Source organism: Lysinibacillus sphaericus (assembly GCF_015844675.1).
Lineage (GTDB): Bacteria > Bacillota > Bacilli > Bacillales_A > Planococcaceae > Lysinibacillus > Lysinibacillus sphaericus_E.
The window spans coordinates 1-57,671 of the sequence record NZ_LDGC01000062.1; the positions used below are offsets into that span (position 1 = coordinate 1).

57 protein-coding genes and 1 other annotated feature (1 of these 58 running past the window's edge) are annotated in these 57,671 nt (G+C 36.8%); of the genes, 25 read left to right on the plus strand and 32 right to left on the minus strand.

The genetic code is table 11. The features are described from left to right. Positions 1–54: 54 nt before the first annotated feature. Positions 55–1,412, plus strand: a protein-coding gene (locus tag ABE34_RS15130) for an IS3 family transposase (protein WP_197143236.1) whose coding sequence is annotated in 2 segments (ribosomal slippage) — positions 55–526 and positions 526–1,412 — 1,359 coding nt in all. Because the reading frame shifts where the segments join, the coding sequence is not laid out codon by codon here. Between the two features lie 69 nt (positions 1,413–1,481). Here the strand turns inward: ABE34_RS15130 and ABE34_RS15135 are convergent. Next, positions 1,482–1,853 (minus strand): GntR family transcriptional regulator, encoded by a 372-nt coding sequence (locus ABE34_RS15135; protein ID WP_197143343.1) that lies wholly within the window; start codon positions 1,851–1,853, stop codon positions 1,482–1,484. Between the two features lie 1,142 nt (positions 1,854–2,995). Between ABE34_RS15135 and ABE34_RS15140 the strand changes: the two genes are divergently transcribed. Further along, positions 2,996–3,706, plus strand: coding sequence for a helix-turn-helix transcriptional regulator (locus ABE34_RS15140; RefSeq protein WP_197143344.1), 711 nt, complete (start codon positions 2,996–2,998; stop codon positions 3,704–3,706). Between the two features lie 119 nt (positions 3,707–3,825). Continuing rightward, on the plus strand, positions 3,826–4,068 hold the full coding sequence (locus tag ABE34_RS15145) for a DUF2626 family protein (protein WP_024361272.1): 243 nt from the start codon (positions 3,826–3,828) through the stop codon (positions 4,066–4,068). Between the two features lie 608 nt (positions 4,069–4,676). Here the strand turns inward: ABE34_RS15145 and ABE34_RS15150 are convergent. Then, complete coding sequence (locus ABE34_RS15150; RefSeq protein WP_197143345.1) at positions 4,677–5,321, minus strand: MBL fold metallo-hydrolase; 645 nt, start codon at positions 5,319–5,321, stop codon at positions 4,677–4,679. A gap of 168 nt (positions 5,322–5,489) precedes the next feature. Between ABE34_RS15150 and ABE34_RS15155 the strand changes: the two genes are divergently transcribed. Next, complete coding sequence (locus tag ABE34_RS15155) at positions 5,490–5,669, plus strand: DUF2759 domain-containing protein (RefSeq protein WP_079563420.1); 180 nt, start codon at positions 5,490–5,492, stop codon at positions 5,667–5,669. 330 nt (positions 5,670–5,999) lie between these two features. Here ABE34_RS15155 and ABE34_RS15160 read toward each other — a convergent pair whose 3' ends face one another. From ABE34_RS15160 to rpmG, 4 genes are all read right to left on the minus strand, one after another. Next, the gene (locus tag ABE34_RS15160; protein ID WP_197143346.1) at positions 6,000–7,895 is read right to left on the minus strand and encodes an LTA synthase family protein; all 1,896 of its coding nucleotides are present in this window, start codon (positions 7,893–7,895) and stop codon (positions 6,000–6,002) included. 271 nt (positions 7,896–8,166) lie between these two features. Beyond that, positions 8,167–8,376: a YqgQ family protein gene (locus tag ABE34_RS15165; protein WP_079563422.1), complete on the minus strand. Its 210-nt coding sequence runs from the start codon at positions 8,374–8,376 to the stop codon at positions 8,167–8,169. A gap of 2 nt (positions 8,377–8,378) precedes the next feature. Then, a complete protein-coding gene (locus ABE34_RS15170) occupies positions 8,379–8,963 on the minus strand; it encodes a 5-formyltetrahydrofolate cyclo-ligase (RefSeq protein WP_197143347.1) in 585 nt (194 codons plus the stop codon). A 67-nt stretch (positions 8,964–9,030) separates the two neighbouring features. Continuing rightward, on the minus strand, positions 9,031–9,180 hold the full coding sequence (rpmG, locus tag ABE34_RS15175; RefSeq protein ID WP_008408521.1) for a 50S ribosomal protein L33: 150 nt from the start codon (positions 9,178–9,180) through the stop codon (positions 9,031–9,033). A gap of 159 nt (positions 9,181–9,339) precedes the next feature. On the opposite strand from rpmG, the gene ABE34_RS15180 reads away from it, so the two are divergent. Both ABE34_RS15180 and ABE34_RS15185 read left to right on the plus strand, forming a co-directional pair. Further along, positions 9,340–9,783 carry a hypothetical protein gene (locus tag ABE34_RS15180; RefSeq protein WP_197143348.1) on the plus strand — a complete coding sequence of 148 codons (444 nt, stop codon included), beginning with the start codon at positions 9,340–9,342 and terminating at the stop codon, positions 9,781–9,783. 3 nt (positions 9,784–9,786) lie between these two features. Next, complete coding sequence (locus ABE34_RS15185) at positions 9,787–10,278, plus strand: hypothetical protein (protein WP_197143349.1); 492 nt, start codon at positions 9,787–9,789, stop codon at positions 10,276–10,278. 80 nt (positions 10,279–10,358) lie between these two features. Here the strand turns inward: ABE34_RS15185 and ABE34_RS15190 are convergent, their stop codons facing one another. The 9 genes from ABE34_RS15190 to ABE34_RS15230 form a co-directional block, all read right to left on the minus strand. Further along, the gene (locus tag ABE34_RS15190; protein ID WP_197143350.1) at positions 10,359–10,931 is read right to left on the minus strand and encodes an anthranilate synthase component II; all 573 of its coding nucleotides are present in this window, start codon (positions 10,929–10,931) and stop codon (positions 10,359–10,361) included. After that, complete coding sequence (gene trpE, locus ABE34_RS15195; RefSeq protein WP_197143351.1) at positions 10,928–12,313, minus strand: anthranilate synthase component I; 1,386 nt, start codon at positions 12,311–12,313, stop codon at positions 10,928–10,930. Before trpE ends, ABE34_RS15190 begins: the two co-directional genes overlap by 4 nt. 182 nt (positions 12,314–12,495) lie before the next feature. Next, positions 12,496–12,760: a binding site (T-box leader), on the minus strand. A 39-nt stretch (positions 12,761–12,799) separates the two neighbouring features. After that, on the minus strand, positions 12,800–13,870 hold the full coding sequence (locus tag ABE34_RS15200; RefSeq protein WP_197143352.1) for a mechanosensitive ion channel family protein: 1,071 nt from the start codon (positions 13,868–13,870) through the stop codon (positions 12,800–12,802). A 179-nt stretch (positions 13,871–14,049) separates the two neighbouring features. Next, the gene (locus tag ABE34_RS15205) at positions 14,050–14,922 is read right to left on the minus strand and encodes a hypothetical protein (RefSeq protein ID WP_197143353.1); all 873 of its coding nucleotides are present in this window, start codon (positions 14,920–14,922) and stop codon (positions 14,050–14,052) included. An 876-nt stretch (positions 14,923–15,798) separates the two neighbouring features. After that, positions 15,799–16,458 (minus strand): phosphate signaling complex protein PhoU, encoded by a 660-nt coding sequence (gene phoU / locus ABE34_RS15210; RefSeq protein ID WP_197143354.1) that lies wholly within the window; start codon positions 16,456–16,458, stop codon positions 15,799–15,801. A 13-nt stretch (positions 16,459–16,471) separates the two neighbouring features. Beyond that, entirely contained in the window at positions 16,472–17,305 is an 834-nt protein-coding gene (gene pstB / locus ABE34_RS15215; RefSeq protein WP_197143355.1) for a phosphate ABC transporter ATP-binding protein PstB, read from the minus strand. Positions 17,306–17,317: 12 nt separating this feature from the next. Continuing rightward, entirely contained in the window at positions 17,318–18,196 is an 879-nt protein-coding gene (gene pstA / locus ABE34_RS15220) for a phosphate ABC transporter permease PstA (RefSeq protein WP_197143356.1), read from the minus strand. Position 18,197: 1 nt separating this feature from the next. Further along, the gene (gene pstC / locus ABE34_RS15225; protein WP_197143357.1) at positions 18,198–19,145 is read right to left on the minus strand and encodes a phosphate ABC transporter permease subunit PstC; all 948 of its coding nucleotides are present in this window, start codon (positions 19,143–19,145) and stop codon (positions 18,198–18,200) included. A gap of 64 nt (positions 19,146–19,209) precedes the next feature. Continuing rightward, a complete protein-coding gene (locus tag ABE34_RS15230; RefSeq protein ID WP_197143358.1) occupies positions 19,210–20,184 on the minus strand; it encodes a PstS family phosphate ABC transporter substrate-binding protein in 975 nt (324 codons plus the stop codon). A gap of 383 nt (positions 20,185–20,567) precedes the next feature. On the opposite strand from ABE34_RS15230, the gene ABE34_RS15235 reads away from it, so the two are divergent. Then, positions 20,568–20,765, plus strand: coding sequence for a hypothetical protein (locus ABE34_RS15235; RefSeq protein ID WP_206700655.1), 198 nt, complete (start codon positions 20,568–20,570; stop codon positions 20,763–20,765). A gap of 137 nt (positions 20,766–20,902) precedes the next feature. Here ABE34_RS15235 and ABE34_RS15240 read toward each other — a convergent pair whose 3' ends face one another. The 4 genes from ABE34_RS15240 to ABE34_RS15255 form a co-directional block, all read right to left on the minus strand. Beyond that, positions 20,903–23,107, minus strand: a complete 2,205-nt coding sequence (locus ABE34_RS15240) for a peptidoglycan D,D-transpeptidase FtsI family protein (RefSeq protein WP_197143359.1) — start codon at positions 23,105–23,107, stop codon at positions 20,903–20,905. A 397-nt stretch (positions 23,108–23,504) separates the two neighbouring features. Further along, the gene (locus ABE34_RS15245; protein ID WP_197143360.1) at positions 23,505–24,110 is read right to left on the minus strand and encodes a superoxide dismutase; all 606 of its coding nucleotides are present in this window, start codon (positions 24,108–24,110) and stop codon (positions 23,505–23,507) included. A 176-nt stretch (positions 24,111–24,286) separates the two neighbouring features. Continuing rightward, the gene (locus tag ABE34_RS15250) at positions 24,287–24,766 is read right to left on the minus strand and encodes a DUF456 domain-containing protein (protein WP_197143361.1); all 480 of its coding nucleotides are present in this window, start codon (positions 24,764–24,766) and stop codon (positions 24,287–24,289) included. A gap of 203 nt (positions 24,767–24,969) precedes the next feature. Beyond that, positions 24,970–26,601, minus strand: coding sequence for a Na/Pi cotransporter family protein (locus ABE34_RS15255; protein WP_197143362.1), 1,632 nt, complete (start codon positions 26,599–26,601; stop codon positions 24,970–24,972). Positions 26,602–26,996: 395 nt separating this feature from the next. On the opposite strand from ABE34_RS15255, the gene ABE34_RS15260 reads away from it, so the two are divergent. From ABE34_RS15260 to ABE34_RS15275, 4 genes are all read left to right on the plus strand, one after another. Beyond that, on the plus strand, positions 26,997–27,515 hold the full coding sequence (locus ABE34_RS15260) for a DUF1189 family protein (RefSeq protein WP_197143363.1): 519 nt from the start codon (positions 26,997–26,999) through the stop codon (positions 27,513–27,515). Positions 27,516–27,567: 52 nt separating this feature from the next. Further along, positions 27,568–27,912 (plus strand): hypothetical protein, encoded by a 345-nt coding sequence (locus ABE34_RS15265; protein ID WP_197143364.1) that lies wholly within the window; start codon positions 27,568–27,570, stop codon positions 27,910–27,912. A gap of 95 nt (positions 27,913–28,007) precedes the next feature. Beyond that, positions 28,008–29,114, plus strand: coding sequence for a flavodoxin-dependent (E)-4-hydroxy-3-methylbut-2-enyl-diphosphate synthase (gene ispG / locus ABE34_RS15270; protein WP_197143365.1), 1,107 nt, complete (start codon positions 28,008–28,010; stop codon positions 29,112–29,114). Positions 29,115–29,126: 12 nt separating this feature from the next. Then, complete coding sequence (locus ABE34_RS15275; RefSeq protein ID WP_197143366.1) at positions 29,127–29,699, plus strand: 5' nucleotidase, NT5C type; 573 nt, start codon at positions 29,127–29,129, stop codon at positions 29,697–29,699. A gap of 407 nt (positions 29,700–30,106) precedes the next feature. Here ABE34_RS15275 and ABE34_RS25465 read toward each other — a convergent pair whose 3' ends face one another. Then, complete coding sequence (locus ABE34_RS25465; protein ID WP_276207774.1) at positions 30,107–30,235, minus strand: hypothetical protein; 129 nt, start codon at positions 30,233–30,235, stop codon at positions 30,107–30,109. A 198-nt stretch (positions 30,236–30,433) separates the two neighbouring features. Here ABE34_RS25465 and ABE34_RS15280 point away from each other — a divergent pair, with 198 nt between their 5' ends. From ABE34_RS15280 to ABE34_RS15305, 6 genes are all read left to right on the plus strand, one after another. Then, the gene (locus ABE34_RS15280) at positions 30,434–30,919 is read left to right on the plus strand and encodes a hypothetical protein (protein ID WP_206700650.1); all 486 of its coding nucleotides are present in this window, start codon (positions 30,434–30,436) and stop codon (positions 30,917–30,919) included. Positions 30,920–31,769: 850 nt separating this feature from the next. Further along, positions 31,770–32,153: a MerR family transcriptional regulator gene (locus tag ABE34_RS15285; RefSeq protein WP_197143427.1), complete on the plus strand. Its 384-nt coding sequence runs from the start codon at positions 31,770–31,772 to the stop codon at positions 32,151–32,153. Between the two features lie 32 nt (positions 32,154–32,185). Beyond that, positions 32,186–33,514, plus strand: coding sequence for a hemolysin family protein (locus ABE34_RS15290; RefSeq protein ID WP_197143368.1), 1,329 nt, complete (start codon positions 32,186–32,188; stop codon positions 33,512–33,514). Between the two features lie 167 nt (positions 33,515–33,681). Then, positions 33,682–34,086: a hypothetical protein gene (locus tag ABE34_RS15295; protein WP_197143369.1), complete on the plus strand. Its 405-nt coding sequence runs from the start codon at positions 33,682–33,684 to the stop codon at positions 34,084–34,086. 170 nt (positions 34,087–34,256) lie between these two features. Further along, positions 34,257–34,706 (plus strand): helix-turn-helix transcriptional regulator, encoded by a 450-nt coding sequence (locus ABE34_RS15300; protein ID WP_197143370.1) that lies wholly within the window; start codon positions 34,257–34,259, stop codon positions 34,704–34,706. Positions 34,707–35,174: 468 nt separating this feature from the next. Then, positions 35,175–35,903 carry a metallophosphoesterase gene (locus tag ABE34_RS15305; protein WP_197143371.1) on the plus strand — a complete coding sequence of 243 codons (729 nt, stop codon included), beginning with the start codon at positions 35,175–35,177 and terminating at the stop codon, positions 35,901–35,903. 34 nt (positions 35,904–35,937) lie between these two features. Here the strand turns inward: ABE34_RS15305 and cyoE are convergent, their stop codons facing one another. Continuing rightward, complete coding sequence (gene cyoE, locus ABE34_RS15310) at positions 35,938–36,888, minus strand: heme o synthase (RefSeq protein ID WP_197143372.1); 951 nt, start codon at positions 36,886–36,888, stop codon at positions 35,938–35,940. Positions 36,889–37,647: 759 nt separating this feature from the next. On the opposite strand from cyoE, the gene proC reads away from it, so the two are divergent. Next, the gene (gene proC / locus ABE34_RS15315; RefSeq protein WP_197143373.1) at positions 37,648–38,448 is read left to right on the plus strand and encodes a pyrroline-5-carboxylate reductase; all 801 of its coding nucleotides are present in this window, start codon (positions 37,648–37,650) and stop codon (positions 38,446–38,448) included. A 519-nt stretch (positions 38,449–38,967) separates the two neighbouring features. Here the strand turns inward: proC and ABE34_RS15320 are convergent. The 5 genes from ABE34_RS15320 to ABE34_RS15340 all read right to left on the minus strand — a co-directional run bounded on the left by ABE34_RS15320 (position 38,968) and on the right by ABE34_RS15340 (position 44,385). After that, positions 38,968–39,621 (minus strand): alpha/beta hydrolase, encoded by a 654-nt coding sequence (locus ABE34_RS15320; RefSeq protein WP_197143428.1) that lies wholly within the window; start codon positions 39,619–39,621, stop codon positions 38,968–38,970. 236 nt (positions 39,622–39,857) lie between these two features. Beyond that, on the minus strand, positions 39,858–40,412 hold the full coding sequence (locus ABE34_RS15325; protein ID WP_197143374.1) for a hypothetical protein: 555 nt from the start codon (positions 40,410–40,412) through the stop codon (positions 39,858–39,860). 80 nt (positions 40,413–40,492) lie between these two features. Continuing rightward, complete coding sequence (locus tag ABE34_RS15330; RefSeq protein WP_197143375.1) at positions 40,493–42,694, minus strand: bifunctional diguanylate cyclase/phosphodiesterase; 2,202 nt, start codon at positions 42,692–42,694, stop codon at positions 40,493–40,495. Positions 42,695–42,983: 289 nt separating this feature from the next. Continuing rightward, positions 42,984–43,685 (minus strand): O-linked GlcNAc transferase, encoded by a 702-nt coding sequence (locus tag ABE34_RS15335; protein ID WP_197143376.1) that lies wholly within the window; start codon positions 43,683–43,685, stop codon positions 42,984–42,986. 220 nt (positions 43,686–43,905) lie between these two features. Beyond that, a complete protein-coding gene (locus ABE34_RS15340; protein WP_197143377.1) occupies positions 43,906–44,385 on the minus strand; it encodes a thioredoxin domain-containing protein in 480 nt (159 codons plus the stop codon). 203 nt (positions 44,386–44,588) lie between these two features. Between ABE34_RS15340 and ABE34_RS15345 the strand changes: the two genes are divergently transcribed. Then, positions 44,589–46,901 (plus strand): YhgE/Pip domain-containing protein, encoded by a 2,313-nt coding sequence (locus tag ABE34_RS15345; protein WP_197143378.1) that lies wholly within the window; start codon positions 44,589–44,591, stop codon positions 46,899–46,901. 79 nt (positions 46,902–46,980) lie between these two features. Then, positions 46,981–47,490, plus strand: coding sequence for a PCYCGC motif-containing (lipo)protein (locus ABE34_RS15350; RefSeq protein WP_197143379.1), 510 nt, complete (start codon positions 46,981–46,983; stop codon positions 47,488–47,490). A 34-nt stretch (positions 47,491–47,524) separates the two neighbouring features. Here ABE34_RS15350 and ABE34_RS15355 read toward each other — a convergent pair whose 3' ends face one another. Continuing rightward, positions 47,525–48,064 (minus strand): hydrolase, encoded by a 540-nt coding sequence (locus tag ABE34_RS15355; RefSeq protein ID WP_197143380.1) that lies wholly within the window; start codon positions 48,062–48,064, stop codon positions 47,525–47,527. Positions 48,065–48,654: 590 nt separating this feature from the next. Here ABE34_RS15355 and serC point away from each other — a divergent pair. Next, positions 48,655–49,743: a 3-phosphoserine/phosphohydroxythreonine transaminase gene (serC, locus tag ABE34_RS15360; RefSeq protein ID WP_197143381.1), complete on the plus strand. Its 1,089-nt coding sequence runs from the start codon at positions 48,655–48,657 to the stop codon at positions 49,741–49,743. A 221-nt stretch (positions 49,744–49,964) separates the two neighbouring features. Here serC and ABE34_RS15365 read toward each other — a convergent pair whose 3' ends face one another. The 3 genes from ABE34_RS15365 to ABE34_RS15375 are packed head-to-tail and all read right to left on the minus strand — an operon-like array spanning position 49,965 to position 52,007. Beyond that, positions 49,965–50,387 (minus strand): transcriptional repressor, encoded by a 423-nt coding sequence (locus ABE34_RS15365; RefSeq protein WP_197143382.1) that lies wholly within the window; start codon positions 50,385–50,387, stop codon positions 49,965–49,967. Then, positions 50,384–51,247 carry a metal ABC transporter permease gene (locus ABE34_RS15370; protein ID WP_197143383.1) on the minus strand — a complete coding sequence of 288 codons (864 nt, stop codon included), beginning with the start codon at positions 51,245–51,247 and terminating at the stop codon, positions 50,384–50,386. Before ABE34_RS15370 ends, ABE34_RS15365 begins: the two co-directional genes overlap by 4 nt. 13 nt (positions 51,248–51,260) lie before the next feature. Continuing rightward, on the minus strand, positions 51,261–52,007 hold the full coding sequence (locus ABE34_RS15375) for a metal ABC transporter ATP-binding protein (RefSeq protein WP_197143384.1): 747 nt from the start codon (positions 52,005–52,007) through the stop codon (positions 51,261–51,263). 359 nt (positions 52,008–52,366) lie between these two features. On the opposite strand from ABE34_RS15375, the gene ABE34_RS15380 reads away from it, so the two are divergent. Beyond that, positions 52,367–52,684 (plus strand): Nif11 family protein, encoded by a 318-nt coding sequence (locus ABE34_RS15380; protein ID WP_346655573.1) that lies wholly within the window; start codon positions 52,367–52,369, stop codon positions 52,682–52,684. A 336-nt stretch (positions 52,685–53,020) separates the two neighbouring features. Here the strand turns inward: ABE34_RS15380 and ABE34_RS15385 are convergent, their stop codons facing one another. Beyond that, positions 53,021–53,914, minus strand: a complete 894-nt coding sequence (locus ABE34_RS15385; RefSeq protein ID WP_197143385.1) for a deoxyribonuclease IV — start codon at positions 53,912–53,914, stop codon at positions 53,021–53,023. Between the two features lie 12 nt (positions 53,915–53,926). After that, the gene (locus ABE34_RS15390) at positions 53,927–55,228 is read right to left on the minus strand and encodes a DEAD/DEAH box helicase (RefSeq protein ID WP_197143386.1); all 1,302 of its coding nucleotides are present in this window, start codon (positions 55,226–55,228) and stop codon (positions 53,927–53,929) included. A gap of 487 nt (positions 55,229–55,715) precedes the next feature. Here ABE34_RS15390 and ABE34_RS15395 point away from each other — a divergent pair, with 487 nt between their 5' ends. The 3 genes from ABE34_RS15395 to feoB form a co-directional block, all read left to right on the plus strand. Continuing rightward, positions 55,716–56,771, plus strand: coding sequence for a 2,3-butanediol dehydrogenase (locus ABE34_RS15395; protein ID WP_197143387.1), 1,056 nt, complete (start codon positions 55,716–55,718; stop codon positions 56,769–56,771). Positions 56,772–57,100: 329 nt separating this feature from the next. Continuing rightward, positions 57,101–57,328, plus strand: a complete 228-nt coding sequence (locus ABE34_RS15400) for a FeoA family protein (protein WP_079563825.1) — start codon at positions 57,101–57,103, stop codon at positions 57,326–57,328. Next, positions 57,325–57,671 carry the start of a ferrous iron transport protein B gene (gene feoB / locus ABE34_RS15405; RefSeq protein ID WP_197143388.1) on the plus strand. The gene runs 1,633 nt beyond the window's last position, so 347 of the gene's 1,980 nt are visible here — the first part of the coding sequence; the start codon lies at positions 57,325–57,327; the stop codon falls past the right edge of the window. The genes ABE34_RS15400 and feoB overlap by 4 nt, the downstream gene beginning before the upstream one ends.

Below are 57,671 nucleotides of genomic sequence, written 5' to 3' on the forward strand. Positions count from 1 at the left end.
TGAACTGCGCCCCAATTGTTAGACACATCTAACAATTGGAGGTGCAGTTTTTGTATGGTCAAAAAATATACTGCCAAAGATAAATTACAAGCTGTGGAGCGTTACTTAAATGGAAAGGAAAGTTCCTATGATATAGCTAAATCTATGGAGACTGATAATAAAGCAATCCTTAAATGGGTTAAGCAATATGAATACAATGGTGTTGAAGCTTTTATTCAGCCATATACAAATTACACACTAGAGTTTAAAATGGATGTACTAAATTTTATGATTGAAAATGGTACGTCCTTAAACGAAACGGCAGCAATTTTTAAGATACCTGCCCCTTCAACAATTAGTGTTTGGAGAAAGCAATATGAAACTCAAGGATTAGATGCCCTTCAATCAAAGAAAAAGGGGCGTCCATCCATGAAAAAAGAATTCAATAAACAATCGAAACAAGCGCCAGTTACAGGCTCTACTGAAGCACTTGAAGCACGTATTAAACAACTAGAAATGGAAAATGAGTATTTAAAAAAGTTGAATGCCTTAGTTCAAAACAAGGAAAAATCACCAAACAGGACAAAGCACATGTAGTCTATGAGTTAAGGCATAAATATTCGGTGAAAGCACTTGTAAAACTCGCTGGCATTCCACGAAGTACGTACTATGATTTAGTAAAACGTATGAATCGACCAGATCCAGATGCCGATTTAAAAGCAGAAATAAAGGCGATTTATGAAGAACATGAAGGGCGTTATGGCTATCGCCGTATTCGTGACGAGCTAGCGAATCGTGGGCAAAAAGTGAATCATAAAAAAGTGCAACGTATCATGAAAGAGTTAGGTTTAAAATGTTTAGTACGTATGAAAAAGTATAAATCCTATAAAGGAAACGTTGGCAAAATTGCGCCAAATATTTTAAACCGCAATTTTAAAGCAGATGCCCCAAATGAAAAATGGGTGACAGACATTACGGAATTTAAATTGTTCGGTGAGAAACTTTATTTATCGCCAGTTTTAGATTTATTTAACGGGGAAATTATCACGTATACAATTGGCTCTAGACCAACCTATTCACTTGTTTCAGACATGTTGGACAAAGCACTCGAACGTTTACCTGAGCACCACCAGTTACTCATGCATTCCGATCAAGGCTGGCATTATCAAATGAATAAATATCGTCGCGCCTTAGAATCAAGAGGGATTGTTCAAAGTATGTCTCGTAAAGGAAACTGTTACGACAACTCTGTCATGGAGAATTTCTTTGGAATTATGAAATCCGAATTCCTTTACATGAGGGAATTTGAAAGTATAGAGCATTTTAAAATAGAATTAGAAAAATATATAAATTACTATAATACGAAACGGATCAAGGCAAAATTAAAAACGAGTCCGGTGCAATACCGAACTCGTTTTACCCAAGCAGCCTAATGAAATAACCGTGTCTAACTTTTAGGGGTCACTTCAATATTACTTATTTCAATGACATTTTCCATTGCTTCACTCCTCATTCAAAATACTCAATAGTTCTTGCAATTCATTAAGTGACATTCCTATTTCTCTGCTATTTTTTATGACTGCACTCAACTGCTCTTCAATGACTTTTAGTTTTTTCTCTTTGATTACCTCTAAATTTTGCTCCGCAATAAAAGAACCCTTACCTATAATGGAATAAATAAAGCCGGCCTTCTCTAATTCTTCATAAGCACGCTTGGTTGTGATCACACTAATCTGTAGATCCTTTGCTAATTGACGCATAGAGGGTAATGCTGTCCCTTCCAAGAGGTCACCTGTTAAAATCAATGACTTAATTTGATTTGTAATTTGTTCATAGATCGGTTCCTTTGAACTATTTGAAATAATGATTTGCATGCTAATCCCTCTTCTTCATTTGTTGATTGAGAACATACTAGTAAAAACCCTCAATATAATACAATATATATACACTTTATACACATTTAACACATTGCAAAATACAATGCAACTATTTTATTTAATGAGCGCGGTTGAGCAACTATTTTTAAGATAAAGGAATAAAGTGGTAGTGCAATTTATTAATTATATCAATCGACCAAAATGATTATTAAACATTTAAAATCAGCTTGCTGCTCGCTATGTTTCATAATAAATACGCTTAATTAATTTGTCTGCAAATAGGCCTCTATAATGTTGAATTACCGGATTTTTACGTAAAAAAATACAAGACACCGAATTACAGAGCCTCGTATTTGCGATTGGACCCCAGCGGAAAATCAATGCTCATAAATTTGCGTAGCCTTGACTGACATATCTTGATACCAGAAATTATATTGATTTAAACCATATGTGTAGAACCTAAGGGCTATTGCAGACCCAAGCCTAATATGGGTTATAGCTTCTTTAGCTTTAGTTTATTTTTTTGAGTTTTTGAATATACAGTAGTATCTTGAGACAGTATAATCAAAAACTATTTCAATTATTAACCACCACGGAAAACCAAACCCTGTATTTTGCGCATTGAAAACATCAAAAATTCCCTAAATTAATAAAGTTGCAAGTGTTAAAGCGAGCGTCCATCTTGAAGCTTCCAGAATATAATCATTATTTTCATCTTTTTTATTCATAACTAGCCTCATCCCACATAACTCAAATATATTTCTATATCCCATGAAAGACTTGGAATGCCTTTTTTATTTAAAAATTCTATAAATTAAATCCCTTCTTCTAGTTCATTCGAATATATCCGTTCTATTCGTTATTTCCTAGTATAGATAATAACCAATTACGAAAAAAGCCCTTTTTGTAAAATAAAAATTTGCTATAAAATTTCCTATCAAACGTGTTTTTTGCTATAAAAATGTGAAGTACATGCAAATTTCCACTAAAAATGAACAGTATCTTATGAAAAAGTTAATATTTATGCCTAAAGGAACTGTATCTTTTTAAATAATACAATATAATAGAATTAACATGGTTTTTTTCCTAACACTTGGTAAAACTAAATAGCATTCAAAAATTACATAGAGGTGAAGTAAATGATCCATCCATTAAAAATTACTAGTACATTAGCCGATGAGACTAGATACTCTATTTATGAGTACATCCTGCAAGAGAAGAAAACTGTAACGGTCCAAAACATCGCTGATAAGTTCGGCATACATCCAAACGTTGCACGTTTACACTTAACAAAGCTATCAGAAATCAATATCATCACAGCTGATTTTGCAAAAACTGGGAAAGGCGGCAGGCCTGGTCGTGTTTATAAGGCATCAGATAAAGGTGTATCCCTAACGTTCCCAAGACGTGATGAGGAGCGACTATTAAAGTGGACAATCCAATTAATTGAAGAATTCGGACCATCTGCACTAGAAAGATGCCAAGATATAAGCTACCAAGACGGTTATCAGCAAATGAAGAATTATGTAAATGCTGAATTACAATTAAATAATAACCTTTCCTTCGAACAAAAGCTTCAGCTATTAACTGACAATGCAGCATTAATTGGGTATATTCCGCAAGTACAACAAACAGTAAACGGTAAAAAGGTGACGTTCTCCATTTTTAATTGTCCATTCCAAGGGCAGCTTACTACTCATTCAGAACTTGTTTGTTCTTTACATGAATCGTATTTAAAAGGACAGGTTGATGCACTATTTTCGAGCAGTGATTTTATACAAATTGATAGCATGGTACATAATTGTGATTTATGTAAATATGAAATAAACGTGACAGAAATTGATAACTAACTTTTAAATTCCAATGGTTTGTCACAAAGAAGAAGAAGTTCCAGTTTACAGATACCTTTCATATCATTTATAATGAGTAAGAGATTATTGTGTCGTGGGCAAAAGGAGGGGAAATCTTCATGGATAATATGTATAAAGTTATGGCATTCTGGACAGGTATTTTTGCAGTCATGTTCTACCTTGGTGGTATGAACGAAGTATCGCTATTATTCGTAGGTAATACAGGTTTATTCTTATTATTAGGCTTCTTGAACCTTTCAGAACGTATGTACATGTACATTTTCGGAGCATATTTAACTGTATTCTTTGCTGGCTTCACGTACTATACAACATTCATTCACGTACCTGGTGGCGGTCATTAATACAAAGAAAAAAGCATGTCTCATCCAATATGAGACATGCTTTTTTTATGTAAATTTATTCATTAGAACCATAAAATATAATCAAAGCATAGTATAATTCCCCTTTGCATTACGAAAATGCCAGGGGAATTTTTATAGTATACATTCTCCAAGTTCATCGCCAATAGTTTTGGGATGTCATTTATTAAACATATGCCATATATTTAAGTGAATTGGATTGGAGTGGAGGCTGGGCGACTCCTTGGGGATCAACGTTATAGAGGAACGAAGGCTAAAAGCATCAACGTCCTGTGATAACGCCTTCGTGACCAACATTCCGCTGTTGCCGCTACCGCTGCGCTTTCGCACAAACAAAACCAAAACCCTATGCTGCCGCTACGTTGCACTCACGCTTTCGCGCAAAAGACATCTGTTGGCCCGAGACCCTGCAGCGAGCCTCGCGAGTAAAGCGGCTCATCGGACGCCCCCAGGAAGCTTTGCTCTGTGCGAAAGCGAAGCGGCAACAACAAATGTTTTCTGTAGCGAAAGCGAAGCGGCAGCTACAAAGCGCCCAGTCGGGACGGAAATCAACCTTCGCTATGCCATTTTTCAACTATCTCTTCTATTTATTAAAAACCATTCAAGAAAGGATTTGTCTCCATTTCCGCACCGACCGTTGTATAATTACCATGGCCAGGGTAGATAATAGTATCTTCAGGTAATGTCAACAGCTTATCATGGATGGATGCAAGTAATATTTTTGTTGATCCTCCTAGTAAGTCCGTACGACCGACACCTTGTTCAAAGAGTGTATCTCCAACAATAGCGAAGCCATCATTTTCAAATATATATGAAATACTACCCGGTGAGTGTCCTGGCGTAAAAATAGCTTTAAAACCAAAATCGCTTATTTCAAATAGCTGTTCTTTTTTAATTATATTTTCTTCTGCTGGAGCATCGACAATATAATCTGGTAATGCTGCGTATTTACTAGAGCCATTTTTTGTTGGATCTCCTAACCAGCTTACTTCTTTTTCATGAATCCATAATGGAACATTAAAAGCTTCGCGGACAGCGTTTACGGCACCGATATGATCGAAATGCGCATGTGTTAAAAAAATGGCTAATGGTTTTAGGCCGTTACTACGTATTACCTTAGTAATTCGATCTGCTTCTTCCCCTGGATCAAAAATTATGCATTCTTTATTTTTATTCGATACGATATAACAATTCGTTTGGACAGGTCCAAGTGAATAACTTCGTACGTTCATCATTACTATCACCTCAATATCAATTATACAGCCTTTACCACAATTTGACGATAAATGTTCATAGTTTAAGCTATTTTAGTTCTCGACAAAAACAGGTAGAACGTTTACAATTAAGGAGGAATATTGTTGACGACATTCATTTTCTGATGTCGAAAGGAGTGTCAATTTTTAATGAACTTATTAATGGTTATTTTTGGTCTAGTTTCAATTTTAGCTGTAGTTGGTACATTCCAAGCACTTAAAGAAAAGAACCTTTTAAGCGTTGTTTTCAACTTATTAAGTGCAGTAGTATTCGGTTGGTTCGTAATTATGACTGTAATTCACAGCGGATACCCACCAACATTACACTAAAATTCAGACAAAAAAGAGAGCGGTCTCCATACGAGGCTGCTCTTTTTTCTATTTACTTCCTATTTGAGCTGTTCTTTTGAGCTTTCGAGCAGTAAGGATTATTTCTTCACCACCCTTTCTTCTAAGCTGCTCACATGGCTTCCAGAACGTTTTAAATTTTCAGTCGAAAAGGATTACATAAAATCCCTTCCAAACACCCCTATTTAAGTGTTAAATGAGGTTTCCAGACTATATGGAAATAAACTCGTCACCTCTCTTGAAATCTCGCTAATGGACGCTTAATATACAACGAAAAAGAGATCTCACTAAACATGAGATCTCTTTCTTTGTTTACTTAACTGCCCCTTGCTTCAAATTACCTGTCTTTTGGTCATAGAAGCGGAGTAAATCACCGTTAATGATGGCATCAGAATTTTCTAGTTCTTTCGTAGCTCGTTCAGCGTATGGCTCACATGGCTCACCATCAATTTCTTCACCAGTTGCTTTGTCATAGCAAGCTTCACCAACGTATACATATTTATCTGTTACAAAACGACCGTCACGGAAAACAACGAAATCTTCATGCTCTGGTGAGAATAGGTCTGCACCAAGTTGCATATCTTTTGAAGTTTCAACGCCAAGAAGGTGTAAAATTGTTGGACGTAAATCCATTTGTCCTGCAATCTCTGTCATTTCTTTACCATCACCTGAGTTAGGGATATGGATAAATAATGGTACTTCTTGAAGCATTGCATTATCAAATGATGTAATGCTTTCTTTTCCTAAATATTGAGCCATCGCTTTGTTATGGTTTTCTGAAATACCGTAATGGTCACCATACATTACAATAATAGAGTTATCATATACACCTTGATCTTTTAAACTTTGGAAGAAGTCTTTAAGAGCTTCATCCATATAACGAACTGTTTGGAAATAACGATTTAATGTACCTGAGTTTGACGTATATTCAGGAATCATTACATCCTCAGGGTCCAATGTGAATGGATAGTGGTTCGTTAAAGTAATTAGTCGAGAATAGAATGGCTGTTGCATATCTTTCATTAAGGCTGCAGATTGCTCTAGGAATGGAACATCTTTCATACCCCAGTTAACTGCTTCCCCTTCGCCAATCTTATATGAATCTATATCATAGAATTTATTAATGTGTAATGATTGATACATCATGTCACGATTCCAGAATGATTTATTATTCGGGTGCATGACATTTGTAAAGTAGCCATTATCTCCAAGGCGCTCAGCCATTGAGTTATACGTATTTCCACCATGCGTGAAGAATACGGCACCTCGACCTAAGCCGAACAATGAGTTCTCTGTAATAAACTCTGAGTCAGAAGTTTTTCCTAATCCAGTTTGGTGATAGAAGTTACTGAAATAAAACGTATCTTTATCTTTTGTTAAAGAGTTTAAGAATGGTGTAATTTCATGACCATCCATTTGATTATTAATAACAAAGTTTTGTAAAGACTCCATCGAAACAAGGATCAAATTACGCCCCTTGTATTTACCAAACATTTCAGGGTTGATTGCTGCTTGATTAGAACGAATATAGTTGTTCACTTCTACTAATTCACTGCCATCCGCTAACGCACGTTGAGCAGAAGATTTTGATTGAATATAAATATCATACAAATGGTAGTTATACGTACCAATGTTTTTCACAAGTAATTCACGGTCAAAACTACGTGTTAACAATTGTGGACGCTCTGTTTCAGCTAATCCTAAGTTTAAGAATGTCATCGCAATCGCTAATACGAAGTACGCGCGACGGAATTCTACGTTGACTTTTACTGTTTCCTTCATCTTTGGCAAATATTTGTTCGCTAAAATTAAAATCAGCACGTCGATGAAATATAATAAATCCCAAGGGCTGACAATCGCTGCTACTGAAGTTCCTAGATCGCCAAAGTTACTTGTTTGGAATAATACCGGTAGCGTAATAAAGTCGTTGTAGAAACGATAGAATGCCACATTTCCGTATAAAACAATCGATAAAATAACACTAATAGTAATTATATAACGACTTTTAACTTTCGGTGATTTAAAGAATAACGAAATACCATAAGCAAATAGCACGAAGCTCAATGGATTAATAAGCAAAATAAACTGCTGCATTGCATTTTCAATTTTCATCTCAAAGCTTGTGTGATAAACAATGACCGTTTTTATCCAAGTTGCTACAATTGCTAGTATCATAAATGAATGTTTAGGCCACTTAATTGATTTCATTCCTAACATCCTCCTTACTTTCTTACAAAAAAATAATAATTTTTTACAATTTGTTACTGAAACAAAATATATCTTAATCCATTTTTTACAGATAATCAATAGATATATTTATGGAAAACTGTTCTCCATGTTCGCTCTGGACAATAATATATACGTTTTTAATTGTAAAAAGTTTCACAAATCATAAAAACAGTGGAAAACCTCTGTTTTAAGAATATTACATACATATTACATTATTTTTACAATCCCCCAAATGATTTATTTTAAAACCTTACTGGCTATTTTCTTTCATACGAAGTTTTGTTGTTTCTTGTCGAATTAGTAACAATGCCATTTGGTAATCTTTAATATCTAGTACATTCGCTTTATACAACTCGCGAATTTCATCCTCCATTAACATCAAATCACCAATCGGATCTCGTGTGTAAATATAAGTGCCATATGTTTTTAGTAATTCATAAATATCTAACATTTTGTCCATTTTTAGTTCGCTCCTCGTTGTGTTACACAGTCAAGACGTTTTGTCGGTGTCACAATGATATCTACTGGGCAGTCGTGCGCTTCTCTTGGGATATGTTCATATAGCTGCTCGTTAAATATGAGAGACATAAGCTTACCCTTTTTATAGTTTAATACATAGCGATCATAATAACCACCGCCGTAGCCGATTCGATAGCCGAACGGATCAAAAACAACTCCTGGAACAAGGATGACATCCATTTCATTTGCGTCAACAAACTCACACTTTTCTGGAATTGGCTCACGCAAATGCATATAAACAGTTTCAAGCTGGTCAAACGATTCAATGGCGTAAAATGACATTTCTCTTGTTTTTGGATTACATTTAGGTACTGCCACTTTTTTACCAAGTTGCCATAGTTCTTCTATTAATTGAATTGTGTCGATTTCTGGCTTATTGGAAATAGTGATACCGATTGTAGTTGCTTCTATTATATATGGTTCCTGTAACACTTTTTTTAATACAGCAAATGATTGATCGTGGTAAGCTACTTCGCTCATTTCGGCCAAAGCTTCCTTTACCTCGTTCCGTAAAGTTGTTTTATCCATGTTAAGCTATCCTCCCATTAAAAATGTAGAAAGCCAAAACCACATGTGGTTTTGGCTTAATGAGCGATTACTTAGTTTCACGGTGAAGAGTGTATTTCTTCTCGCGAGAGCAATATTTTTTAAGTTCAAGACGCTCTGGATTGTTACGCTTGTTCTTTTTAGAAATGTAGTTACGTTCGCCGCAATCTGTGCAAGCTAAAGTAATGTTTACGCGCATTATTAACCCTCCCACTCTATATCAAGAATTTAAATTTTGAGCATGATTTATACGACTAACCTATTATAACATAAACTGAAAAAAAATCTACCTTCATTTCATATTAAGTTTGCATATGGTAAAATACCTTATAATTACATACTTAATGAGGTGAAACTAGTGGATTTATCCATCATACTTATGATTGTGGGAATTCTCCTAATTATCGTGTCGTTCTTTTTCAAAAATAACTCAAAAAAAGTCGAACAAGATGTAGAAGAGCTTTCCATCTCTATTTTTCAAGAAACAAATAATTTAAAACGTCGTATGAAAATTGTTGAGGAGGAGCTGTTATTAGAGCCAGAGTTTCAGGTTAAATCATCATCTGCACAAAATAACACGATACCAAATCCGAACATCCAACAAGTCATTCAAACTGTTCAACAAGCTGCTCAGACATCAAAAACAGGTCAAGCTGCTTCAAAAACGAAACCTATCCATCAAATTATTATAAGTCAGGTACTTGAACTTAATAAGCAGGGTCTTTCTGTAGCCGATATAAGTATTCGTTCGAACTTAACTGAAGAGCAAGTCCGCCAAGTGATTGCAAACGGAGGTCAGTAACCTATGAATAATTCCGCTATCCGCGCATTTGGCATTGCACTTTTTCTTGTCGGAGCATTACTAGCTTTAGCAGTTCGTTTTGATCTCAATATCGGACTTCCGACGAAAGCTTCCAACAACACAGAAAATGTAGAGAAGCTGCAAAAAAAGCTCGATCAGGCAAATAAAGAAATTGCATTGTTAAAAGAACAAGTTAAACAATCGCCAAAGGAAAACACACAGAATACAGAAGCACCTAAAACAACTACTAAAGATAAACATGAATCGGCGTCTCAAGGAAACGTCACTATGACGCTTCAAATTTATGGCGGTATGGAACCATATACTGTAGCGCAAAAGCTTGAAGATGGTGGCGTCATCGAAAATAGTGTAGAAATGGAACTTTTACTTGCTAATCCTAAATACGCCCGAAGCTTACAAATTGGTGCCTACGATGTCAATTCTTCAATGTCATTAGAGGAAATTGCGAAATTGATTACAGGGAAAAAGCAATAATATTACCATCCTATTTGTAAAAATGGCTGTCACCAAAAATCACAATTACTGATTTTTGATGGCAGCCTGTTTTATTTCGTTTATGAAATTTGTTCTAAGAATGTTTGCATCATTATGCTACCCTCTTGTGTGCCAATGGATTCTGGATGAAATTGTAACCCATAAAGTGGGTATCCCTTGTGTTGAATCGCCATTATTTCACCATCACCACTGGACTTTGCTAAAATATTAAAATCACCATGTAACGTACTTGGCTCAATGACGAGGGAATGATAGCGCATTACTTCTATTTTACCGTTTAACTGAGCAAATAAGCCTGTTTTTTCATATTGAATCGTCGATAATTTTCCATGCATTATATGTTTAGCTTGAACGATACTACTGCCAAAAGCCTGCCCTATCGATTGGTGTCCAAGGCAAATGCCTAAAATCGGAAATTTCGTATAAAGCTCTTTGACAACATCTATTGTTATACCAGCATCTATTGGCGCACCTGGTCCAGGCGATAAAATAATAGCTTCTGGTTGCATGTTCTTAATTTCTTCGATTGTCACTTCATCATTACGTACTACTTTAACTTCTTTCCCAAGCATACTTATTTGCTGAAATAAATTATATGTGAATGAATCATAATTATCGATTAGTAAAATCATTGTTTTACCTCCAATAGTGCGCGAGCTTTATTTAGTGTTTCCTCGTATTCTGACAAAGGCACTGAATCATACACAATACCGGCCCCCGCCTGAACATGCGCACGATAATCCTTAATGATCATAGTCCGAATGGCTAGAGCTAAATCCATATCCCTTGTTGTAGAAATATAACCTACTGCGCCAGCATAGACACCACGCTTCACCGGTTCTAGCTCATTGATTAGCTGCATTGCGCGAATTTTCGGCGCACCCGATACTGTACCAGCAGGAAGGCAAGCTCTAAGAACGTCCAAAACATGTACATCCTCGCGTAATTCACCGATAACCTCCGATACAATATGCATAACATGTTTATAACGCTCAATATTCATATATTTTATAAGCTTCACTGAACCGACTTTAGCAATACGCCCCAGATCATTACGACCTAAATCTACGAGCATACGATGTTCAGCAATTTCTTTTTCATCATTTAATAACACTTCCCCAATCGCGTTATCCTGCTCCACTGTTTTACCTCTAGGCTTCGTTCCTGCTATCGGATTTGTCGTGACCTTTCGATCCTTCACCTTAACGAGACTTTCAGGAGATGTTCCTAAAATCGTATACGTACCAAAATCCATATAGAACATATATGGCGAAGGGTTAGAAGTACGTAACTGACGATATAAAGCAAAAGGATTCCCTGTATACGGTGAAGTAAAGCGTTGTGATAAGACAATTTGGAAAATATCACCCTTACGAATATGCTGCTTAGCGCGATCAACCATTGCTAAAAAATTTTCTTTGTCAATCCTTGGTTTAAAATTTAGCTCTCCAAACGTCATGGCGTCAAATGTCGTTCCAGCATGAAGCTGCTTCTGCATTGTAGAAATAGCCAATTCCATCGATTCAAGAGAACGACCTTCATTAAATAAATCGATTGCCGCTAATGTAACCTCTTGTTTTAAATGATCAAAAACAATGAATGTATCATAGAAAAAGACATGGACATCTGGCATTTCTAAATCATCCTGCAAGTATTCACCTATTTTTTCTGTATAAAAAGCTGTTTCGTAACTAAAGAACCCGATTGCTCCTCCAAAAAAGGCGAAAGGGTATTGTGTCTTATGAAAAGGCATAACTTGCTGTAATTTTAGCAATACATTGTCATTCGATTTTTCTGTTTCTCCGTCTTTTGTAAAAGAATAACCATCCCTATCTCCAATCAGTTCTGCAATTGGGTTGACGGCAATAAACGAGTAACGCCCACTTTCTTCATGCTTGGCAGACGATTCGAAAAGCATTTTGTGCTTCCCTTCAAGTGATTGATAAACGGAAATTGGTGTCATCATATCACCCTGTAATGCCTTCATAGCAAACTTTCTAAGCTCAACTGTCATACTCTTTCTCTCCTTCTCTATGCTCTGCTCTTCTACACCAAAATCTATCAATTATGCACTGGCTTTTTGACACTGTCGTTTCGTTAGCATTTCGCTTTCGTCTAACTAAATATTGTGTCAGGAATTTGAACTGTATAACACTGTTCAGTTTCACCAAAACATATAAAAAGGCCTTTCCATCACAAAAGGACGGAAAAGCCGTGGTGCCACCTTCATTGGTCTTAATCAATTATGCTCCGGCATAATTACATTCAGCTAATGCTTTGGTAGCCGCTGAATGATTTAAAGACCCTCTCTATGCCCTATAACGTAGGCAGACGCTAATCCGTACTTTATTCAGGATTAGAGCTCCGAAGTCCATTCGCCAAGTTTTTGTACTAGTTTCCACCGACCACTAGCTCTCTATAACAAATAATAATGGCTACTACTCTTCATCAAGGCTGATTACATATACTCATTGTAAAACAAGAAAACTAACAATTCAAATTATTTTTTATTACTAACCCATTCCTCTTCAGCCGGATTAGCTACTATAATATTTAGTTCTTGAAAGATTTGACGAATAGCAAACAAAATATCTTGTCGCACATTTAACATTACTGCCGTATCATTTGTTGCCACAAAGAAACGTACAAGGACTCGATAGGAAGTTGGATAAAATTCATCTATAAATACATGAATCATATCTTTTTCTGTTTGAGCATGCAAATAAATTTCCTTTTGAATAGCACTTAAAGCACTGCGTAATGTTTCTTCCTCATTTTCCGCAGCCACAAATAAAAATTGCTCACATTTTCGTTTTTCCCTTTTGGAAAAATTATAGATTGGTCGATTTACCAAATAAGAGTTAGGTACATAAACAAGCCCTTTATCACCCGTTTGAATTAATGTACTTCGAAGATTAATATCCTCAATTGTTCCTTCTATTTTTTGGTCCTCCGTTGCTACCCAATCACCAATTTGAAACGGATTATCTAATGCGACTGACATCCCACCAAAAACATGGGCTAATGTATCTCGAATACCAAAAGCAATCGCTACACCCGTTAAACCAATCCCAGTTAAAAAGCCATTCAAGTTAAAATCCCAAAATGAAGCGATCGTAAACATTGCCAATATCATGATCAGCACTTTTCCTATACGAAGAAAAAACGGTAACAGGACATTCGGTTCTTCATCATTATTCAATGTTAGTGGCTGCTTTGTATAAAAATGTAATACATCATATACACCTTTAAAGGCAAAAAACACCATAATAGACAACACAAAATTTTTAGTTGCTACATGTGTAAATAAGAATATACCTAATAATAACGACAAGCTAAGTACAATCACTGCAGACATGAATGCATAGCGAATCGCTTTATTAAATTGTTCTAGCACCGTTGCTTGAAAATCTCGATGACGATTTCTCAAAAATACAACTATGCGATTAATAATTTTCTTTATTACAAATTGTTGAAACAACCAACCAACTACACAAAGAGCGATGGCAATAATAACGTCCATCCATGTTGGTGCTGTAATCTTAGGTAATAACCACTTCAATGAATCCATTTCATTCTCCTCTAACTACTATGTATATTCAAAACAAATGCGCTTGAGAGCCCGAAGAAAAAGTAAACCTCCAGCACTTTTGCCTGAGACGCCGACTATGCTTAGGTGAACCACAGGCATCAAAACTATAGTGTCTTTAACTACAAAAAAGCAGCCAACCAATACGATCAGCTCCTTTTTTATTGAATAGCGTCATCCGCAAAAAAAGCCTTGTTGGCGAACCAAAATTGCTGCTCATTAAAATTATGTTCATGCATAGCGATAACGGAAAATTCAGCATGGTACTTACGCTTCATTTCCTCAAGTAAAGCTTTCGCTTGTTTCCCAACGAGATGCTGTCCATCAATTGGTGTACCTTCTGTAAAAATGATAATATCCGCTTCTGTACAATGCTGGTTTTCTTGAAGTAAGCCTTTTACAAAATGAAGTACTGGCAGAATTGCAGCTTCTCCCTTTGCCTTATATTCAATAAAACCCTTAAAATCTGATAAATTTAAATGACCGTTTTCGAATCGATAATGCACATGAATTTGACAGTCATATGGAACGATATATAAATCGCGAAGTTCACGGTGCGCGTTCATAAATAACGGTAAAATTATGCTCTTACAAAGTTCGGAATATGCAGCCATTCCTGTTGTTTGTTCAAGACAAATAATAATTGGACCTGTTTCTTCTTTGTATTCATCAAAAGGAACATATAGAATATTTCCTTTTTTTATTGTTTGACGACTTAGCTTTTGACGCCTGGCTATCTGCCACTTTTGCTCATTATACAAGTATTTCTCTTTTCCAATGGTCAATCGTTCGTTTTTCTCAATAGCTGGTATAAGTTCGCAAATTTCACGCATGATATCTGCCAGTTCAAGTGCAAATGCTGCCATATTTCGTAATGTTTCACTCTTGTAAAAATAGTCAATAAAAAAACTTTGTTCTTTGTCACTTAATTCCTCAAGATGTAAGTTTTCATATAGAAAACGTAAAAAGTCTCGTTGCTCTGGCGTGAATTCCAGATCAAATTTCTCTATGAGTGATTCTACAGCGTCTTTCACGAAACAGCACCACCTCAGCACATTTTTTCGGATAATGTCTATAGTATAACCAAAATAATTTTTTGACAATACAATAATGCTTGCAGTATTTTGACGCTATTTTTAATAAAATGTTGCTGTTATTTAGTATTAATAAAATACGGCTTTTCGGCAAGGCTAGGGGTTGATTTCCGTTCCGACTGAGCGCTTTGTTGCTGCCGCTACGTTAACACTACGCTTTCGCACAGAGCAAAGCTTCCTGGGGGCGTCCGATGAGCCGCTTCACTCGCTATGCTCGCTGCAGGGTCTCATCTGTGACGCTGGTCCCCGAGGAGTCGCTCAGTCTCCACTCCAATCAACTATTTCACATAGTATGTATCTTCTAGCATGAATTTTAGTGATAAAATAAAACTTCAGCATTTTTTTATGTGCGAAAGCGGAGCGTCAGCTCGAAAATGAAGCATCAAAAGAATTGATTACATGTGCAAAAGTGGAGTGTTAACAAAGTGACTCGACACTGGCACACCGGAGAATTAGTAGCACGGAATCACCCTACACCATATTTAAAAAAATCCCCTTAAGCGTTTGTTTTTCAACACTATGAAAAAACGAGCCTATAATTGGCTCTCTTATCAGACTGCAAATCAAACGTTACTCCTAATAAATAAAGTTTTATGTTTCTCATACTTTCGATAGGAACTGTTGATTTTTCACGGAGAGTGGCGACTCCTGCGGGATGAGCTTGAGCTGAAAGCCCCGCAGGAACGAAGTGACGAGGAGATTGAGGCCAAGCCCGCGGAAAGCGCCAACTCGGAGAGAAAATCAACCTTTGTTTATTGATACACTTTATTCTTATGTCGACAAACTAAAAAGAGCCTATAATTGGCTCTTTCATTACTAATTATTTAATTCATAATGTTTGCCTTTGACTAAGTAGAATAAATGTTCAGCAATATTTGTTGCATGGTCAGCTGAGCGCTCTAAATATCGGCAAACGAATGTTAGGTGTGTGATTTGATAAATATGTGCTGGATTTTCAGCTCCGGCACGTAGCAATAGCGTTACTGTCGCTCCATATAAATCATCAACGTAATCATCTAGCTCAGCAATTTCCTTGGCATGAACAGTATCTTCCTCTGTAAAAGCTTTAATGATACTTTCTAGCATTTCTACAGTCTTATTACACATCGTTTGCAAATTTGTTGTAGGAAAGACTAGGGGCTCTTTTCCTATACGAATTGTTTCTTTTGCAATATTAACTGCATAGTCCCCTACTCTCTCCATATCAGATGCCGCTTTGACAAGCACCATAAGACGACGTAAATCAGTAGCTACAGGCTGCTGCTTCGCAATCATTAAAATAACATGATCATTGATTTCTTCTTCAAGACGATTGATGATTAAATCGTCCTCAAGAATTTTTAAGGATGTCTCTAAATCCTGATTTAATAATGCTTCAAACGCCAATTTAAGAGCGTTGACACTTTTATTAGCAATCTCTATAAATTGCTCTTGGACTTCTTTTAACTCCTGTTCAAAACGTTCACGTACTACCATTTACTGCTCCTCCTTAGCCGAATCGACCTGAAATATAATCTTCAGTACGTTGATCTGCTGGTGTTTGGAAGATAACGTCTGTTTTATCGTATTCAACGACCTCTCCACTTAGGAAAAATGCTGTACGATCGGAAATACGCGCTGCTTGTTGCATATTATGTGTCACAATAATAATTGAATAATCTTTTTTCAGCTCTTGTACAAGCTCCTCGACTTTTAATGTAGAAATCGGATCAAGTGCGGATGTTGGCTCATCCATTAAAATAACATCTGGTTCAATCGCTAAACAACGTGCAATACAGATTCGTTGTTGCTGACCACCTGATAGGCCATATGCATTTTGATTTAAGCGATCCTTTACTTCATCCCAAATTGCCGCACCTCGTAAAGACTTTTCGACAATCTCATCAAGAATCTTCTTATTTTTAATACCATGAATACGTGGACCATATGCAATATTATCGTAGATAGACTTTGGGAATGGGTTTGGCTTCTGGAATACCATACCTACTCGAGTGCGTAATTCCTCGACCGTATAGTTTTTATCTAAAATATTGCGCTCACGATAGACTATTTCACCTGATGTTCGAACACTCGGTACAAGCTCTACCATTCGATTTAAAGTTTTTAAATAAGTAGATTTCCCACAGCCAGAAGGTCCGATTATAGCTGTTACTTCATTTTCATAGATGCTTAAGTTGATTTCTTTTAAACCATGATGATCCCCATACCACAAATTCAAATTACGTGTATCATATACTATTTTTTTGGCAACATCAGCTGATGGCTTTGTAGCCGTTTGAATGGATTTGACAATTGATTTTTCCTCTTTAATACCCAGTACCATAAGGTCACCTCATTAATAACGTTTTTGGAATTTATTTCGAATAAAGATGGCAATAGAGTTCATCAGTAAAAGCACTGTCATAAGTACTAAAATACCGGCTGACGCTACATATTGAAATGCCTCTTGCGGACGTTTTGCCCAATCGTAAATTTGCATTGGCAAAGCTGTGAATTGACTTAACAAACCGTTAGGTAAAAATTGTAAAATAACTGGAATACCAATAACAACTAGTGGTGCTGTTTCACCAATCGCACGAGACATCGCTAATATACTTCCTGTTAAAATCCCAGGAATGGCTGCTGGTAGTACAACATGCACGATCGTTTGCCACTTTGTCGCACCCATGCCATAAGAAGCTTCTCGTTGTTCATTCGGTACTGCACGAATTGCCTCCTGTGCGGCAACAATGATCACTGGCAAAATTAATAAACTCATTGTTAAGCCGGCTGCTAAAACACTTTTTCCTAGTCCCAGCATTCGAACAAAAATTGTTAACCCAAGTAAACCAAAAACAATGGAAGGTACACCCGCTAAGTTCGAGATATTCATACGAATAAAATCATTTAGTCTATTTTTCTTTGCATACTCCTCTAAATAAATCGCAGTCCCTACACCTAATAGTATCGATACTGGAGCAACGACTGCCATCAGCCAAAGTGATCCTATTAAAGCTGCCTTAATGCCTGCTTTATCTGCAAAACGTGAAGCAAAATTCGTTAAAAAATCGATTGATAAATAGTCGACACCTTGTGTTACTATACGGTAAAGCAAAATAACAAGTGTCACTAAAGCAAAGGTTGTTGCTAAGAAGAAAAATGACTTCCAAACTTTATTGAATGTAATACGCTTTGTCATTCGTTTCATGACGACCGTGTCATCCATATAGCGCATGCTAGTAAACCTCCCTGAAGCGTTTCGAAATATAGTGTGCTAGTAAATTCATCACTAAAGTAAAGATAAATAATGTGAATCCTACTGAATAAATAGAATAATAAATTGTCGTACCATAACCCGCGTCGCCTGTTGCAACTTGTACAATATACGCAGTCATCGTTTGAATCGAGTCTGTCACATCTAAATCGAATTTAGGCGTAGATCCACCTGCTAACGATACAATCATAGTTTCTCCAATTGCCCGGGAAATAGCGAGAACAACTGAAGCGACAATACCTGATAAGGCAGCTGGTAATACTACTTTTATAGCTACTTCAAACTTTGTTGCTCCAAGAGCTAAAGCTCCTTCACGCATACTATTTGGGACCGATGACATCGCATCCTCGGAAAGTGACGTAATCATCGGTAAAATCATAATCCCAACAACAATCCCTGGACTAAGTGCATTAAAAAGTTTTAACCCTGGAATAATTTGCTGTAACATCGGCGTTACAAATGTTAATGCAAAGAATCCATAAACGATTGTTGGTACACCTGCTAGCACTTCTAAAATAGGCTTAACTATACGTCTTATTTTTTCACTTGCATATTCACTTAAATAAATAGCTGAAGCTATGCCAAACGGAACTGCTACGGCAACTGCAATAAGCGTAACTTTCAATGTCCCAGCTATTAAAGGTAAAATCCCAAATAACGGTTCCTTTCCTGAAAACGGTAGCCACTGTGTACCAAATAGGAAATCCGTAATCGAAACACGTTTAAAAAATTCAAACGTTTCAAAAATAAGGGTGAAAACAATGCCAAATGTCGTCAATATTGAGATAAGAGCTGCAGAAAATAATAGTGCTGGCATTGCTTTTTCCACTATTTTCTTCGTTTTTTGATTGCGCGAATTTGCAATTAATTGCTGCACAGATGATGTCTTGTTTTCTTTTTGAGAAACCATGGGGTGCTCCTTTCAAATAATAGAGGGAAAGAGCATACATCTCTTCCCCTCTATGCATGTCTACTTATTTTAAGCCTTCTAAAGTTTTTAAAGCTTCACTATATTTATCTTCAGGTAGACTGACATAACCTACTGCTTCTGCCATTTCTCCCGCATGCTCAAGTGTAAATTTGATAAAATCATATGCCGCTTCGCTTTCTTTCATAGCACTATTTTTCACATATACAAATAGTGGTCGTGAAAGCGGTGCGTATTCACCAGATTCAATTGTTTCATTTGTTGGCTCAACACCATTTACATTCACAATGCCTAATTTATCTTTATTTTCTTGGTAGTAAGCGTAGCCGAAGAAGCCGATTGCGTTTTTGTCACCTGCTACACCTTGAACTAACATATTATCATCCTCTGATAATGTTGCTGAGCTTGCTAGATCAGCGCCGTCTAAAATAACTTCATCAAAGTAATCGTACGTCCCCGAGTCAGTACCTGGTGAGTAGTAGACAATTTTTTCGTCTGGCCAAGATGGATCAATATCAGACCATTTTTTAGGTTTACCATCTTCAACCCAAATTTTCTTTAATTGCTCTACTGTTAAATCTTTTGCCCAATCATTCTCAGGATTCACGACAACTGATATGCCGTCATATGCTAAAGGAAGCTCTGTAAAAGCAATTCCTGCTTTCTCTAGTTTCGCTTTCTCTTCATCTTTTATATGACGAGATGCATTTGAAAAGTCTGTCTCACCTGCGATGAATTTTTCAAAGCCACCACCAGTACCTGAAACACCTACCGATACTTTGACATTCGGTTGAGTCCCTGCATACTCTTCAACAACTGCTTCAATAATTGGTGCAACTGTTGATGAACCATCTCCAGCTACAGCTCCTTGCAGCTTTTTGTCAGCAGCATCTTGTCCCGAGCTCGCCGGTGTGTTTGTTTCTGCATTGTTACCTTTTTGCGCAGAGTCGCTACCACATGCACCAAGCATTAATGCTGACCCCATTACCGCTGTCATCGTTAAGTACTTCCACTTTTTCATCTCATTTGCCCCCGTCATAAACATTTTATAGTTATTTGTCTTACAATCTTTACTATAATGATTAAATGTTGAAGTCGTATAAACGGTTCGTAAAAGAGATGTAAAGGAATGTAATGCTTTGTAAACGATTGTAAAGATGGATTTACAATTGACATATTTGTTACTGCCGCTGTAGATAAATTGCCACGGGATGGGACGTACTTAAACTAAATTCCTCTATTTTCTTAGGTGCCTGCCCCCCTCTGAAAGGACCACTGCTGCATGGATCTCACTACCTTCAGAGGTAGGAGCATTCTTCAAAGTGAGGATAAACTTGCTTCCTTATGGAAAGATGCTATAATAAGCAATTGTGTCAGGAAATAATCTAAGAGGAGTTTGACTTTGTGATTAAACATGCAAAAGTACAAAATGCCAATTACTTTAAAACATATTTAACACTTATTATGGATCATCGGGAATATACTCTAGAGGAAGCCGTTGATTTTATGGTAGAGTCTTATTTTTGTAATAATATAGAGCTTTATGGAATAAAACCGAAACAACAATTTGAAATAGCAATTCAACAATTATCTGTACAATAAGTTCTTCTATTTGAGAATAAATAAACCACAGTATGAAAATATGACTTTTTCATACCGTGGTTTTTTCGCGGGGATTCAATAATACTCTGAAACTGTAAAAAAACCGCTAGGCATTGAAATGCACTAGCGGTTTTCTCTTATTTTTGCTCATCTTCACCAATTTTGTCTTGTGTAATAGCAGGTAAAATTGGTTGTTTTACATTACTATCTGTCACTTTTTCAGTGTTATATTTTGCTTTTAACTCAAAATATTTATCTACAGCTCTTCTTGCAATCTCATTATTAGCCGAAAAAGGCTGTCTAGGGTTTGTTGAAGCCCAAGGAATAACTACGGCATAGGCAATTTCAGGATTCTCATAAGGGGCAAAGCCTACATGCGTATAAGTAAGTGAATACTGACCCCTATACTGTCGTAAATCTCCGTAATACATTACTTCAGCTGTTCCTGTTTTTCCTGCAGCTGTATATGGTGCATTTGCAAAATATCTTTTTGCTGTACCATTTGCGCCTGTATAAACACGACGTAACCCTTGTTTTACATAGTCAATTTCATCTGATGAATTATTAATCTGATTTAAAACTGTTGGTCCTATTTCTGTTACTAATTGGCCTAGCGATTGCCCATCATTTGATGGTTCTCGTACCTCCTTCACAACATGTGGCTGAATGCGATAGCCACCATTTGCAATTGTCGAGATATATTGTGCCAATTGTAACGGTGTATACGTATCATACTGTCCAATAGCTAAGTCGAGTGCTTTACCCCCATAGGTTGGACCAGTCGGACCTTGTACCCCACTAACTTCATTTGGTAAATCAATTCCTGTTTTTACACCTAACCCGAATTGTGCATAAGAATTACGCATTTTTGGGAATGTATAGTCATTTAAACGAAGTGGCATCCCATAGCTATATGGTGTTCCGTTAATAAGTAAAGCTGTTTTAAACATATAAACGTTTGAAGATTGCTCTAGAGCTCTTAAACCATCCATTGAAATATAGCCGGACTGATTAAAAACTGATTTTTTTGCTTTTGTACCAGCTAACGTGATAGGTTCATCTCCTAATATAGTGCTTGGTGTTATTACTCCTTGGCTATACCCAGTTAGCAATGTCGCTGCCTTAACTGCAGAACCTGCCTCATAAGCTGTTGTAAAAGTTCCATACGAATAATCAACGACTTCATTCTTTCCTGTTTCAGGATTTTTTTCGATTTTTTTACCATTCATTGATAAAACATCGCCTGTATTTGGGTCCATCATAACTAAAAAGGCACGATCCAGTAAAGCTGAAGCTCCTTGTGATTTTACTTTAAGCAATTCTTCCTCAACAATTTTGTCAATTTCAGCTGTTAACTCGCTATCTAGTGTTAAGACTAAATCTTTACCAGGTTTACCTTCATAAGTCGTAACGGTATCGACTACTTGCCCTTTTTTATTCGTAATATTTTTAACAACGGTTTTTTGTCCTTGAAGTAAATCTTCATATTGAGCTTCAATATAACTTTCACCAACACGGTCATTTCGTGAATAATCTCGAGCTAAATAATAATTCAGCTTTTCTTTCGGAATCCCTTTTGCTGGTACAGTTGTTCGTCCTAAAATAGCGAGTGATGATAATTTCAAACGCTTCCAGTCCGTTGTTGTGTTAACGCCTGGTAGTTCAGTTAAACGCTCAGAGACAAGTGCAAATTCACTATCTGACACATTTTCACTCTTAATAATTTGCGGTGATAAATTGTAGCCTGATACCATCTCACGGAAAATTGCTAATACTTCCATATCCTTTTCTGTAAGTTGTAATAATTCTTCGTTTGTAATTCGTTCACGAACAAGTTTATCTATCTGTCCATTGATTTGACTTGTCGAAATATTTTCTTGGGCACCAATTTTCTTTTTTTCTGCCTCTGTTACTTTTTTATAGGCAGCGTCATGATTTTTAATAATCCAAAAATCCTGCTTATCACGTAAAGTGACACGGTTTATAGGCTGCTCAATCAATTGTGCCAGCTTTTCCGCTATCTCCAGCATTTCTTCAGTTGTTGTCGTCGGCATTTTCGTATACGTAATAGCATTTTCTGGTTGGTTATCCACTAAAATACGTCCGTATCGATCATACATACGTCCCCTTGGCACACTTGTATTAACAGGTACTTCTTCTTTACGCTCTAATTCGCGTACATAATCTTCCCCTTTTACAATCTGCATATAGCCAAGCCTAAAAATTAGCAACGAAAATACGATAAATATAGCAAAGAAAAGGACATTCATACGAAATGTTAAATTAGAGTGATGTTTTGCTTTAACATTCGTCGCGCGGTTTTTACCCGGTGCTTTGCGCATATGTATTCCCCTCCTCATCTAATTACAATTTAAATACACGATATCTAGTATACCATTCGAAGGTACGTCAGGAAAGCATGTACTTGTGAATTTATGTTTGAAAACATCATTTATTTGACGGCATTTTGAGTTGAAAAGTTTCTGTTTTTGATTGATTACTTGAAAATGTTTTTACATAAATTATTGGAAGGGGGGGAGGCACAATATAAAACTTCTTCAAATAGTCCGGCGAACTCCTCTTTCAATTTAACCGACTGACTGCTTTTTTTAGCAAGCGTATCGGAACATCCCCAACCATTTATAGATACGTAGAAGAGTTTAGAACCTAAAAAGACAGCAAAAAAGGCTATGTCTCGGTGATACATCACCGTGGCATAGCCTTCTATCTAAATAGAGATTATTTTGCAGCTTGGAATTTAGCTTCTACTACATCCCAGTTTACTACGCTCCAGAATGCGCCGATGTAATCTGGACGACGGTTTTGGTAGTTTAAGTAGTAAGCATGCTCCCAAACGTCTAAACCTAGGACTGGCTTTTTACCTTCCATAACTGGAGAGTCTTGGTTTGGAGTAGATGTAACAGCAACTGAGTCACCATCAACGATTAACCAAGCCCAACCTGAACCGAAGCGAGTTGTAGCAGCTTTTGCAAATTCTTCTTTGAATGCATCGAAAGAACCGAATTTAGCATCGATTGCTTTTGCAACTTCACCAACTGGAGTGTTTGAACCGCCTGGAGCGATTACTTCCCAGAATAATGTATGGTTAGCATGTCCGCCACCATTGTTACGAACAGCAGTTTGTTTGTCAGCTGGAAGAGCATCCATGTTTGCGATAAGTTCGTTAATGTCTTTTTCAGCAAATTCAGTACCTTCTACTGCTGCGTTTAAGTTTGTTACATAAGTATTGTGGTGTTTTGAATGGTGAATTTCCATTGTTTTTGCATCGATATGTGGTTCTAATGCGTCATAAGCGTAAGTTAATTGTGGTAATACATAAGCCATTGTTAAGTTCCTCCTAAAGTAAAGAAATAATTAATACATTCTTAGATTATCAAAATTGGTCAAACCATTCAACGAAAAATACTTCAAATGAAAGATTTCAGCCTTTTGACTGAAAAGCCAATACGATTACTATCCTAACCTGTTTCTTTAATTGTTAAACGTCTTAGGGAAGAAAATCATATCGCTATAAAGAACACAACAATCATGATGATTTGAATCACAGCTTTTGCGAGTGTCGATGTTAAGAAGCCCACGAGAGAGCCAACACCGCTTTTTACAGCCTCTCCAAATGTACGACGCTCTACCATTAACTCTGCAATTACTGCTCCTAAAAATGGACCTACTATTATTCCTAGAACAGGAATGACGAACGGGCCAATTAATAAACCAATAGTACTGCCCCACATACCTGCAGTGGAGCCACCGAATTTCTTAATACCAAAGGCATTTGCTACAGAATCAGCAACAAATAATATGACAACAAATATAATTTCACTCGTCCAGAACAACCAACTTAACTCTGTAAATGAAAAAAACAATCCATATACTAAAAAACCACCAAGTAAAAAGAGTACACCTGGAATGATCGGGTATACCAATCCAACAAATGAAATGATAAAGCAGGCAATCACTAATACCCAGCCTACAACTTCCATATAAAACCTCCCCTTTTCGTGCATCAAGTTAGATAATTAGAAGTCCTGATTTCCTCTATGTTCGAGAGTAGAGCTGTTTCCTCGTAACAAATAAAGGCATAGATAGCTCATTCTCAACAAATAAGTCCTCAATATTTCTATTTAACCCGCCTGATCGCGCTGTTCCTTTCATACGAAATTACAAAGCTGAAGGTTTCATTTCCTTAATTTCTAATTCCTAAAATAGAGTCAGCAATATTTACAGCATGATCTCCTATACGCTCTAAATTGCTAACGATATCCGTATAAACGATTCCCGCAGCTCCATTACACTCATTTGTATTTAAGCGTGCAATATGCTTTTGTCTTAGCTTATCTTCCATATCATCTATCAAACTTTCGAGCTCAGTTACTTCCTGCGCCAAGCTCAAACTAGCTGTATCCAATGCCGCAATGCTCTTTCGTACGGCTTCAATCGCTAAGCTAAACATCCCTATTAAATCTTGTCGTGCTGACTTACTTAAAGTTACCTCATGATGATCTTTATATTGTAAAAGCTCTAAAATATTTTCAAAATGATCACCAATACGCTCAATGTCCCGTACATTTGTTAAAAGTGTATGGTGTCTTACTGAGTCTGCGCGAGAAAGTGGCTGCTTAGACACCATTACTAAATAATTTGTAATTTCCTTGTCTAAATGATTGAGCGCTACTTCTAATTGTAAAACTGTAGGAATATGAGTAGCATCACCCGTTTTCATATATATAAATGTTTCTTCTAAACCACGAAGCGCATGCTCCCCCATGCGTAGTACTTCCTCCTTTGCTTGCCCAAGTGCAATCGCTGGAGAGGAATCGATGAATGAAGGATCTAAATGTTTCGTTGTCACATCAATATTGCCATCACGCCCAGGTACTAGCTTCGTGACAAGTGCAGCCAATCCTCCGATAAATGGCAGCTGAATCATCATATTAATGAAGTTGAATGAGCCATGCGCTATCGCTATTTGCATTTTCGGCTCTAAATGGAATAGCCCACTAATCCATAAAACGTACTGCATAAAGGGTGTAAAGAACACCATGAAAATGATTGTACCTATAATATTAAATAACACATGTGCCGCTGCCGCACGTTTAGCATATATAGAAGCACCGAGTGAAGCTAATACTGCTGTAACGGTTGTGCCTATATTTTCACCAAATAAAATAGGTAGAGCACTCTCTAAGCCAATTAAATGCTCGGCGTATAAGCCCTGTAGCACACCGACAGTCGCTGTTGAGCTTTGAACAAGCAATGTAAACATTGCCCCTAGAAAAATTCCTACAACGGGCAGATTGCTTAGCTGAAGCGTTAATGATTCAAAATCAGCTAATTGATGAAGTGACTGCATGCTTGCACTCATTAACTCTAATCCTAAAAATAATCCCCCGAAGCCAAATAATATTTGTCCGATATACTGATAGGTAGATTTCTTAAAGAAAAATAACAACCCTGCACCAATCGCTAATAACGGATAAAAATAAATGCCGATATTTATACCAATAATAAATGCAGTAATTGTCGTACCAATATTGGCTCCCATAATGACACCGATTGCTTGTCGTAATGTTAAAAACCCTGCACTCACTAGCCCAACCGTAATTACCGTCGTTGCAGAGCTCGACTGGATACAAATCGTTACAACTATACCCACTAACACGCCCATTAGAGGATTTGTTGTAAATCGATTCAACCATTCACGCAGTCGATCATCTGCCGATTTTTGGAGCCCGTCCCCCATAAATTTAATGGAAAATAAAAAGACTCCTAAACCGCCTAAAAATTGAAATAGTATACTTTGCCAATCTATTGTCAATTGTATTCGCTCCAATTCCTACGTCTCTACTACTCTAGTTCTAATCTTTAAATGATAATAAAGAAAAAGTAAAGATAACCTTTAACTTCTTTACACAATATTAACATTTCAAAAAATCATCACCAAAACGTGTGGTTGATTTCCGTTCCGACTGGGCGCTTTCGCTACAGAAAACATTTGTTGTTGCTGTCGCTTCGCTTTCGCAAAGAGTATAGCTTCCTGAAGTCACCCAGTCAGAACGAAGATCAACTTATTTACATAGTATATGTTTTAACAAAAGTCATCCACAACTTTTGGTGATGAACCATTTCAATATCGTACTCTCTGTTATTATTTCTATTTTATATCTTGTCAAAGTTGAACATGGTAAAATAGCGATTGGAGGAGATATGTTTATGAAACACTCACAACTATTTATCGACAGCTTAATTCATCCAAAAAAACTTGCTGCCTATCGTTTATTACCTATCGGGAAAGTCATTCAATATACTTTTCTGCTGATTACTGTTGTTACAGTTTACTCTTTTGGTCGTTTTACGGCTGGTATGTCTGTTGATACATTTGATATGAATAGTTTAAATGGAATAACTGAATACATAGAAGGTGTTAAATGGGTTTTGTATCCCGTGACATTCATCATGCTTTTTGTTTTTACAACGATGCTTATTTTTGCACAAATTTCTCTCTACGCCTTGGCTGGTCTGCTGATTTTGAACGTCATGAAACGTCGCGGAGAATACCGTCACATTTGGCGTACGACAACATTTGCCATGACGTGGGCAACTCTACTAAGTATGCTATCAGATTATCTACCGTTTAACAGTACGATTATCTCTGCTTTTTCTGTACTTTTAACAGTAACTCTACTTATTGTAGCCATTACAAAATATCCAAAACAACCAATTACAAAATAATGTGCATGATTCCCCTCTCTTCTAAATATAGTGTAGAAAGGGAGGGGATTTTTTGCGTGCTTTTGTGTTAACCGCTATCATTATTATTTTTGCTTTTGTTATAAAAGTAGATTTAACAGAAGGATCATTACAACTTGCTGCCTTTTCTCAGAAAAAAACAGAAAACGCCCTGTGTGAGAAGGAGCAAGAGCCAAATTATATCACTGTACAGACTATTCAAGGCGATAGCATTCACAGTTTGTTTGCACTTCATCCTGCAAAAGTACCTATGACCTTTCCTGAACGTTTACAGCTTTTTTATAAATTGAATCCACACTTACAATTACAGGCTCCTGTTCCTGGTGAAAAAATTAAACTTCCGCTATCATTTGAATTTGAAAATAAATGCGGAAAATGAAAAGTTAGCGTTTCTTCCTTGTCCTTATTTTCTTACACTGCTAAAATAAATGTCAGTGACGGTCGAAAGTATGGCCCGAAAAGGAGAGAAAGTTAATGAGTGAAATTTGTCACCGTACAAATACACGTCCCGTACGTGTCGGTAACTTAACAATAGGTGGTAGTAATGAATTATTCATTCAAAGTATGTGTACAACAAAAACACATGATGTCGAAGCAACAGTAGCTGAAATTCTTCGTCTTGAGGAAGCAGGTTGTCAAATCGTTCGTGTCGCAGTACCAGATGAGCGTGCAGCTGATGCGATTGCAGATATTAAAAAACGTATCAATATTCCATTAGTAGCTGATATTCACTTTGACTATAAATTAGCATTAAAAGCAATTGAAAATGGTATCGATAAAGTTCGTATTAACCCAGGTAATATTGGGCGTAAGGAAAAAGTAGAGGCTGTTGTTAATGCAGCAAAAGCAAAAGGTATTCCTATCCGTATTGGGGTAAACGCTGGTTCATTAGAACGTCATATTTTAGAAAAATACGGTTACCCTACAGCAGACGGTATGGTAGAATCTGCACTTCACCATATTAAAATTTTGGAAGACTTGGACTTCTACGACATTATCGTATCTATGAAGGCATCAGATGTAAATCTAGCAATTGAAGCCTATGAAAAAGCAGCTAAAGCTTTTGATTACCCTCTACACTTAGGTATTACTGAATCAGGTACATTATTTGCTGGTACAGTAAAATCAGCAGCTGGCCTTGGTGCAATTTTATCAAAGGGTATTGGTAATACATTACGTATTTCACTATCTGCAGACCCTGTTGAAGAAGTAAAAGTAGCACGTGAGCTATTAAAATCATTTGGTCTTGCTTCTAATATGGCAACCCTTATTTCTTGCCCAACATGTGGTCGTATCGAAATTGATTTAATTTCAATTGCCAATGAAGTAGAAGAATATATTTCTAAACTTAATGTACCGTTAAAAGTAGCTGTGCTTGGTTGTGCGGTAAACGGTCCTGGTGAAGCACGTGAAGCCGACATCGGTATTGCTGGTGCTCGTGGCGAAGGTTTACTATTTATGAAGGGTAAAACAGTTCGTAAAGTGCCTGAAGAAACAATGGTAGAAGAGTTGAAAAAAGAAATCGATAAATTAGCTGCTGAAATGGCAGAAAAACGCGCAGCTGAAGAAGCGAACGCCTAAGGAGGTGCTAGCATGAAAAAGCCCCGCTTTGGGATTGATATCGATGGAACAGTAACATGTCCTAGTACACTCATCCCACATATCAATAAACAATATAATGTTAACATTACGCTTGACGATGTGTGCGAATATGATTTTTTATCAGCATTTCCTCATCCCGTTGATCGTGTAGCATTTAATACATGGTTTAAAGAAAATGAGCCATTTATGTACGAAGTATCTGAAGCAGCTAAAGATGCAAAAGATATTTTAAACACATGGAAAGAAAACTACGAACTTTATTACATTTCTGCTCGTGGTGAGAATGTATCAGATGTTACGGTAAATTGGTTTAAATCACAGTCTATTCCATACGACCATATCGAGCTGATTGGCAGTCACGATAAGATTTCCGCAGCGAAAAACTATGGGGTTGAGGCATTTTTTGAGGATAAGCATGATAATGCGGTTATGCTTGCGGAGGAATTAAAAATACCTGTCGTATTATTTGACACTCCATATAACCGCCTTGCTGTTCCGGACAATGTCGTACGCGTTTATAACTGGCAAGAAGCAAACCAATTTATTACAAACTATTTTAAATAAATCAATTATGCCTCGGCATAATTGCGTCCGGAATCGGCTTTGTGCTTAGGTCTGCACGAGGGCCGACACGATGTCGGTCATTTCGGTTATGCCACAGGACGTGGCGTTTTTACCGATGCAGGTCAGTTAGCCGTTATCGCATGGATGCGATGATTTTAGGCTAACATCCTTTAAGCACTCCTTTCCGATTTCCGTGACATCCGCCGGAGGCTTTGGGCCAACACGAAGTTGGTCACTCAGTCGTTGCCACAGGACGTGGCGTTCTTAGACTGAGTTCCTCTATTTCAGTGGATGTTTGAAAAGCAACGAATAACCGCATTCAACTCAACCACTATTGAAGTGGTAAACCTCTTCTGAAATAAGTTAAAAGGGTCGTGTTCTTGCATTGAACACGACTCTTCTTTCTTTTATATTACAAGTATCCCCCGTAACCAACGCTCTACAAAATTTTCAAAGGTAATGCCATAATTTTCATAAACAGCATGGTACACGAAATAAGTTCCTAATCTCTCAAGTAATTCATCATTAATCTTCATCACAAACCGCTCCCTTTCGTTGATTTATTCACCGAATTTTCAGATATTCAAACTTCCAATTTCTCGCTCATTCTAGTGGAGGTTGCATCGTTGCAAAACCGTCACAATCTCCTGCTTTCATGCCCTTTTTTCATAGTTTTCTTTTCGTTACTATAGTAGTATCAACTTGCAATACTGGAGGGACTACATGTGAGATGGATGACAAAGGTAACTTGTATAACATGTCTTTGCGCGCTGCTAGCTGGCTGTAGTGATCGATTATCTGATATTAAAGAAGCGGTTTCAGGCATCAATTCAGCAGCCGAAACTGCAGCCAGTGCAGTTGGTCGTGATGTACATGCTATACGAGCAATTGCCATTGACTATAAAGATACAACCTTTACAGTAAATGACCTATTTAAAACTATTTTACGTGACGTGCGCTGGGATTATGACGCTGAAAAAAGTGAGCTTCATGTGAGAGGCACATGGTTAGCACCACTATTTTCTGAGCAACCATGGGATGATGCGATGAAAAAACAACTAGCAGAAACAGGTGTAGTAAAGGTTACGTGCACTTTTAAGAACGATAAAATTGATAGCGCTAGCACAAATGTAACACTTATTTTCAATGACAAAACAATTGTAGAAATGGCTGGTGAAGATGCACTTCAACACCTATATGATACATATTTACAAAAATAAACTCCGTAGCTTTTCTATTATAAAAATTTATATGTAGAATGGCTCTTCTGCAAAACGAGGGGGTGATTTCCGTTCCAGGCTACTCGCTTTCCTGTGGGCGAGCGACGAGCCGCTTCCTCCGCTAAAGGAACGAAGGCTAAATGCGTCACGTCCTGTGACAATGCCTTCGTGACCAACATCATGTTGGCCTCAGGGTCTCGTCTGTCTCGCTTTCCCACGGGAGTCGAGTAGCCTTCCACTCCAATCAACAATAGCCTAGAGCTTTTATAAATTTTATGCATGAAGAGACTATACATCTACTGTCGCTGCTTTTTCGCACAAAAACAACTTATCTGTTTCATTTAACTATAACTTGGCTGAAGATACATGTTGTGTAAAAGTAATTAATTTCCGTTTCGACCAGGCGACTCCTTAGGGATCAGCGATATAGAGGAACGAAGGCTAAAAGCATCACGTCCTGTGATAACGCCTTCGTGACCAACATCCTGTTTCCCCGACGCCCCCAGGAAGCTTTGCTCTGTGCGAAAGCGTAGCGACAGCAACAACAAATGTTTTCTGGAGCGAAAGCGAAGCGTCAGCACAAAACGCCCGGTCGGAACGGAAATCCCCCCTCACCTTGCACTGCTGAAGAACTGTATTTTGTTTAGTTTTTCAAGAACATATAACTTTTCTAACATTTAGTCGTTAGAAAAGTTTTTTTATGTTCATTATATTAATAATCCTCCCTATAAAAAATCTTACAATTTAGAAATATTAGGTTCTTCTATTTGAAAACGACGATACGAGCAAGTTATAATAAAGTATCACGTGATGGTTTGGAGGTGTTTATATTGGGACAGAGAAATTAAAAATTGGCGAGCTTGCAGAAAAAACTGGCATTACAAAAAGAACAATCGATTATTATACAAACATCGGCTTATTAAAAGCTGAACGTTCTGCATCCAATTATCGTTACTATACCCATACAATGATTGAACGACTTCACTATATTGAACAACGCAAACAGCAAGGTCTTTCACTCATAGAAATCCAACATGAACTAAACATCACTCCGCACGAAGAAATCGATGTACAGATGCTACGTGTAAAAATGCAGGACTTAGAGCAGGATGTAACTACTCTACTTGAACAAATAAACAAACAAGACAATAAAGATATCGAAAAGATTAAAAAAAATGTTTCCCCCGAAAGTATTGCACTCATGCAATCTTTACTTTTACTTATTCATAATTAGGAGGTGACGTTCTGTTCATACAGAACGACTATTTGGAGACCATACTCAACTTATCGATTTTTACCATTTTATTAGCTTTAACTGGGTTTTTCGTGGCAACAGAGTTTGCCATTGTCAAAGTACGTGCCTCAAGGCTCGATCAATTAATTGCAGAGGGCAATAAAAAAGCCATTTCTGCAAAGTATGTTGTCAATCATTTAGACGAGTACTTATCTGCCTGTCAGCTTGGTATAACTGTAACGGCACTTGGTATCGGGATGGTCGGTGAAAAAACCTTTGAATTTATACTACATCCTCTTTTTGATTTGGTTGGTATTTCAGATAAATATATGACAATTTTTACAATCGGTAGTGCCTTTGCCATTGCAACATTTTTACACGTAGTTGTCGGGGAGTTGGCACCAAAAACTGCTGCCATTCAAAAGGCTGAAACGATTACACTTCATTTTGCCAAACCTATTATGATATTTTATAAAATGATGTATCCCTTTATTTGGTTTTTGAACGGCTCAGCACGAGTATTAGTTGGTATATTTGGTATGAAGCCTGCCTCTGAGCACGAGCTATCACATACAGAGGAAGAAATACGATTACTACTATCTGAAAGCTTTAAAAATGGTGAAATCAATAAAACAGAGCTAAAATTTGTGAATAATGTCTTTGAATTTGATGAGCGTATCGCTCGTGAAATTATGGTTCCTCGAACAGAAATTGCTGGAATTGAAAAAAATGAATCTTTTACAAATATGATTCATTTCATCGCAGCTGAAAAATATACTCGTTATCCTATTTATGATGGTGATCGTGATAATATTTTAGGATTCATCAATGCCAAGGAATTGTTTACACACGGTTTGCTGGAGCAACTTACAGACGATTCATTAATCCTTGAAGATTTCATTAATCCTGTTATACGAGTAATTGAAACGATCCCTATTCAGGAGTTACTTGTGCGTATGCAAAAAGAGCGCATTCATATGGCCATTTTAATGGATGAATATGGTGGGACATCTGGGCTTGTAACAGTCGAAGATATTTTAGAAGAAATTGTAGGTGAGATTCGCGATGAATTCGACGATGATGAAATTGCAGAAATCCGAAAAGTAAATGACAATCACTATATATTAAATGCAAAAATGCTTATTGAAGATGTTGAAAAACTATTAAAAGTAACGCTTGAAGCAGAAGAAGTCGAAACATTGGGCGGTTGGTTTTTAACAGTGAATAATGGCATTAAAGCAACTAAAAACATTGAGCTAACCCCATATATATTTAGCATATATGAGCAGCAAGGTCATCGTATTCATTACATTGAGGTTCGTCCCCTTCGCAATATTTTGCCTACCGTATTAGAAGCGTAATACGGATAATACGATATTATTGATAGTTTATAACAAATTTAGCTATAGAATTAACATTCACCAGGGCTATTCTAGTTTTTCCAAATACTTTTGTCTCATACCATTATTAGGCATATCCATATATAATAAATATATGGATATGATTCTATTTTCAGGGGGCATTACATATGAAATTGTTTAAACTATATCATTCGGACGGTATTCATATTATTACCGACGTCAAAAAACACAAAACGAATATTGAATTAAAAACAATTACAGGTGAAGTATTATATATTATCGTAGTAACGGATGAAAACTACACGGTGTATGATGATCGTTTTGCTGGTGCTTCAAAGCAATTAAATTCTGTTGAGGCATTTGATATTGACGGTAACTTCCGTAGCCTAGATTTTGATAATATGCGTTTACTCTTCAAAGAGGCATTTACGAAGCTATTACAAGAGATTGCAGAATGTGTCAATGATAATGATGAGTTAGTAGATATTGATACATTACGTCATAAAGTAAGTGCTCAAATTAAAGGTATCCATTTCCGTGTTATTTCTGACACGAAAAAATACGAGATTTAAACACCTAACAGGCTGTCCAATGCATCGATGATGGGACAGTCTGTTTTTTTATATTTCAATTGTTAATTAGGTAACGCTAATTTTTATCACAGTCACCATGGAAACAAAACATCTCTTACTACTTTCATGTATAATAGTATTAACTATCTGAAAGAAAGGGTGTTTTGGATTTGAATCGTGAACAATTAATCACACTTATTTCAGAAAAACTGAAATTAATCCGGACCGAAAAAGATTTAACACAAGATCAGATGAGCGATTTACTTGGACTTTCTAAAAAAACACTTGTTCAAATTGAAAAAGGCCGTATTCAAACTGGCTGGACTACAACGATTGCGGTTTGTGCATTATGCCGAGATAGCACGATTTTACAGCATGAGCTTGGCGGAGATCCACTTGAAGTTGTCGATTTAATCGCTAATAACGGAACCTTAGAACCCAAGGAAAAAACAATGGGAGGATACATATGGTGGAAAAATCTTAGCGAGTATAATGGCTATTGCCTACAACAAAATGTCATTAGTCAGCATTTTCGAATTTTAAATACAGACAACTATCGACTACTTTCAACGTTTGACGAGTCAATAGCTAAGCAAGCATGGGAAAATCTTCAAGAATAATTAAATACTGTACTCGCGCATACGTACCAAATACTCCTACGTTATGCGCGAGGAGTATAAAAAGTTTGCAAGTACAAGTGTAGTTGCTGCTATTCATGCGCTACAGCCTTCTCCATTCGCTCATTTTCTTCATTTGTATGTTCCTTTTGCATTTGTTGGATTACTTTCTTTACTAGCCTTTCCCTCACCTCTCACGCTTTTCATACAAAATTAATACACTATATTTTTCACAAAAAAATTTAAACCGACTATAGCCATACTCTCCTCTCGCTATTTTCCAACTAGATAGACAAATGATTAAGATAATGAATTCACTTCGTCATATGATAAAAGGTAACTAGAAAACAATCGTTTACAGTGATATCTTTACGATCAATCTTCTGATTAAAAGTTACATTAGTAGAATTTTACAATACCACTCTCTATACTTAATAGTAGCTTCTCTAATACTGGAAAGGATGCTCTTTTATGGATCGAATACTAGCAATTAGTGATATACATGGGGAATTAGAACTTTTTGAGGAATTATTATTGAAAGCTAATTATAATACTTTGCAAGATCAGTTATTTTTACTTGGCGACTATATTGACCGAGGACCAGCATCTTGTGGGGTTTTAAACTTAGTGGCGGAATTACAGACAAAAGGTGCACGTGTTCTATTAGGAAATCATGAAGCCATCATGCTTAAAGCTTGTCGCTCTGGTCACCCTAAGCCGTGGAATCATTGGGTTGGACTTTGCGGTGGCGATGCAACACTTGCAAGCTACGGCTATCAATTAGACGATTTTAAGGAAGCCATTGAAAACGATACATTACCTAGCTTTATTCAAACTTTACCAAAGATCGAAGAACATTTACAACTTATCGAAACCTTTGATATTTACATCGAATTAGAGGATGCCATTTTTGTACATGGCGGTGTTGTACCTGGAGTAGCTATGGCAGAAACAGATCCTATGGAGTTTTTATGGATCCGTGAAGAATTTCATGCAGGTTATGAAGGGAGGAAAACTGTAATCTTTGGCCATACACCTACTTATAAACTTCACCAAAATCCAACAGATTACAGTGTCTACTTTGGTGAAAATAATATAATTGGTATTGATGGTGGAGCTGTTTTTGGCGGGCAGTTACATGCATTAGAATGGCCAAGTCGTCAAATAATCTCGGTGGAAAAGGAAAAGCCAACAAGTTAGATTAACCTGTTGGCTTTTCTGCTAAATGAAAGCTTTAATATAATTTAAAAATAACACCTACTAAAGAGTAGACAATAACTGTTGTAAATAAAATTGTCATATGAATAAGTGAGAAAACAAACATTTTTGTTGCCCACTTTGTTTGATCTTTATTACTGTGATAACCGTAGATACTCATAACAAGCCATGCAATACTTAGCAATAGTGCAACAAGCATAATGCCAACACTTAAAGTGCCAAATAAGAAGCTTGATAAAATCAATAAAATTAAATAAAAGTTCGTTTGATAATAAGTACGGCGCATCCCTTTTGCAACTGGAAGCATTGGAACTTTCGCCGCTTCGTAATCAGCGTGCTTACGAATAGCGATGGCATAGAAATGTGGCATTTGCCAAATGACCAGAACGAAAAATAGGCCAAGTATCGCCGGGTGTGTAATATCAGTAGAAACAGCAGCCCAACCAATAAAAGGTGGAATCGCCCCTCCTATACTCCCAACTTCCGTGTTATAAATCGTACGTCGCTTTGTCCACATTGTATAAGGTACTACATATAAAAACACCCCTAAGAGACCAAATGCTGCAGCTAGAGGTGAAGCAAGTGCCAACACAGCTGTCCCGATAATGAGCATGGCAAAAGCTAAAATTAACGCTGATTTAGCGGACATTTCACCTGTTACAGTTGGTCGACTTTGCGTACGAGGCATTACAGCATCGATGTCGCGATCATACACATTATTAAATGCTCCAGCGGCACCAATAACAAGTGCAGAGCCAATTGTCGCGAAAATAATTTCAGGTATATTTTCTACAAAAGTCATTTTATTTTTGTACATACCAAGCGTTAATCCAGCCCACATAGGAATTAAATTGGATTTAATGATTCCCGTTTTCACTGTCTGCGCTAAAATAGTAGAGCGTGTGGACTTCTCCACTGACTTCTTGGAAGACTGTAGTTTAGGCTCCGTTTTTAGATTTTGTTCCATTCATCTTAATTCCTTTTCTCTCTTAATTTCTCACGCTTTACCATTAGAAAGCGACAAATTATTAAAACAATTATACCTCGGCCTAATTGCTCCAGAGGCTTTATGCCAATTGTTGTTAGGTCACTTAGGCAATTTCAAAGGATCTGAAGTTCGTAGCCTAAGTTCCCCTATTCCATCGGGTGCCTAGACACCCTTCGCAAAGTAACTTAAACCACATTCATCTCACCCTCTATAGAGGTAGTAGATTTTTAGTAGGTACTTTGCTTTTATTACCTAAAACATTTGTAACTGCCGTTACACTTTCGTTACCTAAAACACTTGTAACTGCCATTACTTTCGTTACGAAAAATATGTGCTGAAAAAAGTAAACATATCAAAATATTATTCTACCTCTTTTAGATAAAGTCTGTCTCAATGTTCACATAAAGTACATGATTTTCTTTACTCTTTACATTTTCACATAGAGATATACGTTCATTCACAGCATCTTCTATGATACCACCGACTGACATGAATTTGAACCTAATTGACTTGATTCTTAGCATATTACTATTCAAGGAAAACAATCTACTCTATACTAAGGTGTATGTTTTAACTTCTTTCAGCAGGTGTTTGGACACCTGCTGAAAGAAGTTAAAGCCTCCGGCGGATGTCACGGAATCGGAAAGGAGTTCTTTGTGCAAGCACAAAAGCACAAAGCCGATTCTGGACGCAATTATGCCGAGGCATAATTGATTTATATGAAGGAGTGTCTAACACGTGAAATACGGATTTATCGGCCTTGGAAATATGACTACAGCTATTATTAAAGGAATGTGTAAAAGCGGTGATTTTGATCCTACTTTTATTTATGGCTATAATCGTACCAAAGCAAAAACAACAAAATTAACAACCTCTTACGGTATTCAAGCCGCAAGCTCTATTGAAGATATTATGTCAAAATGTGACGTTATTATCCTTGGTGTCAAACCCCAAATGTTACCAGATGTTTTACCAGAGGTGAAAAAACATTTACAAGATAACCACGTAATTGTTTCCATCGCTGCTGGTAAAAATATAACATATTTACAAGGTTACCTATCTGAAGTTACCCCTATTGTTCGTGTAATGCCAAATATTAATGCGCTTATTGGTGCCTCTACAAGCTGCTTTACAGCGAGTGAACAAGTATCAGATGTGCAGCTTCAGCTTGTCAATTCCCTATTTAAAACAGTTGGCACAATTATCGAGGTGCCTGAAAACTTATTTTCTATATTTACAACGATTGGTGGTGCTTCACCAGCATTCACCTACATGTATATTGACGCTTTAGCACGTGCTGCTGTACGTGAAGGGATGCCAAAAGACATGGCGCTTGATATTGCAGCAAATGCAGTACTCGGCAGTGCAAAAATGATTTTACAATCACAAGAACATCCTTGGGCACTTGTAGATCAAGTATGCTCTCCAGGTGGGACAACTATCCAAGGTGTATCTTCATTACAAAGCAATCATTTTGAAACAACGATTCACGATGCAGTAACGGCCGTGACTGACAAAGATCGAAGCTTATCAAAATAACACTTGATTACTACACTAAAAATAAAACGAAACCGAGACATCCTACAATGTCTCGGTTTTCATTTTGTTTAAGGTGTAATTTAAAAGAAATTATAGCTTCTCGGCAAAGTGAGGAGGTGATTTTCATTACGACTGGGCACTTTCCTGGGGGCGTCCGATGAGCCGCTTTACTCGCGATGCTCGCTCCAGAGTCTCGGGCCAACACGATGTTGGTCACGAAGGCGTTATCACAGGATGTGATGGTTTTTAGCCTTCGTTCCTCTATCGCTGGTCCCCAAGTAGTCGCCCAGTCTCCACTCCAATCAACCACTACATATAGCATGTACTTACTGTCATGTAACTATAATTTATAGTGATACTTCGGTCTTGTCTGCATTAAAGCGAAGTGACAGCAACAGTATTTTCTGTGCGAAAGCGCAGTGTTAAACGTAGCGTAGGAACTGCTCAACATATCCCCATAGGAAAATAGCCTTGAACGAATCAACTCATTTTAAAGGTTTTCCTTGACCATTTTGTTTGTCATTGAATATTATCTTGTAATTCCTGTGCTAAAAATGCAGTTAGATCACGTAAATTTTCTGGTGTAACACCGTGACCATCTGGATATTGTTTAAATGTCACAGTAGCACCAAATTGCTCAAACTTTTCTTTACTTTCTACGCCCCATTGTGACGGGATGACATAATCATAATCACCGTGAGAAATAAATGCATGTAAATGATTGACTGGGCGAATTGCATATTCCTCTGTAACGAATTTTGGTGTGTAGCCACTTAATGCTACTATTCCTGTAATTAAATTCCCCATTGCAAAAGCAAGTGACTGTGCTAGAACTGCCCCTTGACTGAATCCAAGTACATACACTTTATGTGGATCAATTTGATATTCAGCAATAGCCTCTAGAACAAATTGTTGTAGAGCCACTAATACTTTATCGAAAACTTCGCGGTCTGGTTTACCGACCTCCTGGATTGTGAAAAAAGCATAGCCAGGCTTTTGCGTAATAGGTCCACGTAAGCTAAATACATGGCATTGCTCTTTAAAGTCCTGTACTAATTGTGGTAAATCGTCTTCATTACTACCCATTCCATGTAATAAAAAAATCGCTGGATATTTTTTATTTGGGTCCATATTCGTTGGTTGTGTATGTTTAAATGTAAACGGTGTATTCATTTTAAAATTCCTTTCAGGTGAACTTAGTGTCACCTTATTATACTGCATAATATATCTAGACAAAAACAGGATTGCTCCGTTATCATAAATAGTTGTTTCTATAGACTTATCACCATAACAATAGAATGATGTCTGTCCAATCGGGCGCTTTCCTAGAGAATACGGTAAGCAGCTTGAGATACGATGCTTTTATGTACAAATACTCGACAAAAGCACATGATGGTCACGAATGCGTTTTAAAGTTTTACTTTATTAATAATCCCATCAGTATGATAAGCAATATAGCCGTTAATTATGCGAATCGTTTCTTGTGGATCTGCGTTAAATAGCGCTTTTGATTGCTCCGGTGTTGAGACAAGTACTGTTAGTAAATCTACGCGCATGGAATGTCCAGCAGAGCTATACGCATAATCGTAAACAATATCTTCCTCTGTCATATTTTCTGTCACATACTGCTTATGAAACAATTCCTTAGCGGCATCCATTTGTTCCGCGACCTGCTGACGAATACGCATTTGATGCATCAATAGCTCTTCCTCAAGTACCGTGGTCTTTAACCACTCTCTCTTTTCGAGCATCTTCATTAATTCTTTTTCCCAAACTTGCTCATTTTCAGCAAAATACAGCATATTCATCATTAACATATCCCAAAAATCAACCTGAGATTGTGCTGATTTACGCTGCATCTCTATTGTCGCTTTAAAGTGCTCTTCAACCTTCGTAATATTCATGTTGCGCACTAAATGATTACATACATTTTCAATCAATTTATTTGCCGTTTCTTGTGCCATCAAAAAACCCGTCCTTTATATCTACAAATCATTTCCTCCCTATCATACCATGATTGTAGAATATAAAGAAACGGTTAACGTTAGGTCTGCAATGTATGCTCACCTTGTACTTTAGACGCAGAAATTGAATCTAAAATATTTTTCGCATCATTGTGAAGCGTTTGGTAGTTCTCCTGTAATGTTCTTGGAGATACAGGTTTACTAAATAAGAAGCCCTGTATAGTATCACACTGGCTTGCTACTAGATATGATAGCTGTTCTATCTCTTCAATTCCTTCTGCGACTACCTTTAACTGTAGATGCTTGGCCATAGAGAGAATCATGTCAACTAATGCTTTATCTGTAGAGTTCGATTGTATTTTCTGAACGAAAGACCTGTCAATTTTTAAGCAATCTATAGGGAAATCCTTTAAATAAGATAATGAAGAATAGCCTGTTCCAAAATCATCTACCGCGATCGTAACGCCAAGTGCCTTCAATTTGTGTAAGATCGTCGTCATATGATCAATATTGATCGTCATACTTTCTGTTATTTCGAGTTGCAAATATTTGGGCTCTAATTGTGTTTTCTCAAGAACATTATGAATTATTTCAACTAAATTTTGCTGAAAAAGTTGACCTAACGACAGATTGACCGCTACTTTAATCGGTGGCAATCCAGCAGCTTCCCATCTCTTTACTTGTTGACAGGCTGTTTCTAGTACCCATTGTCCGATAGGAATAATTAATCCAGATTCCTCTGCAATTGGAATAAAGACTCCCGGCGAAATCCACCCCTTCTTTGGATGCTGCCATCTAACTAAAGCCTCTACTGACTTAATTTGACCCGTACGTAAATCAAGCTGCGGTTGATATTCTAAAAAAAGCTCTTGATTTGCTAAAGCATCATGTAAATCATTTTCTAATAAAAGACGTTCAGTCGTTTCTTTAGAGATTGAAGACTCATAAAATCGTATACGAGTTGGCGTTTTTTGCGCTTCATGCATAGCATAAAGTGCAAATCTAATAAGCTCCTCTTCCCTAAAAGAATCTGTTGGAAATAAAGCGATACCAATATTTAATTGACTATTTAAAGAAAAATGTTGTATTTGGAATGATTCTTCCATGGCAACTTGAAGTTGTTGACTAAGCTGCGTCAATTGATGGGTATTGCTGACTTCATCAATATATACGACGAAATAGTCTTCTCTCAGCATGCATAGTAAATGCTTCTCCGGTAAAACATTTTTCAATCTTTGCGCGATTAAGCCTATCATTTGGTCTGCATATGTACTACCTAAAGACGCTTTAATCGCAGTTATTCTTTCTATACCGATTGCAAGTATTGCCTTTTGTGATTTGGATATGTATAAATCTTTTTTTAAAGTTTCCATTAAAAAACGCTTATTTGGCAAATTTGTAATCTCATTATGGTAAGCCATGAAATGCATTTTTTCACGAGATTCTTCTAAATGCTTTTGTGTATCGATTAACTGCTGAAAAGGTTTTTCGATCGATGAAAAATAAATTGCTCTAAATAAAAGATAAGAAGCACCTAACTCAAGAATATGTCCAATGAAGTTTTTAATATCATAAACATCTTGATAAATTGTATAAAGAAAATCGCTCATTATTAAATAAATAGAACTACCAAACAATAAAAATGCGATTTTAGGAGCTTTTTCAAAATTTTTAAGCAACAGGACCATAATCACTAAATGTATCGCTACAGCTATATATTGCAAAGTATTTTTTAAAACAGTAGGACCTTCACTTTCTATCAAAAGTGGTGGCAATATAGGTGTCGGGGCATAGATGACTACAAAACAAACAGTGATTATTAGAAACGGCAAGCTATAAATAAACCAACGATAAATTGATTTTATTTCCTTCTCCTTTATAAATAATATAATGAGAAAACCAATCGATAATAGTAATCGACAAAACATGTAAAACCATGTTGATGCATACGGCGTACTTTCAGTAATGAAAAATGGCATTCCTTTATAGGAAAGTGCATGAGCCATTTCTAATAAGCTAATTGTTAAAAATAATGCCCCAACATAGAGGACTCTATTCGATAAAATATAAGGTGTAATTAACCATGTCTGAATAGAAATAGACATTGTCACTACAGTAATAAGCATTTCCATCATTAAATGAATCGTTACATAATTGTTCTCTCCAAATATCCCATAAAATTTATCACTACCCAAACCAATTACAATTAATAAAATCAGTGATAATAGGACAAATTGAATGCCCTGCTTCACAAATGAAAAATCCTCATTAAATTTCCACATCTTAACTCCCTTCTTAAGCTCTAAATAATTTCCTCCATCTACTGTTTTATTGATGGTTTTAGGATAATTATACTATAAAGTTATTACGAATAATAAACTTTTTAACCAAAAGAAGAATGAAAATTCAGGACTAAATCATAAAATAAAGTAAAACTTTAATCAGCAAAAAGGGTTCTTCATCCTACACCGATTATTACCGGACTTTTTCAGTATAAAAAGTATCGCCACAAAAACATGTGTTGAATGAAAGGAAAAAAGATGCCTCATCTTTTGAGACATCTTCTATTTGCTATGAAAATACATAACTATCCATATTATCTATTGTATTTTGGATAGCAGCTTTCAAGGACCGCTGATGCTCGGCACAAGCCGCGAGTGACTCCTCCAATGTAATCGCAGCATTTGCCATAAACGGTGCCATCTGCAAATCCTTCGCTAATTGTATAAGAACAAGTGCTTTATTCCATTTCCAACGCGCATTATTTGGATCTAAGTTAATAGCTTGCTCTAAGTAGCCAAGTGCATCGAATGGCATCCATCCAAAGCGGTGCATCGTTTGACCTGTGATCCCCCAATATAACGCCTTGTTAGGGTTTTCTTTTACTGCTTGTTTAAAACAATGAACACTCTCGTTGTAATGATGTGCAAACAAAAACAGTTCACCCTGTGTAAAAAATGAATTGGCCCTTTCATTCGGAGTGCCTGTTGTCGCTATCTCCTCTAGTTCTTTAATACGATTTGAAAACTCTCCTTCATCTTTTATCGCACGAATTTCGACGACGGTATCCGATTCAGGATAACTTTCATCTGCTCGTTCTGCATGTTGGGTTTCCACAAACAGCGTAGGTTTTGGATAGCTCGCAAAATCATACTCTTCTAATAATTCAATATATTTATTAGCTAACTTTTTCTCATTTTCATTAGTAACTTGCTTAGCCACCTCATAGCACTTCATTAGCTCACCATTATAAAAATAATCATCCATTGTCATTCATTATTCCTCCAATGTACAACTCTTCAGTATATTTAGTATACACTACAAAATCAATTATGCCTCGACATAATTGATTCCATAATCGGTTGGAGGCTTTAACTTCTTTCAACAATAGAGGTAGAGGACTTCAGTAACTGCCGCTTCACTTTGCTACAAAAAGCACTTCCTATAAAAAAAGACTGATCAAAAATAACTTTTGATACAGTCACAGCTTTACTTATTTTTTTAATACTTCTTTAGTTAAAAATGCACGTAAATCTTTTTCTGGTAAGGCACCTACAAAACGATTAACTTCTTTACCACCTTCAAAGCGAATAAAAGTTGGTGTCGATTTAAAATTGTATTTATTCCATAACTCATCGTACTCATATACATTTAATTGTGCAATTTCAACACCAAGCTCTTTAGCAATCGGCATTAACTCAGGTGTAAAAGCTTTACAGTGCACACAAATAGGACTGAAGAAATAAGCATTTACATCTTCACCTGCTTTTAATTTTTTTTCAAGTTCGTCTGGCAACATAATATTTTGGTAATTTTCATCATCCAATTGATCAATTGTTTCTTGTTTTAGTTCTTTGTCGCCATAAAGTTTCTCTGCGTTTTCTAATTTGCTATTGTTCGAGACTTTTGTTAGCACAATAATTACTGCAAATAACAAAACAATTACTGAGCCAATAATTAGTAGTTTTTTCACGAGAATGTATTCCTCCCTTTCCACACTAAAAAACCCTATTTTTAGTGTATTCGCGATTGATTATAAATGGTTTTTAAATCCTAGTAAACTAATTAGTCTTTAAATATGAGTTTTTTCATAATTCAAACATAATTCGCTCCAAATTTGGAAACATACATATAACATCTATAATGCTCAATACGAATGTGGAGTGGATAAATAAAATGAAACACACTATCCGAAATATTTTTCAAATTTATAAAGGTGATATCCATAATATTTTAACAAACTGGGTAGTTGCTGTCATTATTGGTGGGCTCATTTTTTTACCTTCTCTTTATGCGTGGCTTAATATCTACGCCTCTATGGATCCCTATGCCCATACTGCCAACATGAAAATCGCAGTTGTCAACGAAGACACAGGTGCGAATGTTAGAGGAGAAGATATTAATGTTGGTAACGAGGTAGTAGACAATTTAAGTACCAATCAAAACTTTACTTGGGAGTTTACGTCTCATGACCAAGCTATAAATAACTTGAAAAATGGGGACTATTTTGCGGTTATAGTTGTCCCTAGTGATTTTTCACAAAAGTTGACCTCCATACTGTCAAATGTGCCTACAAAAGCGCATATCGATTATTATGTAAATGAAAAAATCAATCCAATCGCTCCTAAAATCACAAGTAAAGGTGCCAGTGGCCTTACGCAACAAGTATCTAATGAGTTTATTTCAACTGTCAGCGGAACACTTTTCTCTATTTTTAATACGGTCGGTGTTGAGATGGAACGGGAAATTCCAGACTTTAGAAAATTTGAGAATTATATTTTTACAATCGAACATCATCTCCCAGATATCGAAACATATTTAGCGCAAGCTGCTAAAGGTGGAAAAGAAGCTGAGACATTACTAAACCACACAATTACCCAAGTTCCCGAAGTTGAGAAATTAACGAATGATGGTCTAACAACGATCCATCGAGGTTTAAATTTGATCAATGAAGCTGATACATTGTTCAATGAGCTATCCCCTATCATCAAAAAAGATTTAGAAGCAGTACAAAATATTGCTCAACGATTTACAGATATAATAGGGAAGCTTCAAAATGCGAATGTAGATTCAGCTACTATTGCGCAAATAAAAGATACAATTAAAAACCAGCTAGATGCATCACGTGAGAAAGTAACTTCTAGCATCCAAACAATTGAAGCGCTTCAAAAATTAACACAAGCTGATGCTTCGACTCGTAAACAGCTTGAAAACAAGATTCAAAATATCCAGACCGCACTACAGCAAAGTAATTCTGAAGATGTGAAGACTTTACTAACTAACAATAAAATAATTCAACAACTTGAAACTATACGTGGAGATTTACAGGCAAACCCTAGTTTTACTGATTATTCTTTTAGCTCTCTAACCGCTTTAAATCAGTTGAATACATTACTAACGGACATCTCAAGTAAAGTACAGCAGTTAAATACGATAGATGTCGAAACGATAAAAAAAGACCTTGCTGATGTGCAAAGCGTTGCGCAAAATGTTTCTAACAATCTGCAGCAATTCCTTACTCATTATAACGATCAGTTAGAGCCACAAATTCATACGACGTTAGCTTCTGCCAAAAATACATTAACAAATGCATCAACAATGCTTACGAATGTAAAAAGTTTTCTGCCTCAAGCAACAGATCGTTTAACAAATGCTAAAAATATGTTAGCAACTGCTAATAAGACGCTTGGTACAGTACAAACGAATTTCCCTGCTTTAAGTACAAAAATTAAGGACCTTGCAGACAAGCTGAGAACATTAGAAAGTGAAGCTGATATTTCAGAAATCGTTCAATTATTGAAAAACGACGTTAATGCAGAACGAGATTTCTTTGAGGAACCTATTAAGCTTCAGGAACATAGAATGTTTCCAATTGCTAATTATGGAACAGCTATGACACCGTTTTACACTGTACTTTCCATCTGGGTTGGTTGTTTATTATTAATTTCTCTTCTATCTGTAAATATTCACAATAATGATCATTACAGTATTCGCCAAGTTTACTTTGGACGTTTATTAACATTTGCAACTTTTTCATTTATTCAAACGCTCATTATTACAATTGGAGATATTATTATTTTAAACGGGTCCATTAGCGCCCCTTATTTCTTTATTCCATTTGGGCTATTTATTAGCTTAGTGTTCGTAACGATTGTCTATACACTAGTATCCGTATTCGGAAATGTCGGAAAGGCTTTAGCCATTGTCATGTTAGTACTGCAAATTGCCGGTTCTGGTGGCACATATCCAGTAGAATTACTACCAAGATTTTTCCAAATTATAAATCCATTTCTTCCTTTCACTTATGCTATTGAAATGATGCGCGAGGCAGTTGGTGGTATTATTTGGTCAAAGGTATGGGTTGATCTAGCCTTCTTATCTTTCTTCTGGCTCATTTTTATTCTATTTGGTTTCTTCTTGAAAAAATTACTGAGTGAGAAAATGGAACATTTCATGAACAAAACACGCGGATCAGATATATTTCATTAATTTCCACTCGCCTCTTTGTAAATATTTCAACGAACAATGTTATAATGGGAGTATTGTAAACATATAGGAGGCGCTTTTGTTGAAAAAACTTCTTTCTATTTTTGCTTTGTCGTTATTAGTGTTAAGTGCTTGTGGTGAAGATAAACAAGCTGTTGAAAAAAATCAGAATGAAGCACAAAAAGAAGCTTCACACGAAGAACATGCACATGCTTCTGGAGATATTCAGGAGGAAACTACATCAGCGGATGTTTTACCATCATTTTTAAACAATAAATCAGAAGATATTCGCTTAGTGTATCAAATCGCTGGACAATCTACAGAAATTTTAGAGTGGATGCCCTGCTATTGTGGCTGTGGCGAATCAGCTGGACATAAAAGCAATTTAAACTGCTTTATTGAAGAAAAACGAGAGGATGGAACAATTGTCTGGGATGATCACGGTACCCGTTGTCTTGTTTGCCTAGAAATTGCTGTACAGTCTGCAAAGATGCATAAAGATGGTATGGACATCAAAGAAATTCGTCAAACAATTGATAATAACTATAAAGAAGGCTATGCAAAACCAACTCCGACTGACATGCCTGCTTAATAACAAAAAACTCATCGTTATGATGAGTTTTTTGTTATTTAACGAGTTGTAACACTGTTTTAAAATGCGGATGATCTGCACGCTGTAATAACTCGTATAAAATCATTTCCACGCTTGTTGGTAAAATTCCAAGAGCCTTCATCTTCTCAAGTCCTACCTCTTTATTGGCCTTTGTACGGGACGACACTGCATCTGCAACCACTTCAACCTCAAACCCTTGCTCTTTTAGCTGTCGAGCTGTTTGGTAGACACAAATATGTGTTTCGATACCTGTCACGATAAATTGAGAACGACCACTTGCCTTCAATGCATCTATAAACTCTTGTTCCTGGCACGCACTAAAAGCCAATTTAGCGATAGGTTGTTGCTCTTTAATATGCTGCGCAATCTCTAACGCTGTCCCACCTAAACGACTAGGATTTTGTTCAAGCCATAAAACCGGTATCTCCAATGCTTCCATAGCTTGTACCAGCTTGGCCACATTTTCAATCACCGCTTCACTTTCATCAACAATTGTCGCTAACTTCCCTTGTACATCAACGACAACTAAACATGCCTCTTCTATTGTAAACATTAAAACACCCCTTAAATCCGTATTCACAGTTCATTATACCGAAAGTTACTGGGTTTTGTGAAAGGTTAGAAAAATATCGTCCTGTCAATAGCCCCTTCACAATGTCTCAGAGCTCACCCACGAAATGTGTCCTTCCGAGGGGGAATATGCAAGTCAGTACATATTTGAGGAGGAATTATTCCACACATAAACAAACACGAACATTTTGTAATTCCACCGATTAAGCAACGTATTAAATCACGAAGTATTAACTCATATTAACATATCTAAATGTCTATTTGTTCGTGTTTAATCTTCAATATCTATTATAAATTCAACTCATTTTTGTACATTTTGTTGCGAGCCTGTCATTATTCTGCTCGAATAGTGAGAATTTTATTTTTTCTCTTGAAAATTGAGTTATAATCCAGTAAAGTGCTTTTATCCGCTTTAACGGCCGGGATATATATCTAAGTTCTTAAATGAACTAGTTTGCTTGATAATATTGAACTGACTGTAAAAGCATGATAGATTCAACAACCAATTAGTAGGAACTAAATAACCTATGAATAAGGTTTAACCTTATAAAACAAAACAAGGAGTGTACCACTTTGACACAACGTGCATACAATTTTAACGCAGGACCATCTGCCCTACCACTAGAAGTATTAGAAAAAGCCCAACAACAATTAGTAAACTTCCGTGACTCAGGCATGTCTATTATGGAAATGAGCCACCGTAGTGCCATTTTCGATGAAGTACATAATGAAGCAATTGCTTTATTGAAAAAGCTTTATGCTATCCCAGAAAACTATGAAGTTCTATTCCTACAAGGTGGAGCTAGTCTTCAATTTACGATGATTCCAATGAACTTCCTTCAAGCAGATCAAAAAGCAAGCTACGTATTATCAGGCTCATGGTCTGAAAAAGCAATCAAAGAGGCTAAATTATTTGGTACGCCTGTAGAAGCTGCGAGTACAAAAGAAAATAAATACCGTAATATCCCAGCTTTAGCGGATATTCAATTCAATGAAGAAGATGCATATTTGCATATTACTTCAAACAATACGATTTACGGTACACAATGGAAGGAATTCCCTGAAACAGGAAATGTACCGTTAATCGCGGATATGTCTAGTGATATTCTTTCTAAACCAGTTGATGTAAGTAAATTTGGTCTTATTTATGCAGGGGCTCAAAAAAATCTTGGTCCATCTGGGGTAACAGTAGTTATTATTCGCAAAGATTTGTTAGAGAAAGCGAATAAAAACATTCCTACAATTTTAAAATATTCAACGCATGCTGACAGCAACTCTTTATACAATACGCCACCAACTTTCGGTATCTATATGCTAGGTGAAGTATTAAAATGGGTAGAATCAAAAGGTGGCGTTGCAGAAATTGAGAAGCACAATGAGTTAAAGGCAAAAGTCATTTATGATGCCATTGACAATAGCAACGGATTCTATAAAGGCCATGCAACACCAGAAAGCCGTTCTTTAATGAATATCACTTTCCGTGTTGCTGACGAGGAGCTAGAAAAACAATTCCTTGCTGAAGCAAAAGCAGCTGGCTTTGTTGGACTTAATGGACACCGTTCTGTAGGAGGCTGCCGCGCTTCTACTTATAATGCTGTACCGTTAGAGGCTTGTGAAGCATTACGTGACTTTATGGTAGAGTTCCAACAAAAACATCAATAATAAAAAAACGACGAATGATTTATTTAAAATATCATTCGTCGTTTTTATTATTTGCGATAGAAGTCAAATGCCCATGATATATCTTTTCATAGGGTAAGAGCAATAATAGTCAAGAGGCATTTAAGCTCTAAGTAGAACAACATAGTAACGATAAAAGGGGTAATTCCTAGTGAAACCTCACTTGGAATTACCCCTTTCTTTAAGTATTATTATCTCAAATTTTACAAAGCTTCAGGCTTACACTCGGGACATTTACCGTAAATCTCAAATTTATGGTTTTCAATTTCATAGTCTGGCAGCTTTTCTCCAAGCATCTCCATAGGGCAGAGATTTAGTTCCTTAACATTGCCACAATCCATACAAATAAAGTGATGGTGATGATGTTCAGACTCACAATGCATACGGAAATTCCGCTCTCCTGATAACTCAGTTTCATCCAGTATCCCTAGCTTCACAAACGTTGAAAGGTTGCGATAAATCGTATCGAAACTCATACCCGGAAAATCTTTTTTCAAAACACCTAATAAATCTCGAGCAGTTAAATATTTATCTGTTGCTGCAAACATATCTAATATTAACTCCCGCTTATCTGTTTTTTTATAGCCGTTTTCTTTTAAAATTTCCCACGCTTTTGAAACGTTCACTGCGCTACCTCCTCCTGTTTTGTAGCCATTTTAAATACTATTTTCTTCACTAGTATAACAAGTAACAAAATTAAGATAGAAGTAACGACAATCGTACCACCAGGTGCTAAATCTAAATAGAAAGCACTAACTAAACCGATTAACACAGCCGCTTCGCCAAAGACAATTGCATAGATGATTGTTTGCTTAAAGCCCTTTGCAAGTCGCATTGCAGCAGCCACTGGTAACGTCATAAGTGATGATACAAGTAAAATGCCAACGATGCGCATACTTGCAGCAATAACAAGTGCTGTAATAATCATAAATAAAAGATGAATCCAACGTGCAGGCAGACCGCTAGCTTTTGCATATTCCTCGTCAAAAGATAAAACAAAGAGTTCCTTGAAAAATATAAACAAAAAGATAACGACAACAACAGCAATTCCTACTACTACCCATAAATCCTGACGTGATACAGCTGACACTGAACCAAATAAATAGCTCATTAAATCCGTGCTAAAGCCGCTTGCAAGCGAGATAAAGATTGCACTAATACCAATCCCACCTGACATAATGATGGGAATAGCAAGCTCCTCATAGTGCTTATATACACGTCTTAGACGCTCAATTAAAATGGAACCGCTGACAGAGGCCAGTATACCTAAGTAAATTGGATTTAGCATTGCCAAGGCTGTAACAGATTGACTGATATATAAGCTTCCCGCTATACCTGCCAGTGTCACATGTGACAAGGCATCAGCAATAAGTGAGAGCCTTCGAACGACAATAAAAACACCTAGCAGCGGTGCCAATATTCCAATAACTAGCCCAGAGAAAAAGGCATTTTGTAAAAATTCATAGTTAAATATTGCTTCAATCATTAGCCTTCTCCTTCTAGTGAATCTTTCTCACAGAATGACCGTACCAAGCATCAAGCGCATCGTGAGAAATTGTATCAAATTCATTTTTGTAACCGTGGAAGTGGATAGTTTGATTTAAACATGCTACATGACTGATACGGTTGGACACTGTATCCACATCGTGTGTAACAAGAATCATTGTAATTCCCTGTTCCCGATTCAATTTCGCCAGCATATCATAAAAGGACTGCACATTCTCATGATCAATACCGACAGTTGGTTCATCTAATATTAATAGCTTCGGTTCACTAACTAATGCCCTTGCAATAAAGACCCGTTGCTGTTGCCCACCAGATAACTCTCCAATATTACGATTCATAAATGCTTCCATTCCGACAGCTCTTAATGCTTCTAAGACGTTTTCCTTTGCATCTCGTCCAGGTCTTTTAAATAAGCCTAATTTTTTGGATAATCCACTTTTCACAACCTCTTGTACGGTTGCTGGAAACCCTGAATTGAAGGCGTTCGATTTTTGTGACACATACCCAATCCATTCACGATGCTTAAAAGTCGTACTTGGTTCACCAAATAGTTTAATTTCTCCAGACATTGGTTTTAGTAACCCTAAAATAATTTTTAATAATGTAGATTTCCCAGAACCGTTCGGACCTAGAAGTGCTAAAAAATCTCCCTCTTCCACACGGAAAGAGATATTTTTTAATACTTGTGTATAGTCATATTGAAATGACACGTTTTCAATATCAATTAATGATTCTTTCATGTATGTTCTCTTCTTTCTAATTCAAAATCATTACGATTTAACAAGTTGTAAGTATAAATGAAAGTACAGTTTTTGTAAAGAAAATAAAATCATCCCCCTAACGTGTGGTTGATTTCCGTTCCGACTGGGCGCTTTCCTGGGGGCGTCCGATGAGCCGCTTCACTCGCGCTGCTCGCTGCAGGGTCTCATCTGTGACGCTAATCCCCAAGGAGTCGCCCAGTCTCCACTCCAATCAACTTTTCGCATGGCATACGTTTCAACAAATATTGTCATGTATGTTGATTAGGAAAATAAAACTATATTTTGTTATTTGAACAGCGCTAATTTTGTAATAGGCATTGATTCTAACACTTTTTAATGTGAAGGATTTTTATAGCTGTCATGACTTTCACAAGATTGATTTTGTTCGAAAGATAAAACAATTAAAAGGAGGATTAACTTTGAGTATTCAATTTTTACAGCAATTAACACAAAGTAGTGATAAGGAAATTGTTGCGATTGCACGTTCTGAAGGGTTTGAAATTACTACTTCTGAAGTAAAAAAACTCCGGCCTTATTTGGAGCAATTCTCATTTTCATGGCTCTTTTTAGGTATTCCAAAAGATATTCTTGTAGAGGTTGAAGCTGTTTTAGGTAGAAAGCGTTCCAGACAACTAATTGCCTTGTTTACGAAATAAGGAGCATCACCAAAACGTGTGGTTGATTTCCGTTCCGACTGGGCGCTTTCCTGGGGGCGTTCGTTGAGCCGCTTCGCTTCGCTGCAGGGTCTCATCTGAAACGCTGATCCCCAAGGAGTCGCCCAGTCTCCACTACAATCAACTATTTGCAAAATATACGTTTTAACAAAAGTCATCCATAAATTTTGATAATGAACCCGAAACAATCCATTTCGCCTTGGCGTAATTATAGCTATCGTTTGTTGCTGTCGCTTCGCTCGCACAGAAAACCTGCTGAATGAAGATAAAAAGAGCCCGAAATCAGTACTTTTGCAGCTGATTTCGGGCTTATTTATTTTATCCTCTTAGAGCGTCGATTAACTCTGGTTTAAACTCCCCATTGCGAAGCATTTCAATTTCATGTTTATAAGGAGCCGATTTTGATTTGGCATCACTATTTAATGCGACAAATGGTGTTTCTAGGATTTTAGGAATCTCCATTAATTGCGGATGATGGACAATATACTTTAATGCATCAAAGCCAATATGACCGAAGCCAATATTTTCGTGACGGTCTTTTCCCGCACCGCGAACATTTTTAGAATCGTTGATATGCAGGACTTTGATACGGTCAACACCTATTAATTTATCAAACTCATTTAAGACACCATCAAAATCTTCTATAATATTATAACCAGCGTCATGCGTATGGCACGTATCAAAGCATACTGAAAGACGTTCATTATGTGTTACACCATCTATAATTTTTGCAAGTTCTTCAAATGAACGACCACATTCAGTTCCTTTTCCTGCCATTGTCTCTAATGCGATTTGTACTGGGTAATCCTGTGACAGTACTTCATTCAAACCTTCAATAATCTTAACAATCCCCGCGTCTGCTCCCGCGCCAACATGGGCACCCGGATGCAACACAATTTGTGTTGCTTCCAACGCCGCTGTTCGTTCGATTTCAGTTTGTAAAAAATCTACACCTAGACGGAAAGTTTCAGGTTTTTCTGTGTTCGCAATATTAATGATGTATGGAGCATGAACAACAATATTTGTCATGCCATGCTCTTTCATGTGTAGTAAACCATTCATAATATTAAGATCAGCAATTGGCTTACGACGAGTGTTTTGAGGTGCTCCTGTATAAATCATAAAGGTATTTGCCCCATACGAAAGAGCCTCTTTACTTGACCCGAGCAGCATTTCTTTTCCACTCATTGAAACATGTGATCCAAGTAGCATTTGAAAGCCTCCTTATTTTTTACCGCGAGCTTTTAAGCGACGTTCACGCTTTTTAATTTTGTCCATTTCCCATTTCATATTACGTTTGTAGCCTGGTTTTACTTTTTTCGGCTTACGTACTAATGATTTAGCTTTTGCATCGATTTCATTTTCATGCTTCACACGATTTTTACGTGCATGACGCTCTTTTAATTCAGACCATTCGCCATTTTTCACGTCTTTTTGAACAAATGGAATTCCCATTTTCTCAACACGTACTACTGCATCCTCATCTGATGGCTCAAACAATGTGATAGCAGTTCCTTTATTACCTGCACGGGCTGTACGTCCCACACGATGAATAAAGAATTCTAAGTCCTCTGGAATTTCGTAGTTAATGACATGTGAAATTCCTTGAATATCGATACCACGCGCTGCAAGATCTGTTGCAACGATATATTGATAATCCAAATCTCGAATTTGCTTCATCATCTTCTTACGATCACGCGGACTTAAATCACCATGTATTTGACCACAGCGAATCCCGTTTTCATTTAAGTAGCCTGCAACATGCTCTGCAGTTTTACGTGTGTTAGTGAAAATGACAGCTAAAAATGGATTGATTCCTTCAATAACTTCCAACAAACGTTTGTTACGTGATTTAGAACGCACTGGTACAAGTACAAAGTCAATTCCTTCTGCGACCGGGCGTTTATCGTTCATATGGATATGAACAGGTGCTTCCATATATTTTTTTAAGAAAGGCTGAAGCTTTTCTGGAATTGTTGCTGAGAATACAAACATTTCAAGGTTTTCTGGCATTTGTGAAGCAAAACCATCGATTTCCTCTATAAAGCCCATATCGAAGGCTAAATCTGCCTCATCGACAACTAAAATTGGCGCCGTATGCACAAATAACGCTTGCGCTGAAACGAGATCACGAATACGTCCTGGCGTTCCGACAACAATTTGTGGTTGCGTTTTTAATTTATCAATGGAGCGTTGTTTGTCCGTACCTCCAATAAATAATTTCGCTTGAATATTTGTTCCTTCTATTAATTGATTTAACGCATCAAAAATTTGTTGTGCAAGCTCTCGTGTAGGTGACGTAATAACAGCTTGTACTTCCTGCTTATCAGCATTAATTCGTTGCACTATTGGAATTAAAAAACTATGTGTTTTTCCTGTTCCTGTATGCGCTTGTCCGATTGCACTTTTTCCTTTTAATAATAGCGGAATGATTTCCTTTTGAATCGGCGTTGGTTCTGTAAAGCCAAGTTTTGCAATTGCGTCCTGCAAAAATGGCTGAAAATTATAATCAGTGTATTTTGACATAATTCGTTCCTCCTAACATCTTTCACATTGTATCATGATTCGAACTCCAGGTATATTAACGTCCTTTTATCTCAAGCATGAACATAATTTTATATTTTTATCATGGCTGTAGCAAAGCCCTTATCAAAGTTACTCGAAATACTGTGAATATGCAATAAAAAAAAGCCTTAGACGTAGATAAACGCTACTCCTGATTGCATAAGCTTTTAGGTAATTTCATATTAAGACCTCGACATTCCCATTTAGTGAGTCGATACTGTTTCGTTTTCCTCCATTATTTATTCTTGATTTTATTAGGATCTCAAATCTGTATATTAATACACTTAATTTTATATTCATTCTTCATGGATAACCTGAGAACACTATCTTGCTGTTGGAAGAAGCTATGAATAAGTATTTTTTATGTCAATTCATTGTTAACTAATGCCTTGAAGAATTACCATATGTTACGATAAAAATGTAAGATAATAGAGGAGGTTGACTTATTATGAAAGCAGCAAGATGGTATAAAGCAAAAGACATCCGTGTAGAAAACATTGAAGAACCAGTAATCGCACCTGGAAAAGTAAAAATCAAAGTACATTGGACAGGGATTTGTGGTAGTGATTTACATGAATACGCAGCTGGCCCAATATTCATTCCAGTGGAACAACCTCACTATGTAAGTAAAGATATTGCGCCAATTGTTATGGGCCATGAGTTTTCTGGTGAAGTAGTAGAAATTGGCGAAGGTGTTACAAAGGTACAAGTTGGAGATCCTGTCGTTGTAGAGCCTATTCTTGCGTGTGGCGAATGTGCCGCCTGTAATAAAGGAAAATATAATATTTGTAAGCATTTAGGATTCCACGGTCTTTCTGGCGGTGGCGGAGGTTTCTCTGAATATACAATGGTAGATGAAAAAATGGTACACAAAATGCCTGAGGGTCTTTCCTATGAACAAGGTGCACTTGTTGAACCTGCGGCAGTAGCATTACATGCAGTTCGTCAAAGTAAACTAAAAGCTGGCGATACAGCAGCTGTCTTTGGTACTGGGCCAATCGGTCTTCTTGTTATCGAGGCATTGCGAGCAGCTGGAGCAGCAGAAATTTATGCGGTAGAACTTTCAGCAGAGCGTGCTGCTAAAGCATTAGAGCTTGGCGCTACAGCAGTTATTAACCCTAAAGATGAGGATGCAGTAGCTCGTCTACATGAATTAACAAATGGTGGGGTAGATGTTGCATTTGAAGTAACAGGTGTTCCTGTCGTATTGCAGCAAGCTATTGATTCAACAACATTTGAAGGTGAAACAATTATCGTTTCTATTTGGGAAACAGAAGCTTCTATTCTTCCTAACAATATCGTACTGACAGAGCGTTCTGTTAAGGGTATTATTGCTTATCGCGATATTTTCCCAGCAGTTATGGAATTAATGAAACAAGGCTACTTCCCTGCTGAAAAACTTGTGACAAAACGAATTGCTCTTGAGGAAGTCGTATCAGAAGGATTTGAAGCACTAATGAAAGAGCGAAATCATATTAAAATCCTTGTAAATTCACAAGCATAATATATATATAGAGACAGGTAGAGAAAATAGTTTCTCTACCTGTTTTGATTTGTTAAAACTATTTCCCCTATATTGCTCATTCTCATAACGTAGGGTTGATTTCCGTTCCGACTGGGCGCACAGAGCAAAGCTTCCTGGGGGCGTCCGATAAGCAGCTTGGGGCAACAGATGTTATTTGCGTGAAAGCGTATTGTGTCATGAAGAATAAAAGTCTTTAACTTTGCTAAATAGTATTATTTTATATAGCAAACTTATTATTGATAGACTCGCCAAAAAGTGATAAGATTTTTCCGATAATGATTATCACTACAAGAAAGTAGGTAGATCTCATGAACCTTCATGCGGTTCAATTGGGTGAAAAAGTTAAAGTGAAAGATCTTCAGCAAATTGACACTCTTTTATGTAAACGATTAAATGCATTCGGTATAAAGGAAGGCTGTCAAGTTTGTATGGTCCAAAAAGGGTGGTTTTCTGGCGCTTGTATTTTAGAATGTCAAGGACAGAAAATCGGGCTTAGAAAAAAAGATTTAATGGATATAAAGGTCGAACAATTATGAGTAGATTAGCTTTAATAGGAAACCCCAATATCGGTAAAACATCCTTGTTCAATACGTTAACAAATTCATATGAATACGTTGGCAATTGGAGCGGTGTAACCGTTGAAAAAAAAGTAGGACAAGTAAAAAAAATACAAAAGGAAATTATTGATTTACCTGGTGTATATACTCTTAACCCGATTTCAAGAGATGAAAGTGTTGTGACTTCATTTTTACTTGAAGATCAGGTAGATGGAATTTTAAATATTATTGATGCCTCTAATTTCGAACGAAATATGCAATTAACTGTAGATATACTTGAACTTAGAAAACTTGTTTTCGTTTGTTTAAATATGATAGACGT

Coding starts and splice junctions, on each gene's coding strand:
- ABE34_RS15135 (WP_197143343.1), bottom strand. CDS start 1,853: ATGCAAATCATTATTTCAAATAGTTCAAAGGAACCGATCTATGAACAA.
- ABE34_RS15140 (WP_197143344.1), top strand. CDS start 2,996: ATGATCCATCCATTAAAAATTACTAGTACATTAGCCGATGAGACTAGA.
- ABE34_RS15145 (WP_024361272.1), top strand. CDS start 3,826: ATGGATAATATGTATAAAGTTATGGCATTCTGGACAGGTATTTTTGCA.
- ABE34_RS15150 (WP_197143345.1), bottom strand. CDS start 5,321: ATGATGAACGTACGAAGTTATTCACTTGGACCTGTCCAAACGAATTGT.
- ABE34_RS15155 (WP_079563420.1), top strand. CDS start 5,490: ATGAACTTATTAATGGTTATTTTTGGTCTAGTTTCAATTTTAGCTGTA.
- ABE34_RS15160 (WP_197143346.1), bottom strand. CDS start 7,895: ATGAAATCAATTAAGTGGCCTAAACATTCATTTATGATACTAGCAATT.
- ABE34_RS15165 (WP_079563422.1), bottom strand. CDS start 8,376: ATGGACAAAATGTTAGATATTTATGAATTACTAAAAACATATGGCACT.
- ABE34_RS15170 (WP_197143347.1), bottom strand. CDS start 8,963: ATGGATAAAACAACTTTACGGAACGAGGTAAAGGAAGCTTTGGCCGAA.
- rpmG (WP_008408521.1), bottom strand. CDS start 9,180: ATGCGCGTAAACATTACTTTAGCTTGCACAGATTGCGGCGAACGTAAC.
- ABE34_RS15185 (WP_197143349.1), top strand. CDS start 9,787: ATGAATAATTCCGCTATCCGCGCATTTGGCATTGCACTTTTTCTTGTC.
- ABE34_RS15190 (WP_197143350.1), bottom strand. CDS start 10,931: ATGATTTTACTAATCGATAATTATGATTCATTCACATATAATTTATTT.
- trpE (WP_197143351.1), bottom strand. CDS start 12,313: ATGACAGTTGAGCTTAGAAAGTTTGCTATGAAGGCATTACAGGGTGAT.
- ABE34_RS15200 (WP_197143352.1), bottom strand. CDS start 13,870: ATGGATTCATTGAAGTGGTTATTACCTAAGATTACAGCACCAACATGG.
- phoU (WP_197143354.1), bottom strand. CDS start 16,458: ATGGTAGTACGTGAACGTTTTGAACAGGAGTTAAAAGAAGTCCAAGAG.
- pstB (WP_197143355.1), bottom strand. CDS start 17,305: ATGGTACTGGGTATTAAAGAGGAAAAATCAATTGTCAAATCCATTCAA.
- pstA (WP_197143356.1), bottom strand. CDS start 18,196: ATGCGCTATATGGATGACACGGTCGTCATGAAACGAATGACAAAGCGT.
- pstC (WP_197143357.1), bottom strand. CDS start 19,145: ATGGTTTCTCAAAAAGAAAACAAGACATCATCTGTGCAGCAATTAATT.
- ABE34_RS15230 (WP_197143358.1), bottom strand. CDS start 20,184: ATGAAAAAGTGGAAGTACTTAACGATGACAGCGGTAATGGGGTCAGCA.
- ABE34_RS15240 (WP_197143359.1), bottom strand. CDS start 23,107: ATGCGCAAAGCACCGGGTAAAAACCGCGCGACGAATGTTAAAGCAAAA.
- ABE34_RS15245 (WP_197143360.1), bottom strand. CDS start 24,110: ATGGCTTATGTATTACCACAATTAACTTACGCTTATGACGCATTAGAA.
- ABE34_RS15250 (WP_197143361.1), bottom strand. CDS start 24,766: ATGGAAGTTGTAGGCTGGGTATTAGTGATTGCCTGCTTTATCATTTCA.
- ABE34_RS15260 (WP_197143363.1), top strand. CDS start 26,997: ATGAAACACTCACAACTATTTATCGACAGCTTAATTCATCCAAAAAAA.
- ispG (WP_197143365.1), top strand. CDS start 28,008: ATGAGTGAAATTTGTCACCGTACAAATACACGTCCCGTACGTGTCGGT.
- ABE34_RS15275 (WP_197143366.1), top strand. CDS start 29,127: ATGAAAAAGCCCCGCTTTGGGATTGATATCGATGGAACAGTAACATGT.
- ABE34_RS25465 (WP_276207774.1), bottom strand. CDS start 30,235: ATGAAGATTAATGATGAATTACTTGAGAGATTAGGAACTTATTTCGTG.
- ABE34_RS15280 (WP_206700650.1), top strand. CDS start 30,434: ATGACAAAGGTAACTTGTATAACATGTCTTTGCGCGCTGCTAGCTGGC.
- ABE34_RS15295 (WP_197143369.1), top strand. CDS start 33,682: ATGAAATTGTTTAAACTATATCATTCGGACGGTATTCATATTATTACC.
- ABE34_RS15305 (WP_197143371.1), top strand. CDS start 35,175: ATGGATCGAATACTAGCAATTAGTGATATACATGGGGAATTAGAACTT.
- cyoE (WP_197143372.1), bottom strand. CDS start 36,888: ATGGAACAAAATCTAAAAACGGAGCCTAAACTACAGTCTTCCAAGAAG.
- ABE34_RS15320 (WP_197143428.1), bottom strand. CDS start 39,621: ATGAATACACCGTTTACATTTAAACATACACAACCAACGAATATGGAC.
- ABE34_RS15325 (WP_197143374.1), bottom strand. CDS start 40,412: ATGGCACAAGAAACGGCAAATAAATTGATTGAAAATGTATGTAATCAT.
- ABE34_RS15330 (WP_197143375.1), bottom strand. CDS start 42,694: ATGTGGAAATTTAATGAGGATTTTTCATTTGTGAAGCAGGGCATTCAA.
- ABE34_RS15335 (WP_197143376.1), bottom strand. CDS start 43,685: ATGACAATGGATGATTATTTTTATAATGGTGAGCTAATGAAGTGCTAT.
- ABE34_RS15345 (WP_197143378.1), top strand. CDS start 44,589: ATGAAACACACTATCCGAAATATTTTTCAAATTTATAAAGGTGATATC.
- ABE34_RS15355 (WP_197143380.1), bottom strand. CDS start 48,064: ATGTTTACAATAGAAGAGGCATGTTTAGTTGTCGTTGATGTACAAGGG.
- ABE34_RS15370 (WP_197143383.1), bottom strand. CDS start 51,247: ATGATTGAAGCAATATTTAACTATGAATTTTTACAAAATGCCTTTTTC.
- ABE34_RS15375 (WP_197143384.1), bottom strand. CDS start 52,007: ATGAAAGAATCATTAATTGATATTGAAAACGTGTCATTTCAATATGAC.
- ABE34_RS15385 (WP_197143385.1), bottom strand. CDS start 53,914: ATGCTACTTGGATCACATGTTTCAATGAGTGGAAAAGAAATGCTGCTC.
- ABE34_RS15390 (WP_197143386.1), bottom strand. CDS start 55,228: ATGTCAAAATACACTGATTATAATTTTCAGCCATTTTTGCAGGACGCA.
- ABE34_RS15395 (WP_197143387.1), top strand. CDS start 55,716: ATGAAAGCAGCAAGATGGTATAAAGCAAAAGACATCCGTGTAGAAAAC.
- ABE34_RS15400 (WP_079563825.1), top strand. CDS start 57,101: ATGAACCTTCATGCGGTTCAATTGGGTGAAAAAGTTAAAGTGAAAGAT.